Source organism: Mariniphaga sp., from assembly GCF_041687215.1.
Classification (GTDB): domain Bacteria; phylum Bacteroidota; class Bacteroidia; order Bacteroidales; family Prolixibacteraceae; genus Mariniphaga.
On record NZ_JAWLCI010000025.1, the window covers coordinates 2,716 to 60,386 of the forward strand.

Annotated in this window: 49 protein-coding genes (1 of these 49 running past the window's edge); 11 read left to right on the plus strand and 38 right to left on the minus strand. The window is 43.1% G+C overall.

Annotation, left to right across the window (positions count from 1 at the left end; genetic code table 11):
• Positions 1-3,090: two-component regulator propeller domain-containing protein (locus tag ACESMA_RS10485; RefSeq protein ID WP_372948761.1), on the plus strand; the 3,090-nt coding region annotated here is incomplete at its 5' end.
• 57 nt (positions 3,091-3,147) lie between these two features.
• The gene (locus ACESMA_RS10490; RefSeq protein ID WP_372948762.1) at positions 3,148-3,807 is read left to right on the plus strand and encodes an oxidoreductase; all 660 of its coding nucleotides are present in this window, start codon (positions 3,148-3,150) and stop codon (positions 3,805-3,807) included.
• A gap of 38 nt (positions 3,808-3,845) precedes the next feature.
• On the opposite strand, the gene ACESMA_RS10495 is transcribed toward ACESMA_RS10490, so the two are convergent.
• The 22 genes from ACESMA_RS10495 to typA form a co-directional block, all read right to left on the minus strand.
• Entirely contained in the window at positions 3,846-4,343 is a 498-nt protein-coding gene (locus ACESMA_RS10495) for an isochorismatase family cysteine hydrolase (RefSeq protein ID WP_372948763.1), read from the minus strand.
• A 113-nt stretch (positions 4,344-4,456) separates the two neighbouring features.
• Positions 4,457-4,591 (minus strand): hypothetical protein, encoded by a 135-nt coding sequence (locus tag ACESMA_RS10500; protein ID WP_372948764.1) that lies wholly within the window; start codon positions 4,589-4,591, stop codon positions 4,457-4,459.
• On the minus strand, positions 4,552-6,015 hold the full coding sequence (locus ACESMA_RS10505; RefSeq protein ID WP_372948765.1) for an IS1634 family transposase: 1,464 nt from the start codon (positions 6,013-6,015) through the stop codon (positions 4,552-4,554). Before ACESMA_RS10505 ends, ACESMA_RS10500 begins: the two co-directional genes overlap by 40 nt.
• A 136-nt stretch (positions 6,016-6,151) precedes the next feature.
• Complete coding sequence (locus ACESMA_RS10510; RefSeq protein WP_372948766.1) at positions 6,152-9,508, minus strand: FtsX-like permease family protein; 3,357 nt, start codon at positions 9,506-9,508, stop codon at positions 6,152-6,154.
• 146 nt (positions 9,509-9,654) lie between these two features.
• Positions 9,655-10,329 carry an ABC transporter ATP-binding protein gene (locus ACESMA_RS10515; protein WP_372948767.1) on the minus strand — a complete coding sequence of 225 codons (675 nt, stop codon included), beginning with the start codon at positions 10,327-10,329 and terminating at the stop codon, positions 9,655-9,657.
• Positions 10,330-10,355: 26 nt separating this feature from the next.
• Positions 10,356-11,648: a glycosyltransferase family 4 protein gene (locus tag ACESMA_RS10520; protein ID WP_372948768.1), complete on the minus strand. Its 1,293-nt coding sequence runs from the start codon at positions 11,646-11,648 to the stop codon at positions 10,356-10,358.
• Positions 11,649-11,655: 7 nt separating this feature from the next.
• Entirely contained in the window at positions 11,656-12,765 is a 1,110-nt protein-coding gene (locus tag ACESMA_RS10525) for a PQQ-binding-like beta-propeller repeat protein (protein ID WP_372948769.1), read from the minus strand.
• A 43-nt stretch (positions 12,766-12,808) separates the two neighbouring features.
• Positions 12,809-14,374 (minus strand): FAD-dependent oxidoreductase, encoded by a 1,566-nt coding sequence (locus tag ACESMA_RS10530; RefSeq protein ID WP_372948770.1) that lies wholly within the window; start codon positions 14,372-14,374, stop codon positions 12,809-12,811.
• 49 nt (positions 14,375-14,423) lie between these two features.
• Positions 14,424-15,506, minus strand: a complete 1,083-nt coding sequence (locus ACESMA_RS10535) for an SGNH/GDSL hydrolase family protein (protein WP_372948771.1) — start codon at positions 15,504-15,506, stop codon at positions 14,424-14,426.
• Between the two features lie 216 nt (positions 15,507-15,722).
• Complete coding sequence (locus ACESMA_RS10540) at positions 15,723-18,065, minus strand: NAD(P)H-dependent oxidoreductase subunit E (RefSeq protein ID WP_372948772.1); 2,343 nt, start codon at positions 18,063-18,065, stop codon at positions 15,723-15,725.
• A gap of 141 nt (positions 18,066-18,206) precedes the next feature.
• Positions 18,207-20,072, minus strand: coding sequence for a PQQ-binding-like beta-propeller repeat protein (locus ACESMA_RS10545; RefSeq protein ID WP_372948773.1), 1,866 nt, complete (start codon positions 20,070-20,072; stop codon positions 18,207-18,209).
• Between the two features lie 68 nt (positions 20,073-20,140).
• Positions 20,141-21,403, minus strand: coding sequence for a 4Fe-4S binding protein (locus tag ACESMA_RS10550; protein ID WP_372948774.1), 1,263 nt, complete (start codon positions 21,401-21,403; stop codon positions 20,141-20,143).
• Between the two features lie 5 nt (positions 21,404-21,408).
• Positions 21,409-21,987 (minus strand): hypothetical protein, encoded by a 579-nt coding sequence (locus tag ACESMA_RS10555; protein WP_372948775.1) that lies wholly within the window; start codon positions 21,985-21,987, stop codon positions 21,409-21,411.
• A 252-nt stretch (positions 21,988-22,239) separates the two neighbouring features.
• Complete coding sequence (locus ACESMA_RS10560) at positions 22,240-22,449, minus strand: hypothetical protein (protein WP_372948776.1); 210 nt, start codon at positions 22,447-22,449, stop codon at positions 22,240-22,242.
• Positions 22,450-22,547: 98 nt separating this feature from the next.
• Positions 22,548-23,522, minus strand: a complete 975-nt coding sequence (locus ACESMA_RS10565; RefSeq protein WP_372948777.1) for a hypothetical protein — start codon at positions 23,520-23,522, stop codon at positions 22,548-22,550.
• A 9-nt stretch (positions 23,523-23,531) separates the two neighbouring features.
• Positions 23,532-24,956 carry a PQQ-binding-like beta-propeller repeat protein gene (locus ACESMA_RS10570; RefSeq protein ID WP_372948778.1) on the minus strand — a complete coding sequence of 475 codons (1,425 nt, stop codon included), beginning with the start codon at positions 24,954-24,956 and terminating at the stop codon, positions 23,532-23,534.
• Positions 24,957-26,198 (minus strand): PQQ-binding-like beta-propeller repeat protein, encoded by a 1,242-nt coding sequence (locus tag ACESMA_RS10575; protein WP_372948779.1) that lies wholly within the window; start codon positions 26,196-26,198, stop codon positions 24,957-24,959.
• A gap of 47 nt (positions 26,199-26,245) precedes the next feature.
• Entirely contained in the window at positions 26,246-27,484 is a 1,239-nt protein-coding gene (locus ACESMA_RS10580; RefSeq protein ID WP_372948780.1) for a PQQ-binding-like beta-propeller repeat protein, read from the minus strand.
• Positions 27,485-27,587: 103 nt separating this feature from the next.
• Complete coding sequence (locus ACESMA_RS10585; protein ID WP_372948781.1) at positions 27,588-28,802, minus strand: PQQ-binding-like beta-propeller repeat protein; 1,215 nt, start codon at positions 28,800-28,802, stop codon at positions 27,588-27,590.
• A gap of 214 nt (positions 28,803-29,016) precedes the next feature.
• Positions 29,017-29,499, minus strand: a complete 483-nt coding sequence (locus ACESMA_RS10590) for a DUF3368 domain-containing protein (RefSeq protein WP_372948782.1) — start codon at positions 29,497-29,499, stop codon at positions 29,017-29,019.
• Positions 29,492-29,749, minus strand: a complete 258-nt coding sequence (locus ACESMA_RS10595) for a UPF0175 family protein (RefSeq protein ID WP_372948783.1) — start codon at positions 29,747-29,749, stop codon at positions 29,492-29,494. Before ACESMA_RS10595 ends, ACESMA_RS10590 begins: the two co-directional genes overlap by 8 nt.
• Before the next feature lie 56 nt (positions 29,750-29,805).
• A complete protein-coding gene (typA, locus tag ACESMA_RS10600; RefSeq protein ID WP_372948784.1) occupies positions 29,806-31,620 on the minus strand; it encodes a translational GTPase TypA in 1,815 nt (604 codons plus the stop codon).
• 297 nt (positions 31,621-31,917) lie between these two features.
• Here typA and ACESMA_RS10605 point away from each other — a divergent pair, with 297 nt between their 5' ends.
• Positions 31,918-32,949 (plus strand): YeeE/YedE thiosulfate transporter family protein, encoded by a 1,032-nt coding sequence (locus tag ACESMA_RS10605; RefSeq protein WP_372948785.1) that lies wholly within the window; start codon positions 31,918-31,920, stop codon positions 32,947-32,949.
• A 101-nt stretch (positions 32,950-33,050) separates the two neighbouring features.
• Here ACESMA_RS10605 and ACESMA_RS10610 read toward each other — a convergent pair whose 3' ends face one another.
• The 8 genes from ACESMA_RS10610 to ACESMA_RS10645 all read right to left on the minus strand — a co-directional run bounded on the left by ACESMA_RS10610 (position 33,051) and on the right by ACESMA_RS10645 (position 39,462).
• On the minus strand, positions 33,051-34,703 hold the full coding sequence (locus ACESMA_RS10610) for an acyl-CoA dehydrogenase family protein (RefSeq protein WP_372948786.1): 1,653 nt from the start codon (positions 34,701-34,703) through the stop codon (positions 33,051-33,053).
• A 67-nt stretch (positions 34,704-34,770) separates the two neighbouring features.
• Positions 34,771-35,790: an electron transfer flavoprotein subunit alpha/FixB family protein gene (locus tag ACESMA_RS10615; RefSeq protein WP_372948787.1), complete on the minus strand. Its 1,020-nt coding sequence runs from the start codon at positions 35,788-35,790 to the stop codon at positions 34,771-34,773.
• 23 nt (positions 35,791-35,813) lie between these two features.
• Complete coding sequence (locus ACESMA_RS10620) at positions 35,814-36,689, minus strand: electron transfer flavoprotein subunit beta/FixA family protein (protein ID WP_372948788.1); 876 nt, start codon at positions 36,687-36,689, stop codon at positions 35,814-35,816.
• 442 nt (positions 36,690-37,131) lie between these two features.
• A complete protein-coding gene (locus tag ACESMA_RS10625) occupies positions 37,132-37,344 on the minus strand; it encodes a zinc ribbon domain-containing protein (RefSeq protein WP_372948789.1) in 213 nt (70 codons plus the stop codon).
• Positions 37,345-37,347: 3 nt separating this feature from the next.
• Complete coding sequence (locus ACESMA_RS10630) at positions 37,348-37,503, minus strand: Arc family DNA-binding protein (RefSeq protein ID WP_372948790.1); 156 nt, start codon at positions 37,501-37,503, stop codon at positions 37,348-37,350.
• Between the two features lie 84 nt (positions 37,504-37,587).
• The gene (locus tag ACESMA_RS10635; RefSeq protein WP_372948791.1) at positions 37,588-38,436 is read right to left on the minus strand and encodes an SPFH domain-containing protein; all 849 of its coding nucleotides are present in this window, start codon (positions 38,434-38,436) and stop codon (positions 37,588-37,590) included.
• A 143-nt stretch (positions 38,437-38,579) separates the two neighbouring features.
• Positions 38,580-38,798 carry a hypothetical protein gene (locus ACESMA_RS10640; RefSeq protein ID WP_372948792.1) on the minus strand — a complete coding sequence of 73 codons (219 nt, stop codon included), beginning with the start codon at positions 38,796-38,798 and terminating at the stop codon, positions 38,580-38,582.
• A gap of 70 nt (positions 38,799-38,868) precedes the next feature.
• Positions 38,869-39,462, minus strand: coding sequence for an RNA polymerase sigma factor (locus ACESMA_RS10645; protein ID WP_372948793.1), 594 nt, complete (start codon positions 39,460-39,462; stop codon positions 38,869-38,871).
• A 160-nt stretch (positions 39,463-39,622) separates the two neighbouring features.
• Between ACESMA_RS10645 and uvrA the strand changes: the two genes are divergently transcribed.
• Positions 39,623-42,421 carry an excinuclease ABC subunit UvrA gene (gene uvrA, locus ACESMA_RS10650; RefSeq protein WP_372948794.1) on the plus strand — a complete coding sequence of 933 codons (2,799 nt, stop codon included), beginning with the start codon at positions 39,623-39,625 and terminating at the stop codon, positions 42,419-42,421.
• Positions 42,422-42,464: 43 nt separating this feature from the next.
• Positions 42,465-43,487 carry a pirin family protein gene (locus tag ACESMA_RS10655; protein WP_372948795.1) on the plus strand — a complete coding sequence of 341 codons (1,023 nt, stop codon included), beginning with the start codon at positions 42,465-42,467 and terminating at the stop codon, positions 43,485-43,487.
• 82 nt (positions 43,488-43,569) lie between these two features.
• On the opposite strand, the gene ACESMA_RS10660 is transcribed toward ACESMA_RS10655, so the two are convergent.
• Positions 43,570-44,001 (minus strand): OsmC family protein, encoded by a 432-nt coding sequence (locus ACESMA_RS10660; protein WP_372948796.1) that lies wholly within the window; start codon positions 43,999-44,001, stop codon positions 43,570-43,572.
• 282 nt (positions 44,002-44,283) lie between these two features.
• On the opposite strand from ACESMA_RS10660, the gene ACESMA_RS10665 reads away from it, so the two are divergent.
• Positions 44,284-46,029, plus strand: coding sequence for a dipeptidase (locus tag ACESMA_RS10665; protein ID WP_372948797.1), 1,746 nt, complete (start codon positions 44,284-44,286; stop codon positions 46,027-46,029).
• Positions 46,030-46,080: 51 nt separating this feature from the next.
• Positions 46,081-47,643, plus strand: a complete 1,563-nt coding sequence (locus tag ACESMA_RS10670; RefSeq protein WP_372948798.1) for an AbgT family transporter — start codon at positions 46,081-46,083, stop codon at positions 47,641-47,643.
• Between the two features lie 92 nt (positions 47,644-47,735).
• Here the strand turns inward: ACESMA_RS10670 and ACESMA_RS10675 are convergent, their stop codons facing one another.
• Positions 47,736-49,091, minus strand: a complete 1,356-nt coding sequence (locus ACESMA_RS10675) for an MATE family efflux transporter (protein ID WP_372948812.1) — start codon at positions 49,089-49,091, stop codon at positions 47,736-47,738.
• 101 nt (positions 49,092-49,192) lie between these two features.
• Here ACESMA_RS10675 and ACESMA_RS10680 point away from each other — a divergent pair, with 101 nt between their 5' ends.
• The 3 genes from ACESMA_RS10680 to ACESMA_RS10690 are packed head-to-tail and all read left to right on the plus strand — an operon-like array spanning position 49,193 to position 51,717.
• Entirely contained in the window at positions 49,193-49,699 is a 507-nt protein-coding gene (locus ACESMA_RS10680; RefSeq protein WP_372948799.1) for a hypothetical protein, read from the plus strand.
• A 22-nt stretch (positions 49,700-49,721) separates the two neighbouring features.
• Positions 49,722-50,699 carry a hypothetical protein gene (locus ACESMA_RS10685; protein WP_372948800.1) on the plus strand — a complete coding sequence of 326 codons (978 nt, stop codon included), beginning with the start codon at positions 49,722-49,724 and terminating at the stop codon, positions 50,697-50,699.
• Positions 50,700-50,736: 37 nt separating this feature from the next.
• Complete coding sequence (locus ACESMA_RS10690; protein WP_372948801.1) at positions 50,737-51,717, plus strand: type IX secretion system membrane protein PorP/SprF; 981 nt, start codon at positions 50,737-50,739, stop codon at positions 51,715-51,717.
• 51 nt (positions 51,718-51,768) lie between these two features.
• On the opposite strand, the gene ACESMA_RS10695 is transcribed toward ACESMA_RS10690, so the two are convergent.
• The 6 genes from ACESMA_RS10695 to ACESMA_RS10720 form a co-directional block, all read right to left on the minus strand.
• Positions 51,769-51,924 carry a hypothetical protein gene (locus ACESMA_RS10695; protein ID WP_372948802.1) on the minus strand — a complete coding sequence of 52 codons (156 nt, stop codon included), beginning with the start codon at positions 51,922-51,924 and terminating at the stop codon, positions 51,769-51,771.
• A 48-nt stretch (positions 51,925-51,972) separates the two neighbouring features.
• On the minus strand, positions 51,973-54,735 hold the full coding sequence (locus ACESMA_RS10700; protein WP_372948803.1) for a PKD domain-containing protein: 2,763 nt from the start codon (positions 54,733-54,735) through the stop codon (positions 51,973-51,975).
• 11 nt (positions 54,736-54,746) lie between these two features.
• Entirely contained in the window at positions 54,747-55,739 is a 993-nt protein-coding gene (locus ACESMA_RS10705; RefSeq protein WP_372948804.1) for a dihydroorotate dehydrogenase-like protein, read from the minus strand.
• A 40-nt stretch (positions 55,740-55,779) separates the two neighbouring features.
• On the minus strand, positions 55,780-56,442 hold the full coding sequence (locus ACESMA_RS10710; RefSeq protein WP_372948805.1) for a YggS family pyridoxal phosphate-dependent enzyme: 663 nt from the start codon (positions 56,440-56,442) through the stop codon (positions 55,780-55,782).
• 126 nt (positions 56,443-56,568) lie between these two features.
• Positions 56,569-56,844, minus strand: coding sequence for a type II toxin-antitoxin system YafQ family toxin (locus ACESMA_RS10715; protein ID WP_372948806.1), 276 nt, complete (start codon positions 56,842-56,844; stop codon positions 56,569-56,571).
• Positions 56,837-57,046, minus strand: coding sequence for a hypothetical protein (locus ACESMA_RS10720; protein ID WP_372948807.1), 210 nt, complete (start codon positions 57,044-57,046; stop codon positions 56,837-56,839). The genes ACESMA_RS10715 and ACESMA_RS10720 overlap by 8 nt, the downstream gene beginning before the upstream one ends.
• Before the next feature lie 153 nt (positions 57,047-57,199).
• Between ACESMA_RS10720 and ACESMA_RS10725 the strand changes: the two genes are divergently transcribed.
• Positions 57,200-57,671, plus strand: the 5' portion of a protein-coding gene (locus ACESMA_RS10725; protein WP_372948808.1) for an aminodeoxychorismate synthase component I. It continues 470 nt past the right edge of the window; 472 of the gene's 942 nt are visible here — the first part of the coding sequence; it begins with the start codon at positions 57,200-57,202; its stop codon lies off the right edge, out of view.

Consider the following 57,671-nt stretch of genomic DNA (forward strand, 5'->3'; position numbering starts at 1 on the left):
ATCTGGCTGGCAGGAGAAAATGGAATGTATCGTTTTGACGGAAACCGGTTTACCATTTATCAAACCACTTTTTTAAATTCTTCACCTGTTCCCTTCGTTCGAATAAATACTATTTATACCGATTCCAATGGTACCGTTTGGGTAGGTTCAAACGACGGACTTTCATATTTTAACCCGGCTACAAACCAATTCATTAAATTGGGAAATGGGTTTGAGCAACAAAGAATACTCGATTTTTTTGAAGATAAAAACGGGGTACTTTGGATTGCATCAGAATTTGGATTGGCGAGGTATAATCCGAAAACTGAAAAAACTGATTGGTTTACAGCTGCAGAATCATCGAAAAATGCAGTATTTAAAAACCTGCCTTCAAACTATATTGTAGAGGTAACCGGCCAGCCCGACGGCAAAATCTGGCTGGTAACTTACCCGGCCGGGCTTTGGCGATTTAATCCGGAGACTGGTGAAATTGAGGATTTTAGTCAAATTGAAGATACCGATTTCTCGATGTTCAACATTTCGGAAATTCATTTCAGCTCAGGAACGCTTTATTTGGGAACCCTCTCCAATGGGTTTTTCTGGATTGAACCTCAGAAAAGAACGGTACAAAATGACCGGTTAAACCAAATGGGTTACGCCATTCATCATTTCAAACAATTAAACGATTCTGTTTTCTGGCTGGCCACCAATAATGGTATATTTAAATACAATAATTTAACCGGAAATTTTAACCGTTACACCAACGTACCCAATAATCCGCTGAGCCTTTACCGGACAACTGTAAATTACGTGCATTTGGATGATGAAGAAAATCTTTGGCTTTCGCTGGGAATCAGAGGCTTTGATTACGGCTTGACCAATGTCCCGTTTTCACATTTTATAATTTCACATGAAGATAGAGCCTACCAACTTACTCACAAAGAGGTTACTGCCATTCATTTTGAAAAAGCCGGAAATTTGTGGCTGGGTTACGAAGCCGGGCTCATTGAAAAACATTCCTACGATCCCCTCATCAAAAAAAAGTATCAGGTTAAATCAAAAAATCCAGATATTCAGGCCGGTTCAGTAATGGCCATTTTTGAGGATTCCAAAAACCGGATTTGGGCTGGTGGCTGGATGTTGGGTTTAAATGTTTTATATCCGGGGAAGAATATATTTGAACCGGCGAACATAAAACCAGATTCAGATTTCAAACGGATTGAAACAGCCGATATTCGTGGAATTACCGAAGATAAAAATGGAAACATCTGGATAAGCCTTCATGGAATTGGACTTGGTAAATACAATCCTGAATCTCAGGAGATGCAATTATTTCGGCACGATCCGAAAAATCCATTGTCTTCTTTATCAAACGATTTCTCCTTCAACCTTTGTTTCGATTTGCAAGATAAACTTTGGATAGCAACAGCACACGGATTAACAAGGTTCGACCCAACAAACAACCGGTTTACGGTTTTTTTTCATGAAGAAAATAACCCGCAAACACTCAACAGCAGTACTGTTGGGGTTGTTTATTGCGACAATTCAGGACTGGTTTGGGCCGGTACTGAAAAAGGATTAAATGTTTATTCACCTGCACTGGAAAATTTTATTCCGGTTTTTACCGACCAGGATTTCCCGTTTCTGAACATTTCTTCCATCCAGTCAGTAAAACCCGGAGAACTATGGTTAAGTACAATTGACGGCATTTTCAGGTTAAATTACAAATGGAATTCAGATAAAACAGAAATGGAAACAGAACCAACCTGGTTCAACCGTTCCGACGGAATTTTATCTTCCAATTATTTCCCAAGATCGGGAGCAACCACTGGAGATGGATCGGTCTTTTTTTGCGGAAATGAAGGAATTGATTTTTTTAACCCAAATGATGTTTCAGGTTATAATGAAAAAAAATCAAAAGTACTGATTACAGAATTATGGGTTGATGGTGAAACATTGTACCCGAAGCAATTGGCCGGCGAAGGTGAAAAAATGAACCTGGTTTTGGACCACAACCACAAGTTGATTCTAGTTCAGTTTACAACCCTGGATTTTTCAAACAGAGGCATTAAAAAATTCAGGTACAAACTTGTTGGCATTCATGAAGAATGGGTGTATCTTGAAAATGAACAAATGGCTTCTTTTACCCATTTGCCACCGGGAAATTATACTTTTATTGTTGAAACACAACAAAAAAACAATGAATGGACGGGCAACAACTCCACCATAGAAATTTCAGTTAAAAGACCATTTTGGCTATCCATTCCTTTTTACATTTTTATTATATTGATTTCAGCAGCTATTTTTTACCTCATTTTAAAGGCACGGTCAGGTGTAATGAAATTACGCCAAAAAGAGCTGGAAAAAATAATTGAAATTCGTACACAGGAATTGGTTCAGAAAAACGAAGAACTAGAGGTTGCCAACCAATCCAAAAACAAATTTTTTTCCATTATTTCACATGATTTACGAAGTCCGTTTTCAGGGCTTTTAGGTATTTTGGATTTACTAACCGACCCGGAAAACAATTATGATACTTTAACACAAAACGAATTACTTCAGTCGGCAAAATCTTCGGCCTACAACACATACGAGCTACTTGAAAACCTGCTTTTGTGGGCCCGTTCACAAATGGAAACTACAACAACATCAGTTAAAAAACAGAATTTAAGCGATGTTTTGAAAAAGAATTTAGACCTAAAAAAACAAATAGCTGAACAAAAAAAGGTATCTATTTCTGGCCATTCTTCTGACGATATAGAAGCATTTTTCGACAGGGAAATGATAAATACGGTAATACGCAATATTTTAAGTAATGCCATAAAATTTACACCTCAGGGAGGAAATGTAAATCTTTATGCAACTTCAAAAAATGGTGAAGTTAAAATTAGCATTGCAGATACCGGAATTGGAATTAACGAAAAAGACGCAGAAAAACTCTTTGATCTGGATAAAATTAATCGTAACGGAACCTCAGGAGAAAAAGGGACCGGACTTGGATTAGTGATTTGCAAAGAATTTGTACACAACAACAATGGAAAAATTTGGGCAGAACCGAACCAACCCAAAGGAACAATTTTTCATTTTACGTTGCCATCTGCCCATAATTAAGCAAAACAAACTTTTTCGTGAACAGGTTTTATTTTCGAAAATTTAAAAAACTATAAAATGAATCTGACTGCAAATGTGATTGGGGCAACCGGCCTGGTTGGAAAAGAGTTGGTAAAGCAATTGCTTGAAAACGAGAACTTCGGGAAAGTCCGGATTTTTGTTCGACGCGATTCGGAAATTTCACATCCCAAACTCGAACAAGTGGTTGTTGATTTCGCAAAAGAAGAAACGTGGGCAAAAAAGCTAACCGGCGATGTGCTTTTTTCGGCATTGGGGACCACACTCAAACAAGCCGGAAGCAAGGAAAGACAGTACGAAGTTGATTTCACGTTTAACCTGAATTTTGCCCAAAAAGCCAAAGAAAAAGGCATTGAAAATTATGTGCTGGTTTCATCTATCGGAGCGAATTCAAAATCGAATATATTTTATACACGAATTAAAGGCGAACTGGACGATGCAGTGGCCAACCTGGGCCTGAAAAACCTGGCCATTTTGCGGCCCTCTTCGCTCACCGGCGACCGGGATGAAACCAGATGGATGGAAAAAATGTCTATCCCAATTGCCCGGTTTGTTACAAAATTTGTCTTTAAAAAATACCGGCCCATTTCCGGAGAAACCGTTGCACAAGCCATGATAAATGCTGTTTTAAATCCCAATCCAAAAAAAACAATTTGGGAAGGAGATGAAGTTTTTGCACTGGCAGGCAGGGTTGAGTAGTAGCGGTTACTTTTATGAAACGTTAGCCTCTGGCATTTTTATTTAGAATCTAACAAGTCTTTCAAATTAATTATTTTACTGCCATTTTTTTCGTAATAATTCAGCATTCCGTCAATTTTCCTTTTATCATAACTCGTAATACAATCTGATAAAACTGTAACTTTGTAGTTTTCCTTGCACATATTAAATACGGTTGATTTAACGCAGGCAATGGCGTCTGCTCCTGTAATGTAAAATTCGCTTATTTCATTTTTCTTGATAAAGTCAGCAAAATTTTCGCTGGTCAATGCGTTGCCTTTGGATTTTTCAAAAATGTTTTTGGAAACCAATTTCATTTCCGAAACTAATTCAGAACCACGGGTATTAGGTTTGAAAGTCCTTGTCCCGTCAGATAAGTTATAATGCTTTATATAAACGACATGAATTTTATTTTCCACTGCCCAATCTATTGATCGATTAATATTGTTAATAATTTCTTTGTAGTTTTTGGTAATGTCATTTTGAATGTCAATAACCACTAAAGACTTTTTCTGCATGGGATTTCCTTCTTTTATTTTTATGTTTTAATTCAATTTCCTTTTCATTGTCCATCGCACTTTCATTTGTTCGCTTGCGATAACGATGTTACCTGCAGTGTTTCGTTCATTTGTTATAAATTCACGGTATCAAAATACTGTTTTGCAAAGTCAGAAATACGTTTATGGCGTTCCGTAATTTCTGCTTCTATCCATTGAGTTTTTTCTCTTATTTCTGTGTAGCTTGATAGAGCTGTGTCCTGAAACAATTCACTTTTCTTGTCAAATGATTTGTTGCCGAACTTGCTGTCACCTTTCTGCACTCCGTTATAAACTTTTTAATAGAGTCTCCTGTAGCCAATTCAATGTGCTTTGACACAACCAGTGCCATGAAACAGATTAAGATGTGAAGATTTATAGGATCTTCCTTGAAGTGAAAGATGGGTCTTGTTTGTAAATCGTGCTTCGATATTCTGAAGGCTTGTTCCACTCTGTAAAGTTCGTGATAACGCTCGATGATTGTTTGGTTACTTGCGACATTCTCGTCCAGGTTGGTATAGTAGCCTTTGATCCCTAACAGTTTTTTTGATTTCTCAATCAAGGCCTGGTTAAGCAATGCTTGCTCCCCCGTGGTTTTGATAAACTTTACCTTTTTGCCTTTTGAGGGAGTTTCGATAATGGCCCGAGCCTTCTCAATTTGCTTTTCCATCTCATACTTGTCTTTTCGGTAACGAATCGAAGAGTAAGCGCAAATCAAATGCCCATTATCTGTTTTTATCCTGATGCTTTCCCCGTCCTCTCTGGTAATGCTGCCATTGATCTGTTCAATCAAATCACTGGATAAGTTGCCCAGCCTTGCGCCTACAATGTAGTTGATGTTATTTGACAAAAGCGCCTGTATGTTGGTAGTGATTATCATTGCGGCATCGGCAACCTCAGTAAACTCTTTTACTGGGTGTTTCTTGATGAATCCATTTACCACAGGTATTATTGTATGCCCTTCAAAGGTATTGCCGAAAAAAATACTGTACGCTATTGGAAAGCCTTCTTTGGTAACCATCAGGGCGACTATGATCTGCGGCTGCTGTGATTTGTTGTCTTTGGAAGAACCGTTTCTTCGCAGCTCGTCTTCCTCAAATGTTTCAAAATATAAAGTGGTCACATCGTAAAACAACAGGTCAAAATCAAAGGCATAGTTGCTCTTGGCAAACTCTACAACAATATTCTCAATTTCTTCCTTCAGAAGAAGCCATTGCGGAGAAGATTGGTAATTGCTCTGCCTTCTATGCTTAATCCCAAAATAACTCTCTAAAAGCTCTATAGAACGCAGTTTTGAGGCGGGCTCTACAATTCTAATAGTTACCAGATCAAGCAACAATTTTTTCCCGATTCTATCCAAACCTACCTGAGAAATCAGACCAGAGATTACCTCATGGAGAAAAGTAGAATACACACCCAAAAACTCGGTCTTGTCCAGATACAGAAGATTATCAAGCTTAGCCTCTTCAAAAAAAGGAATTTCCGGATCGAAGTTCTTTATAACATCCTTGGCAACCAATTTCAGCGACTCTAATTCATTACTATTGCTCGCAGAACCGATATGCTTAAATATAATACGCTTGCCATTCTTGTAGTAAACTACTTGAACTGCACTAGACCCAGATGCGGTTTTAACGACTCTAATACGTAGCATAAATTTACCTTAGTGCGGTAAATTTAAGATTTTTTCAACGTAACAACCTGATATACAATATTGAAAATTTTATTACATAAAAGGCTTGACAAGTCAGGGGCCACGACATGGGTTAGGCCATGTAAAAAATGGACAATTACTCCACCCTCAATCCCGTTACCAGCTTTTTTTTCCGCAGAGAAAACCAGCTCAGCCCGGCTATCCAGAGAAATCCGTTAATCAGAATGATTGCAGTAATCAGAGCTACTGTTCCCAGCGAAGCATCTGTATTCGATGAAATGAAGGATGGAAGTGTGGCTACCACTGCAGTAACAAATCCGGTTAAAACGCCGGCAGCAAGTAACAGCAGGTATTCGTTTACCAGCAAACGGAACAATTGCCGGGTACCGAATCCGATGGCCTGCATCAGCGCTATTTCGCGGCGGCGTTCCAGGATGGTGCGGGCTAAAATTATCGCCAGCCCTATGGTTCCGAGAATCATTCCCAGCGCACCGAGCGCCAGAAAAATGCTCAGGTAGGTGTTGGTTACCGAATAAAACTCCACCAGTCGTTTGGCCGTGGATTCCATTTCCCATCCATAATCGCGGTAAACTGAGCGGAGTTCTTCTCCAATGGCTTCCTCCTGCTCCGGTTCGCCCTCGATTAAAAAAACATAAGAACCGCTGTTCGAAGGATAGTTTTTCAGAAAATGTTCGTTGGAAATAATCACGTATCCCTGGAAAATGGAAGGCGTGGTTCCTGCTATAAGTTTCAGCCTCAGGGTATCGCCTTTTTCGTTTTGGTAAAGCAGTTCATCGCCTACTTTTTTGCCCAGTCCCCACTGTATGACAGTCTGGTCGGCTATGGCCGGAATGGAACCGTCTCCCAGTGGTTCATTCAGCGCTGACCAGGGGTCTTCGGCATCCATACCTTTCATGCGGGTGGCAAACGAAAACCGTCCGTTCAGCGCCATCGGATCAACTCCCAGAATGGCTGGCTGGGCAATGCGGTTCAGATTGAGACAACTGGCATCGTCACCTTCCACCTGCCGGAATTGCACCGAAGTAAAATCTTCATAAATACCTTCTTCGGCCCTTTTCTCCGGGTTGTTCAGATTGTAAAGCACCGGCATGGTGGTTTCAGCAAACCATAGAAATCCTCCTGTGCCACTGGATTTATCTTGTGCGTTGGCAAACAAGTCGAGTTTGTACGAACCGGTGGAAATAACCAGAAATGTGCCCAAAGCAAACAAGGTTACTACCGTGAGTGAACGGCTCCTGTTGCGGGCCAGGTTCAGTTGCGACAACCTATTCAATCTGATTTCCCCTGTTTTTTGCACCTCCATTCTCAAAAGCAGTTTCCGGTAGGCTAACAATAATCCAACGAGCAGCAGACCCCCCGATAAAAAGAAAAGCATGGGGTTGAGCGCCGGAGGCCGAAGCAATTGCATAAGCAATAGGAAAACCGGAATGAGGATAGAAATCCACATCAGCACATCCAGTGCCAGACGCCGACCTTGAGTCATTTCGGTGCCAGTGCGTTTTTGCAGTTCGGCTGTTTTGCGGTTCTGGTATCGATAAATGGAAATAAAAATGGCACCAAGCGAAACTACCAGACTGATTACCAACCCCAAAATGAGGGTAACCGGGTAAATTTTCATGAGCAGCACATTGGTGCGCACAATATCAAACCAAAGGGTGTTCAAAACGCGGAAAACAGCTGATGTGTATAAAACCGATAAGGCCAGACCCAATAGTCCGCCGGCCAGAGCTATTACAAATCCTTCGAGCAGAAAAAAGCTGCGCACCTGTTTTTCTTTGAAACCCAGCGCTGAAAGCACACCGATTTCTGCCGAACGGGTCTCCAGGTTTAACCTGAAAAGCAATGCCGTAAGAATAATGGCAGCGGCCAGAATAAAAAAGCTCAGTCCCAGAAACAATCCGCTGAAATCTGTACCATTCTTTGCAGCAGCGAGTCCCTGTTCGCGAATGGGTTCCATAGCCATTCCCAAATCGGATGGGCGAATGTTTTCGGCAAAAACCTGCCGGTAGTTTTCCTCGTTAAATGTTTCTGCCGGATACCTGACCGCGGTGTAAACTCCAAACCGGTTCTCCCACATTTCCAGGGCTTTGTTTAGCGAAACATAAGCTTTGGGCGCTCCACCCCATTCCGTCCAGTAATCTTCGTCCTTGTCACGGATGGCATCCAAATCGATGGGCACGCCGGCATCCCACTCGCGGCAATGGCCGGCATCTGATAGCCCGGGCAACCAAGGCATGCGGGTGGAATCAGCCCATTCATTGGACATGGGAACAATTTCTTTCAGTATAAATTCAGATTCTTTGTCGATTAACTGCCGCAGCGGACCGATTTCAAGGTATTTCAATTTAATGGTATCACCCGGGTTTGCATTTAAATCATCAGCAGCCCATTGGGTAAGAATGATTTCGTTATCGGCCAGTTGTCCGCTTCCGAGAGATGAAACGAAGGAATAAGGAATGGAAAGAGATTGATGGTGATTGGTGGTGATTGATTGTGATTGATTGTGATTGTCTTCCGACTTCGAGCTTCCAACTTCTGATTTCTGACTTCCGACTTCTGACTTCTGACTACCGACTTCTCTCCCAATCCCGTTTATAAAATAGGTAATCATCGGCTTTGCACCGGGCAGTTGTTCCAGTGTTTGCGCCACTTTGGGTTCCATAAAAACCCGTTCAGTTGAAATTTCCAGTTCGTTCGTGGCAGCGATGTGTTTCATTTTCAAACCGGCATCGGCAGGGGTCAGACAGTTCTCCACCGATTTTCGTATCTCTTCTGAGCTGAGGTTTGAAGAAACCAAAATGTGATTGGCTTTGCCTTCAAACTCCATCAGACGGTTCAGCCGGGCAAGCGACAAAAACAGGTTGTAGGGCGCCGACTGTGATGTTTTCAGGCTAAACCGGCCCATCTCTTCTTTATCCACCACTTTTTTGATGGTGGCGCGTAACGACACACTGGTTTCCTCATCCGAAACAAAAGGAGCGTTCAATGGAATAAGGCTGGCTTTTTTTATACGTACAAGAATATTGTCGCCATCACCAACCTCCAGCCGTTCGGCCAGGTTACGACTGACAACTATTTCATTATCCGCCAGCTCAGAATAAATTTCAGTCTGGGCGATTTTTTCAAAATTTTCGTCAACACCCACAACCTGCACCCGATTTACACGGCGCTGACCCCCGTCGGCGACTGCAACTCCCTCGAGCAGCAAAATGGGTGCAGCCTGAATTTCGGGGTTTTCCATCTCCATCTCAGTTGCCATCTCCTGCCGGAAATAGCGCTCTGTTACCGCCACCAAATGTGTTGTTTCTCCCAGTCGAAAAAAAGTGGTTTGCTCCAGGCTGTGCCGCACCGAGTCACCAATAATTAACGAGCCAGTAAGCACCATAGTGCTGATGGCCACTCCAAGCGCCACCAGCAGATTGGCTTTCAGGTAATGAAAAAAAGATTTTAATATGTAATTAAGTCTTGTCATAAACATTTTAATCCGACGCTGTCAGGTCGGGGACGCTGACAGGTCATCAACAATCATCAAATAATTTTCAACTTGCTTTTTTATTCCAACTCCATGCACAATATCCAACTATAAACTTTATTTCTTTAAACTTTGAACTCAGAACTTTAAACTAATATCCCGTTTTTCAGCGTGTACTTTTTATCCATCCGGTCAGCCTGAGCGGCAGCATGGGTTACATTTATCAATGTTACACCTTCTTCTTCGCTTAAATTAACCAACAATTCGGTAAGTGCGTTGGCGTTTTCTTCGTCGAGGGCGCCGGTGGGCTCGTCAGCCAGCAAAAGCTCCGGTTTGTTTATGAGCGCGCGAACCACTGCTGTACGCTGGCATTCACCGCCCGACAATTGCGATGGCTTTTGTTCACGCTGTTCCCAGATTCCCACCTTTTGAATAAGGTGTTCGGCCCACTCTTTATGCTCCTTCGAAATATTTTTCCCCTGCGGAAGTAAAGGAAGCAAAACGTTTTCCATGAGCGTAAGCTGCGGCATCAGGTGGTGCAACTGGAAAATGAACCCCAGATGTTTGTTTCTGAAAGTTGCCAGCTCGGTTTTTGAATAGCCGGTAATGTCTTTTCCGTCGAACAGGATTTTTCCTTTTTCAGGCTGGTCTAAAGCGCCAATCAGGTTCAGCAACGTGGTTTTTCCTGAGCCACTTGGCCCCACAATGGCAATTTTTTCGCCTTTGTCCACCTCAAGGTTGAGCTCTTTCAGCACAGGCCGGTAACTGTGGGAGCCCGGTTCACCGTAGCCTTTTGTAATATTTTGCAGTAGTAACAGCATCAGTTTTTTCTATTAATATTCGCTCTTTATTCTTTTTGAGATAGTTTCTCATACAAATCAATGGTCTCTTTTGCCTTGGCATGAATATCAAAATTTGCTTTTGTTCCTTCGTAACCGGCACGGCTCAGTTTCTCCATTTTTTCCATGTTGGAAAGTAAACCAGCCCAGGTTTCACTTAGTTTTTGCGGCGAGTTTGGCATGTAAGTAACGCCTCCGCCCGACAACTCAATAATTTCAGGGAAAGCGCCCAGGGCAGGCTGTACCACAGGAACACCCGATGCCATCGATTCCAGCAGGTAAATGCCAAATGCTTCGCCAATACGCACAGGCACCGAAACCAGCGATACTTTTTTAAAGAACTCGTGAACGGCTTCGTCTTCAAATTCCGGCAAAATCTCAAAAGAATCTGAAAGTTCGTTTTCCTTTATTTTATGTTTCTGCTCCTTTATAAATTTGGCATCGTCGCCGGTATAACCGCCGGTGGCAACAAGTTTTACATCTTCAAATCCCGGTTTCTTTTTCAATTCTATAAATGCATCCACCACAATGTCAAAACCATCTTTGTGGCACATCCGTGAGATGTATCCCACGTTGCGTTCCTTTTCCCCGGGAGAAATGTATTTATAATCTTCCACTGCAACGCCCAGGTGAATGGTTTTAATCTTTTCACCTGTGAGGTTCATCCGCTTTTTCATCTCGCCGGCAAAATAATTGCTCACCGAAACCAGTGCATCCAAATCTTTTGCCCGCTCGTGCATCAAATCCCATATTTTTTTCTGAAACTGAGGTTGCATGGGGTCAATCCAAACATCTTCGTCCTGCAGCGAACAAAGTACAGGCACGCCAATTTTTTCCTTTAACCGCCTAGCTAAACCCAGGAGCAATGCATTGGAGATATGAATGATGTCGGGCTTACAATGTTCGGCAATCCAGTTCACCATGTGGTCCAGCTCTGCTTTTTGTTCCCCTTCCTCGCCCAAAAGCATGGAAAAGGTCATGTCCTCCAGCCCCTTGGCTCTTGTAGAACCAGCCATTGAAGCTGCCATTTTCATCATGGGCTTTGAATTCAACAATTTATCCACCCAAGCAGGCGCCTTTCTGAAAATGGGGTAAACCTGCTTCAGGTAGAGGCTGATGGCGCCGTAAAAAATAGGCACATCAGAAATGTCGTGTTCATCGCCGAACAACGGCAGGTACATGGGAATTTTGGTTACATGGTGCCCCTCTGCCCGCAGTGCATTAAAATATTTGCTGTCGCGCAGGCAGTTGCCGCAGTAAAAACTTCCTCCCGAACCGGGTATGATTTGTATGATGTTCATAATTCATTTAATTTCCAAAACAATACACATTTCCGTCGTAGGCCCCCACAAACATCTTTCCTCCGGCCAGGGCAGGATTATGGATAATCTGGCTGCCAATTTCGTATGTCCAAACAACCTTTCCGTCAGAAATGTTTACCAGTGCCAAATCGCCACGCATATTAGCCACAACAACCTTATTACGTGCCACAACCGGCGATGCTTCCACACGGCTTCCGGTATTGTACTCCCATAATTTCTCCCCACTGTTTTTATCGAAACTGTAAAGGAATTTATTATGATTGGCTGTTAACAACCTGGTGCCAGCCACAGCAGGCGATGCAATAAACGGCAGGGTGGTGTTTTCATCTTCCCAGGCCCAGGAGGTTTCTTCTTTTTCAATGTCCACCTGAAAAAACCGGCCATCATAATCGCCAAGGTATGCTTTTTGATTTTCAAGCGCCGGTGAACCGGGAACGTAGGTTGCCACGTCGATTTTCTTATCGGCTTTTCCCGAAACAATATCCACCATGTGCAGGTATCCGTCGCAGCCGCCAAAAAAGGTTTTTCCATCCGAACAGGCAGGCGCTCCATTGATAAAATTATCCGATTCGTATTTCCATTTCACCTCGCCGGTTTGGGCATCCACACAGTGCAGATAGTAATCGTAACTACCTACCAGAATATAAGTGGTTCCGCCGGCCTCCCACCAGTTTGGTGAACCAATAATTTGATTATCGGTTTCGTATTCCCATTTTTTTGCACCGGTGGTCAAATCCAAAGCATACAAATTCCCATCGAGATTTCCAATGTAAACTGTATTCTTATGAATAAGTGCCGGTGCTTCAATGGTATTGGAAGTTTCAAATTTCCAGAGCAGTTTTCCGTTGGTGTCGAGGCAGTAAACCATCCCGTCGGTTGAGCCAATAACCACCTTCCCCTGGTCAACCACCGGAGCTGATTTGATATTATCGCCGGTCTGGAAAGTCCAGAGCAGTTTGGGTTGTTCCGGGATTTCGGTTTTTGAAACGCCCGTAAGCTGCTGGTTTCCGCGAAAGATAGGCCATGAATCGGGGGATTGAGCAGTTAAACCGGCCGCAAAAAAGAGAAATGTTATTGTAATTACAAGTTTATTCATATTATTCATTATTAACCACATAGGCACATAGGTCACAATAGAACTATGTGTTTTGTTTTAATTTATCCTTCAACTCTATTGCCCCGGTTGGGCAACCTTTGGCCACTTTCAAAGCAGTTTCGGTAAGTGCCTGTTGCACATCTTCGTTAAACGGCACGCCCACCTCCACATCAAAACCCCTGCCAATGTATGTGAAACCAAACCGTTCGCCTAACTTTTCGGTGAGACGCACACAAATTCCGCACTTGATACACTTTTGCGGTTCGTAAATCAGGGTGGAATGAGTGTCCAGTTTTGTAATTTTCCGGCGCTCGCTGGTTTTGAACCGGCGCTGGTCGGCATTGTACTGGTCAGAATAAATCCGTAGCTTGCAGTCGTCGATGGCACGGCAGTCGCATCGCAGACAACGTTTGGCTTCTGCAATGGCTTCTTCGGCTGAAAAACCGCTGTGCCCGCCACTTTCAGGATAAGTTCGTTTCGCCACAACCGATTCCTTCAGGTATTCTGAATATTCTTCATTCACCAGCCTGCCAAACCGGGAGTTGAACATGCGGGGCTCCCCTTTCACCGGTTGACCGCTCAGGTACTGCCAAATAGAAAACGCCACCTCTTTTCCCTGCCCTACTGAACGGACAGCCAGCTTTGATGAACGCAAGGCATTGCCAATGGCAAAAACATTTTCCACGGAAGTTTGATAAGAATTCCTGTCGGCAACAATTCCCTTGTCGGTGCTTTTTAAACCGAAATGATTTGTTCCTTCACCAACTGCACCAAAAGCAACGACCACGGCATCGTAACTGCTTTGCATTTCAGCAAAACTTTCATTATCAATAGCTTTCCTTCCATGAAATTCCACACCGGTTTTCAGAATGAGGTCAATTTCCTTGTCCAAAACATCGTGGGGTAAAATCTCTTCACTGATTTCCGTACGCACCTGTCCACCTGCTTTTTCCGCTTTATCGAAAAGTGTGACCTGAATTCCGCGCAATTGCAGATAATATGCAGCCGCCAATCCTGCCGGACCGGCACCAATAACTGATACTTTAAGGCCTGTATTTTTTGCCTGAATGATTTCCGGTTCTGCGCTTTCATCGCCCACAAAACGTTTGAGCAGGCAGATGGAAACCGGTTCGTCCACCGTTTTGCGGTGACAAGCGCCTTCGCATGGAGCCGGACAAATGCGCCCCAAAACTGCAGGCAGGGCGATGTCGCGTTTCACTACTTCAAGCGATTCGTCAAATTTACCGGCAGCAATAAGCCGGTTCATCAGCGGAATATTCATGTGGGCCGGACAAGCTATGTGGCACGGTGCCTCACAATCGCCCACATGTTCGCTGAGAAGCAATTCCAGGGCTGTTTGACGGGCTTCGGCAATTTCATCGTCATCGGTAATCACTTCCATTCCCGCGGCAGCCTGAACCGAGCAGGATGGAAAAAGTTTTCCGTTGCCGTTGTCTTTTACCAGGCAAAGCATGCACGAGGTAAAATGCTCCAGCTCATCGTGCCAGCAGAGGTTGGGAACATCAATTCCCATCTGTTGTGCCGCCTTCATCACCGAAGTGCCGTTTTCAACCTGGATTTCTTTATTATTTATTTTAAGTGTAATCATATTTTGTTTTCACCTTTCCTTTTGGCAGACAGGAACTCATAAATGCCTTTTATTTCTGTTTTAATCGTTTACGCAAAACCGGGTACAAATTTTCAGCTATCCGCAAAAATCCCAAATCGGTTAAATGAACTCCGTCAACCGTGGTTTCCCTGTCATTTCCAATCAGTCCATCTGCTTCAACTATAAATATATTTTTATCACCTCTCTTTTTTTGTTCCTGAAAAATCCGGTTCAGCGTGTCATTTTTTTCGTTTATTAAAGCAAAAACCTTCTGGTCGAAGTACATATGTGGATAAAGGATGTTTTCCACCAGAATAATTGGGGTTTCAGGATGTTTCTCCCTGATAATTTCCATAAACCGGGCATATTTTTCATTCATTTGGGTCATGTTCACATTTGGCAGGCAATCAATTACAAAACAGGAAGCCGGAATAGTAGCCATGGCTTTCGCAATCTCAAGGTCAAGCTGACCGTTGCCACTAAATCCAAGATTGACAATTTCCCGGTCAAGCATTCTTGAAAGAATGTTAGGATAGGCCATTCCTGCACGTGTAGCACAACCGCCCTGTGTGATGCTGGTTCCATAAAAAACAACCGGCTGACCGGTCTGAGGTGAATTTGCCATTGAAGAACTAATTTCAGCATCCTGCGTAATACCAATTTCCAAACTTTCCAAACCATCATACAGGGGTAAATAGAGCATGTACTCCATTTCCTTACCTTGCAAATTTTGAATAATAATTGCAGTTGATGTTTTTCCGGCAGGTCGGGCAGAGTTAACAAATTGCCATTTACCGTTTTTCAGTGCATACAAATCCAATCCCTTAATGCCGGTCATTGTGAAATGATTCATAAATACATCACCTGAGACCTCCCATTTGGCAGCAATTACCGTTGAATTGGTTCGAAATCGAACTGCAAGCCCGCTGCAGTTTTTCGACAAATTCCAGACCGGAGGACGCGTTAGGTTTTCAAGCCGCGCCGGCAAACGTTCATACCGGTTTTGGGTATCAGAGAATCCTTTACCAATCACCGGAAATACAGATGCATCGACATATTTCAGAATATCGGCAGGATTGGTAAATCCAATTACCGGGAAAACCAGCATAAGTATGAATAAAATTTGCTTCATCTAATTTTTTTCTCCTTCTTTTCCAGAAACCAGTGGTTTTCTATGTTTATAGCAATCATTTTGCTTTATATTGTGCGACTCCAACCGGAGTCGTATTTCTTTTTCTGTTCTTTTTCTATAAACATTTGACCTCTCTGAGGTCTTTGCCAGTTTAATTCTCTCATCATGCTGAGATTATTTATAAACCTCTTTGAACTTTGAACCTTAAACTTTTAACTACTTCACATCAATCGCATCCACCGGGCAAACGGCGCGGCAGGAGTCGCATTTAATGCACAGTTCGGTGTCGATGCTGTGCTTTTCGTGCGGAGTGAACGGAATGGCATCCACCGGACATTTCTGCGCACAGAGGGTGCAGCCAATGCAGTTGTCGTTTACCGAATAAGTAATCAGTTCGGCACATTTTCCGGTAGGACAAACGCCGTTGATGTGAGCCTCGTATTCATCCCTAAAATATTTTAACGTGCTGAAAACCGGGTTGGGTGCGGTTTTTCCAAGGCCACACAAGCTGCCTTTTTTTGTCCATTCGGCCAGTTTTTCAAGTTCCTCAATATCTCCTTTTTTCCCTTTTCCGCTGGTGATGTTTTCCAGAATGTCGAGCATCCGTTTGGTACCCACACGACAGAAGGTACATTTTCCGCATGATTCATCCTGGGTGAAGGAGAGGAAAAACCGGGCCATGTCCACCATGCAGTCGGTATCGTCGAGCACTACCAAGCCACCGGAACCCATCATGGCGCCCATTTCTGTAAGCGATTCGTAATTGATGGGTGTATCGGCATGTTCGGCCGGAATACACCCACCCGACGGACCGCCAATTTGCACTGCCTTGAACTTACGGCCGTTGGCAATGCCACCGCCAATTACTTCCACTACCTCGCGGATGGTAATTCCCATGGGTACTTCAATCAAACCTCCGCGGGCTACTTTACCGGCCAGCGCAAAAACTTTTGTGCCAGTGTTTCCATGTGTTCCAATGCCTTTAAACTTTTCGGAACCTTCGCGGATGATATAGGAAATCTGTGCCAGGGTTTCGGTATTATTTACCAGCGTTGGGTAACCCCACAATCCTTTTTGGGCGGGGAATGGCGGACGGATACGCGGAAAACCACGGCTTCCTTCAATGGATGCAATCAGCGCCGTTTCTTCACCACACACAAAGGCGCCCGCACCCTCGTAAATGGTCAGGTCCAAATCGAAATCGGAGCCCATGATGTTTCTTCCCAGGAAATTATTCTCGCGACAAATTTCCAGCGCTTTTCTCATGCGTTTTACTGCCAGCGGATACTCAGCCCGAATATAAAAATAGCCCTGATGAATGTCCACAGCATAAGCGGCTATTATCATTCCCTCAATTACGCGATAGGGATAACTTTCCAAAAGCATCCTGTCCATAAAAGCTCCGGGGTCGCCCTCGTCGCCGTTGCAAATCAGGTATTTCAGTTCGCTTTTTTCTTTCTTCACAAACTCCCATTTCACACCGGTGGGGAACCCGGCACCCCCGCGCCCGCGAATTCCACTGTTTTTTACTTCTGCAACAACCTCATCGGGAGAAAGCGTTTCGAACATTTTTTTCACTGCGGTAAAACCACCACGTCTCTGATACTCTTCTATATCGAGCGGATTGATGATACCGCGGTATTCGGTGGCAATGGGAATCTGATTTCCGAGAAACGACGCTACCGGTTTTTCGCGCATGCTGATTTCATATCGCTGAACACCATCCCAGTTGCGGTCGGTTTGAATATCTTCGGCAAAATGGAACAGCTTGTTTTTCATTTTTGAGAGAAGTCCGGGCGGTTGAAAATGCTTTTCAACAATGCTTTTCACATCCTCTGGTTTCACTTTCGCATAGAGCGTTGGTTCGCCTTCGTTGGGCACAATTTCCACCAGCGGAACCTGATGACACATGCCTACGCAACCTACGTGTTTCAGCTTCACCCTCAAACCGCTCTGGTTAACTACTTTTTCCACTTCCTGCTCAATCTCACCACTTCCGCTGGCCACACAGCAAGAACCCAAACCAATACGAATTTCACCTTTTATTTCCGAACCATCGGCTTTCCTGAATTTTTTGACTCCCTTTTTTCCCTGCTGGCTTTCAAAATCTTCAATCACCTTGTCCACCTGGTCGGGAGCAACATGGCCGTAAGTAATGTCATCAACCTGAACCACCGGCGCCAAAGTACAGCACCCCAGGCAACTCACTTTTTCCAAAGTATATTCGCCCGAATCGTCAGTTTCTTTGCCTGTCTCCAGCTTAAAATGCCTGCGAAATGCGTCGTGCACCAGGCTTGCGCCTTTTACATGGCAAGCTGTTCCCACACAAACCTTTACCATGTGTTTCCCTGCAGGCTGCATCCTGAACTGCTTGTAAAAACTGGCCACACCCACAATCTCTGAAGGAGTGATTGACGTTTTCTCAGCCAGGTATTTCAGCGTCTGCTCCGGCAGGTAATTGTATTCATGCTGAATAGCCTGTAAAATAGGAATTAGATTCTTTTTTTCAGAGCCATTCTCCTGAATAATTTGGTCGATATTTTGGAAATCGTCAGTCATATCTATCTCTTAAAGTACCAAAACCCGAATCCCAAAGAACAAATAAAATCCAAATTTCAATGGCCAATTCCCAAACTCTGGAATGTTCAGTTTTGAATTTTGAAAAATTGCGAATTGAAATTTATTTGTCATTTGAATTTTCTAATTTCCTATACAATATAAATTTTCTTCTCCCCTGATGTATATTCTTCCATCGGCAAAGGCCGGAGTTGTTCCGGCGGTCTCGCCCAGTTCGTTTTCGGCAATCAATTTCATCTCTTTGCCAAATTCATAAATGCGCATTACACCGTCATTATCCATCATAAACAATTTGCCATCGGCAACCATGGGCGATGAATAGAGTGTTTTGCCCACATCGTGTTCCCAGTATTCCTCGCCGGTTTTGGCATCGTAACAAACCATCACACCGTAGCTGGTGGCAATAATCAGCAATCCGTTATGCGCCAACGGACTGGCAGCTTCGGGAAGGAACATATCGTCTTCCCACAGAATTTCCTGTGTTTTAATATCGATGGCAACCATAGTAGCGTATTCGTTGGCGGCATGAACAATACCATCAGAATATCCGACAGAAGGACCGACTTCGCCCATCATACATTCTACCGACCAGAGTTCGTTTCCGGTTTGCACATCGTAACCTGCCACAATGGGGTCGGCAGTAAGAACCACCTGGTATTTTCCGTCAACCTGGGCCAATACCGGGCTGGCCCACGAAATTTTTGCATCGCGGGTAGTCTCCCAAACCGTTTCGCCGGATGCCAGGCTCAGTGCCATCACTTTTCCGCCTTTGTTGGTATCATACTGAATGATAAGTTTATTATCCCAAACAATAAGTGAAGAAGAATGTCCATAATGATTATCGGGAACACCCAGGTTTTTCGCCCAAACCCGGTTGCCATCCATATCGAAAGCAATCACATCGCCGGTGGCAAAAATGGCGAATACCCGCTGGCCGTCGGTTGTAACCGTTGGAGCTGAAAGGCCGGTGTCTTCAGTTACACGCGGCGGAGATGCCGGAGAACCGGGAATGTTGTTGGCTTTTCCGGTCCAGAGCAAGTTTCCGTTATTACGGTTGTAACAATACACTTCGCGGCTCTGGTTATCGGCGCCGGCAATAAACACTTTGTCTCCCCAAACTACCGGTGAATTGTAGCCGTGTTTTGGAATGGGCGATTTCCAAAGAATATTGGTTCCCGAAGGACCGTCCCACTCGGTGGGAATATTTTTGTGGTAACTGATTCCCTGTCCTAATGGTCCGCGGAACGAATTATGGTTTTGTCGTACCTGCTCAAGTGTTAAAGCAGTAGTAACGGCAGTGACCGGTTTTTCTTCTTGTAGAGATTCCGGTTGCTGATCAGCCGCGGGTTCTGCTCTTGATTCAACCTCCTCAGCTACTGTTTCTTCCTCCGAACTGGTCTGGTCTGCCTCTGAAATCTGATCCGTTTCATCAAAACTGTTCCCTCCAACATCAATCACTTCAATTCCTTCATCCACCGCTTCGGCTGAACCTTCAGCAGATGCCGTTTCCCAATCATATTTTTCAAGGTAATTTACGGTTGCAAAAGATGCAAGAAATGCCAAAATAAAAATAACTGCTCCCACAATGAGAATTCCCTTTTGGGCCAGAATACGGCTGGTAATTTCATTCTCCTGAACTTTATCAGGTACTTCAATTTTGGATTTCAGCGAATAATAAACCCTTAACGCAAAGGCGAGCACAATGGCTCCGAACAACAGCAGATAAGCGCCGGTTTTCACCTGCCACTGACTGTTGAAATATGCTTTCCGTGCCAAAAGGTCGTATTGCCGGATTTCAGTTTTCAGCCCGTCATTGTTGGGGTCTTCCTTCAACCGTTCAACCAGTACCTCCAAAGCCTGGCTCTCAATGGGGTCATTTTTTGCAAACTGCCAGAAATTGAGCAGCAATAGCAAGGCCACTACCGAGCAAAAAATTCCGGAAATTACGGCCACATTTTGGGCTAATTTTAATTTATCATTGTTGGTCATTTCAATTGTATTTTCAATTTTTGAACCTATTCAAATATAGATGCGCGGTTGCAAACCACGCCACCCGTTTATTTTTCTACCGGACAATAATCCATACACCTGGCGCAACTTAGGCAATTCCCCTTGTGGGGCACGTAGTCCTGTCGTTTTCTGAATACAACAGTATTTAGCAGTGTCATCCCAATTACAAGTCCCATAAAACCTCCTGCAATCATACTTCCCACATAAAACTTATCCCTGATAACATCAGCCTCTTTCACAAGTGTTTCCATGGTTTTTCCGGAAGCAAGGAAAGTCTGTACGTCAATGTTATCGGGGTCGTTTTTGATTTCAGGATTTGAAATCAGCAGCTCTGCCAGAAATACATCGGGATTGGCTTTCGACAGGAATGTATGCGAACGTTCGCCCACAAAAACGCCAACTGCCACCCAAATTGGGATGAGCACAGCATAAACCAAAAACCGTTTAGGACCGAGACCGGATTTCACCACTTCCTTTTCGTTGGTCGGATAGTCAATGGCATCAAACGGACAGGAATTGGCACACAATTTACACTGAATGCAAGCCGCTGGTGTTATGGTGAGGTGCCATTTGGAGAACCTCGACATCCAGCTCAGCAACACACTGTATGGGCAAAAGAAACGGCAGTAAGGCCGGGCTACAAACATGCCCATCAGCAAAAAGCTTGCTCCCAGAACCACCATGTGAAATTTGGCGTCCATCCGAAAAATGCCCACAAACGGGTCGTAACGGCATATAATAAAATCGGTTCCCGTAGCAGCAAACAACACAGCCAGTGAAATGTATAAATAGGGAATTAGTCCCAGCGTTTTGTTCAGCCACTTGGGCAGGCTGATGGGTTTAATAATAACTAAATCCTGAATAGCACCGAGCGGACAGGCTCCGGCGCAAAAAGTTCTTCCGAAAAAAAGCGTAAATGCCAGTGGCAAAAGAAAAAACAGCAAGGCCGTGAGTGAGATGGAATAGGTTGGGTCGGCAAAAGAAAGCGTGACGTTTTGAATAGCCCCAATGGAACAAATACATCCATTTCGGTAAAAGCCAAAGTAAATGAGTGTAAATACCGAAAGCCACAATACACCCTGCCTCGAGCGTTTTTTCAGTACAAACCAGGTTGCCAGTGAAAGCACAACCAGCAAAACCAATACATCGAAATACTCCAGTGCCAGCGCACGTGGTTCAGGCGTAACGGTTGAAGGTTGCTCATATCCCGACTCAAATTCAGGTTTGGGAAACCTTTGCTGCTGGGCAGACAGAGAAAAGGTAAAAAGTAAAAAATAAAAAGTAAAAAGTATGTATTTCAGTTTTTTCATTTCTGTTAAGATTCCGGATTGTTGGTAAAGTCGCCTTTCACATTGTAAGCTTCACTTGCCGGCACCCGTTTAATGGCATTGGAAGGACAAACCCGTGCAATGGAACATTCGTTGCAGTTAAGGCAAATATCATGGATAATCTGTAGGTGCAGCGAACCATTCCCGAAAGCAGTGCATCCCTCTACACATTTGGCGCAACCGATGCACAGGTCCTCAATAATATGGTATTCAAAATACGGTTCTTCAATAAATTTCCGTTCAATAGCCCCAGTTGGACAAAGCTGGTTTTCGGCTGCCGTGCTCAACTGGTTGGCATCGGGTTTAAAATAGCCACCGCATAAATCGCAGTACCCGCAAAGGTCGTAGGCATGGACGCATTTCACAGCAGAAGGCGACATCACACAATCAGTGGCACAACGTCCGCACTGAGTGCATTCAAAGGGGTCGATTTGCCATACGTAATCGTCTTTCACAACTTTACTTAGTGCCAAACCGCTCACGCTGCCCAGCGCCAGTGCCAGCGACAAACGCACACCGCTCTGGATAAATTCGCGCCGGTTTTTCGATTTACTGTTGTTTTCCATCTGCATCTGTTTTTCTCTTACTTCTAATCACTGTTTCAATTTGCGGCGCATGGTTTGCCTGTGTTTCTAACAACCGACCTGCTTGCGCCTTGTCCAAATCTTCTCTTCCTGAACCCCCGGTTGAAACCGGGGACTATTTTTATTCAACTACCTTTTCAATCTGCGGCGCACGATTTGCCGGTGTTTTAATTACCTGACCTGCTTGCGCCTTGTTTCCTATATCGTTTTTCAACACCAGGATAAATCCTGGAGCTATTTTTTTTCCTTCGGTTGTTGAGCCTGTTTGGTCTCGACAGCCTGTGGCAGATCGCATTTTACAAACTGTCCACATTTCTGACAGGCAGAAGAAACCGAACAGGTGGCATCCACCTTTTGGTTTACCACCAGGTAGCCGGTAGTGGCTGCCATGGCTCCAAGGATTAAAATTCTGCCGCTGGTTTTAAAAAATTCTTTTCGGTTCATTGCAATTATAACCTTTCAATTTGCGGTGCATAGCGCTTTCGGTTTTCAAAATACGGGCTTGCTTGCACCTTTTATTTTTTTTACACTTAGTCACCAGACTAAAGTCCGGTGTTTTCTTTCGGTTCGAACACCCTAATCATTTTTTTGTCGAAATCGAGCGCATAAATGTTGTTTTGGCTGTCGGCAGCCACGTCGGGCGCACGGCCCTGGTCAACAAACTTGTTGGGTGCAGCCACAACTCCCTCAAACTCACCCGAGCGTTTATAAGTTTTTATCCGGACCAGACCTTTCTCACTGGTTACAAATCGTCCGTCGTCCAGAAACGTAAAATGCGACGGATTGCAACATCCGCTGAAGCCTTCCGGCCGCATGCTGGTATTCTTCCAGTGTGCCCGTAAATTGCCCCCGAATGTGTAATTTTCCAATGCATGAAGTCCGGGATTCACAACCCACAACTCTTCCACATCATTTATATCTAAATCGAAACAAGGACTTGGTATAATAAACCCGTGCAAAACACCCTCCTCGGCTTTTCCGTCAAATTCGCCCAAAATTTCACCTTCTTCTGAAAAACGTATCACCCTCCTCATACCGGCATCGGCTACAAAAACATTGGTTCCGGCTGCGGCGATGGCAGTTATCAATGAATTTTCGTCCAATGACTGCCATTCGTTTAAAATATTCCCATCTTCGTTGTACACCAATACACGATTTTCAATGGCAACAAAAATCTTTTCGCCCAAAACCTCCACCGTCTGAGGGTTACCGGAAAGCGGGAATTCGGACAGTAAATTTCCTGACAATCCAATTATTTTTAAACGATTATCACCCGTAACATATATTTTTTCATTTTGAATGGTAATGGCGGCAGGTTCCTCAAAACCAATCCTGAAATTTTTCGATTCTTTGTAATGAATCAAATCCGGGTCAACGGTTTTAAATTCATTTACATCGTAAGCAAACGGATTGGGTTTGCTGCGGTTAGGCCGGTCGGAAACATAGTCGCCCACAATTACCGCCACAATTACAACGGCCAGAATGAGTAGAAAAATGATGATTCCCTTGTTCTTCATTTTATTGAATTAAACGTTTAAATCGATGCAAACCACAGTAGTTGCATCGCGCATGATTAAATAACCGTTGGCTATGGCGAACGGCGCCCAGGCATCGTGTCCGTCTTCAATTACTTTCACCTGGTCAATCTGAATGTATCTTTCGGTACTTGGCCGTGCTATAAAAAGTGTTCCGTCGTCATTCAGAATGAACATTTTTCCATCGGCAATAAAATAAGGTCCCAGGCCAAAACGGTTTTCAGAGCCACTTGTCCAGACCATTTCCTGCGGATTATCGGGGTGAACGCAAACCAATTGATTCCGGTTGGGCCCGCCATCTTTGGGCACAATGCCAAAAAGATGCCCGTTCCAATACAATGCCGTCTGTTGTTCACAAGCCAATCCATCTCTTGGCGGATATTTCGACAATACTTCAATGGAAAATTCTCCATTATTTTCCGAAAGTTTTGCCATCATACTTCCTGCACCGTAACCTGCGGTCATAAATATCTTTCCGTCGGGCATACAAACTGGTGAAGGCGCCACCACTGAGTGGTTCCAAATTGTTGTTTGCCAAAGGATTTCACCTGCATCTTCGCCATCGGCAGCCACGCCCACAAGTGCGCCAATGGCACTGTACACGTACATTTTTCGCCCACCGAAAGAGTAAGGCATTACAGATGAATGCGACATTTTCCAGCCTTCCGGGTTGGGTGTTTCCCATAGTTTTTCCCCGGTTTCCATGTCAACAGCCACCATCAAGGCATTTCCGCCTGTGGCGATGATGGCCTTTCCATCGTCGATAAGCGGACATTGCCCAGTGTACCACAGCGGTATTTCCGATTCGTATTCCCGTGCCACATCGAGTCCCCAACGAAAATCGCCGGTTTCGCGGTCGAGGCACATCACATGGCACATTGGTCCCATGGTCAGAATATAATCTTCAGTAATAGCCGGAATGGTTCGCGACATGCCGTGGTTTCGTTTTATATTTAAATTGTAGCCACGCACCCACATTTCTTTACCATCGAGCAGGGAATAGCAGCGTAAAATATCGGCACGTTCTTCTTCGTCGTAATCCAGAATGTAAACCAGTCCTTCGTAAATGGCAGCTCCGGAATGTCCTTCGCCCAACTCCTTCGACCATAAAATTTTTGGACCGTCGTTGCCGAAATTGTCAATGAGTTTTATCGGCGATTTGGAAATGTTGTCGAAATCTTCTCCCCTGAACCGGGGCCAGGTTTCCGAAAATTCAGTATAACCGGTTGCAAACTGTTCAAAGTATTCTCCAATTTCCACTTCCTGGGCTTCCAGGCCTGAACCGCGGTTATCGGCTCCTTCCATATTCAATTCGAAATCATGGGTCGGATTGTAGTTCAGCCACCAGAAAAGAAATCCAAATGAGATGATTCCCAGGGAGTAAGAAACAATTTTTATGATTTGTTTGCTGTCCATTTAAGCTTTTATATTGTAAACCATCAAAACATCACCATGTCTGATAAAAAGTTTCCCGTTGTAAATGGCCGGATGTGCCCAATGAGGACCCGTGCCTTCTTCGATCTTAAAGGTGCTTACTATTTTCAGTTTTTCGGACGACGGCTCAACCAGGGCAACGTTTCCGCTTTTTTCTTCGTAAAGGTAAAGTTTTCCGTCGGCATAAATTACAGAACCTTTGTTAAACCATTCTTCTTCCCAGTGCGTTTTACCTGTTTTCCAGTCAATACAAGCCCACCTGCCGCGGGAATTATGCTGCCAGTTGGATCCGAAAATATTTTCATTAACCAAAACCACACCACCAATGTGGGTGTTTAAGGTTTCATTTTTCCATTTCAAATCAACATCCTGGTTATCTTCTGCAATGGAAAACATGGTAGCAGGATGATTGTAACCGCTTGTAACAAAAACCTCATTGTTATAACTGAGTGCAGGATTGGTTTGTGCTCCCTGCCCCTGATTGCCCTCGTGAAACTGTATTAAATCATAATCCCAAAGTAAATTTCCGTTTACAGGATTGATGGCAATCAAATTTCGGGTAGTCTGAACAAGGATAATTCTGTTCCCTTTATGACTTATTAAAACCGGCGATGCATAAGACTTGGCACCACCCAAACTTTTAGCTTTCCAAACTTCGGTTCCATCCGATTTTTTAAAGGCAACCATGGTGTAATTTTCTCCTCCGGTTGTATATACCACCAGGTCGTTCACCAGCAAGGGATTTTCAGAATCACCGTGTTGGTGAATTTCTCCCCCATATTTATCAACGGCATCAACCTGCCAGACTATTTTTCCAGTTTGAGCATCAACACAACTCAATTGTCCGGTACCACTTGCCACATAAAGTTTTCCGTTTTCAAAAGTTGGGGTACACCGGCTATCGGAATAAGAGCGTGTCCAGGACTGGCCATAATCTGTTTCCCAGAGTAAATGGCCATTCATGTCATAGGCTGAAATGGCATCGGTTCCGTCATTTTTAATTCCGGTAACGAAAATTTTGCCATCGGCCACAACCGGTTGTGAATATCCTTTTCCTATATTTTCAATTTTTAGAACCAGTTCAGGTCCTTCTTCCGGCCATTCTTTTAGCAGGCCAGTTTCCGGGTAGTGCCCGGTTCGGTTAATTCCCCTGAATTCAATAACTTCCTGGGAAATGATGGTTGTTGAAAAAAGAATTGAAAATAGGACTAAAAGCAATCTCATCATTTGATTTTTTGAGAACTGAAAAAGGTTTACCTTCATTACAGTTGTTATTTTTCTTTTATGTCATAAACGAAAAGGACTTCGCCATGCCGTAACAGCAGCTTTCCATCGGCAATAAACGGATGAGCCCAGTGCGGTCCGGCACCTTTGGTAATACGAAACTGACTGACCACCTCAAAACCATCGGGCGAGGGTTTTACCAGCCCAACATTGCCCCGTTCGTTGTAGGCATAAAGCATTCCGTCGGCCAATACGAGTGCACCTTTGGTATCCCATTCGTCCACGTATTTGATTTCGCCGGTATCCCAAACCATACACGCCCAGCGGCCCTGCTTGTTGTTGTACCAGTTGGAACCGTAAAGATGACCGTCGTGCAGAATTACTCCGTGATGGTGATTATCAAGCGTACGGTCGATGAACTTCTCAGAAACTGAAGTACCTGTGGAATCCATTTTCAGCATAACGGCATGGTAATCATAGCCCATGCTTAAGAAAATTTCATCTTCCTTATAAATGGGCGTATTTGCCCAAATCAACCCTTCACTGTCCCATTTTGCCGGATCCAGGTATTTGTAATTCCAGGCAATTTCTCCGGTTTCAGGATGAATTGCCATCAAATGGGTGCCAATCATGGCCAGAATGTAACGGAAATCCTTGAATTCGTAAATGGTTGCCGAGGCGTAGGCACGCGGGCCACCAAGCGATTCGCTTTGCCAGACAGGTTCTCCGGTCATTTTATTGAGAGCAACAATTGAAGTCTGGTTTCCCCCGGGTGAACAAATGACCTTGTCATCCACAATCAACGGTGTTTCCGAGTTACCCCAGGTGTGGTATTCAGCTTTAAAATTTTCATCTACATCCACCTTCCAGATGGTTTCACTGTTTTCACGATTAAAACAGGAAACCTCGCCGGTACCGCTTTGCACATAAATCCGGTTATCTTCCACCACCGGGGTGCTGCGCGTATCGGGAAAAGATTGGTTCCAAGCCCTGCCGTATGAAACCTGCCATTTCACATTTCCCTGTAAATCCATTGCGGTGAGATAATCCAGTGTGTCAATCATTCCTGTGGTGTAAATCATATTACCAACCATAATGGGCGACGACCATCCTTTTCCAATTCCTTCGGCTTCGAGGATGATTTCAGGGCCGTTCCCCGGCCATTCCTTCAACAGCCCGGATTCCTGGAATTGCCCGTCACGGTTGGGACCACGCCACTGCACGAGTTGGGCGTTTACAGGTAAAATAAAAAAAATGAGGAGTATTCCGAGCAAGATATTTTTCATTATTAAATGTATTAATTTTATAAATCCGAAACGAATATTTTTCAAACAAACCATCAGAAAAATCAAACAAATGTTCTAAAAAATGATTTCCGGTAAGCAGGCTTTATTTAATTTTATAAGCGATAAGTGTATTACCATGACGAAGATAAAGCCGGCCATTCTGAATTACCGGATGTGACCAGTGTTGACCCGATCCAAGCTCAACCTTAGTTTGGCTCAGCAGATTAAATCCGGTGGGAGTAGCTTCAATAAGGCCAAGCTCACCGCGGTCGCTGTACCCAAATAGCATTCCGTCGGCAAAAATGGTAACGCCTTTACCCAAATCGGTGGAAACATATTTTTCTTCACCTGTTTTCCAATCCACGCAACGCCACTGCCTATTGTTATCGCCCGATCCGTAAAGGTAGCCGTCAACCAGCACCATTCCGCCAATCCTGTTGTCGAGCTTGTCGTTGAACCAGGCTTTTTTTACGCTGCTGCCGTCGGCGCTTAATTCGAGTTTCACTCCACCTTGTCCGTAACCACTGAAACAGAAAAGGCCTCCATCGTGGTAAATGGGTGTGTTTGCATGAACCTGGTAACGGTTGGTTTGCGGATGCGACCAAAGCATTTTTCCATCTTTGGCATCGAGCCCAATAATGTGATCAGCGGTCATGGTAACCAATAATTTTCGCGAAGGTAATTCTATTAAAAGCGGTGTGCAATAAGCCGAAAGTTCACCTTTTCCGGGCGACGACCACACCAGGTTTCCGTTGAAACGGTTCAGTGCAACCACATTGTTTCTGCTTCCTCCGGGAGTTATAAAAATCAAATCGCCATCAACAACGGGTGTTTCAGTAACTCCCCAACGAATATTTTTACCGTCAAAATCATTAAATACATCCTTGTGCCATTTTATTTCTCCATTACCGGCATCCATGCAGGTTAAAACGCCATGACCGGAATAAATATAAAGGAGGTCGCCGGCAATAACGGGAGTTGAACGGGCTCCTGGATAACTTTCATGAAATTCCTCTCCGTAAGGAACTTTCCATTTCAGGCCGCCAAAAGTTGAAAGCGCATAAATATATCCTGTTTCGCCTTCCATTCCTGAAAGGTAAATCATATCGTTGGCGAACGCCGGAGATGAATGTCCCTCGCCCAACCCATCAAAATGCCAGATTATTTCAGGACCCGAGGCCGGCCACTGTTTTAACAGCCCGGTTTCGTCGTAAACACCATTTCCGTTAGGCCCTCTCCACCTGGTGGGTGTTTGGGAAAAAAGTGTTAATCCGGTGAAAATAAGAATAATGAATAGAGAAAAAACTCTTTTATACATTGACTTTCAGTTTTAAATTAATTGCCTAAAAATAAAACCAATAAGTGAATTGTACAATTCAGAGCTCTAATTTATTACATGTCTAAATAGTAATATATGTTTACACTTTGTTAAGAAGTCGTTAACAAAAAAATATTCAAATTATCCATGTTTACCGAACGATTAATGCAAGGAACAAAACCCTGATATTACAAATAATGTCAGAGCAAATAGATTACCACTCTCCAACTTGTTTCAGAATCTCTTCAATTAGTTTCTCGCTAATCCAAACATCTTTTTCAGTCAATTCGTAAAGTAATGGTTTCAAATCTCTTACTATCCCCTGTCTTTTGGCTTTAATTAAAATTCCAATCGTACCGGTTACTTTCAAATCCGCATGTTTTGCGTGAAATCTCCCCAGTTTCTCGTCTATAATTATTAAATCAGCTCCTATTTCGGTAGCAAGAACTATTGCTTCTGATTCTCCTGCATCTAAATCAAGAAAATACTTTATTGCTTGACTGTCCTGAATTTCAACAATTTTAATCCAGTCAATTTTTGATAAATCCTGATAATACCTTTTATTTTTACCATCCTCAATCTCTTGAAAAACAGCGTAGGGTATTAAAATTTCTGAGTATAATTCTTTAAGAATATTAAGTTGTGATAATTTTAATAATGAGATAATGGGAGTTGTATTTGAAACTATCTTAGGCATTTTTGATGTCTTCTTTTATATCATCAATATCATATTGTCCATAAGGTGAAACTTCGTATTTTGCAAGCAACTCTAAAAAGTCTAATCTTGTCAATCCTAATACTTTAGCAGCGGTACCAGAAGAAACCCTTCCTAATTCAAAAAGTTTTACCAATGAAGTGGTTTTCATCTCATTCTCAAAATCTTTACCTCTCAATTTTAATGAATTAGCCAATGATTCGGGATATTCTATATTTATCACACCTTTCATATCTTATTGTTTTTTCAAAGATATTGAAATATTTTTTTAACACGATGAAAGAAGATTCAATTCTCCGCCAACGACTTTGCCTGACGCTTCCGGTCGTGCTCGTTCAACATTATTTTACGAATGCGCATATTTTTGGGCGTAACTTCCAGGTACTCGTCGTTGCGGATGTATTCCATGGCTTCTTCCAGCGAAAACTTAATTGCCGGGGCAATGCTGGTTTTATCGTCGGAGCCGGATGCCCGCATGTTGGTGAGTTTTTTGGTGCGGATAATGTTGATGGTCAAATCGTCCTGCCGGGTATTTTCGCCAATTACCTGTCCCATGTACACGTCTTCACCAGGGTCAACAAAAAAGCGTCCGCGGTCCTGCATTTTGTCGATGGAATATGCAATAGCCGTTCCGGTTTCCAGCGAAATAAGCGCCCCGTTACGGTTAACGCCCAAAGAACCTTTCCATGGCTCATAACCTTTAAAGCGATGTGCCATAATGGCTTCGCCTTCGGTTGCTGTGAGCATCTGGTTCCGCAACCCAATAATTCCACGTGCCGGAATGGAAAATTCCAAATTAGAACGGTCACCTTTTACTTCAATATTTAAAATTTCACCCTTTCGCTGGGTAACCTGTTCAATCACTTTCCCCGAAAATTCTTCGGGCACCTGAACGGTTAAAAATTCCATTGGTTCGTGTTTAACACCGTCAATTTCCTTTATTATCACTTTAGGCTGGCCCAACTGCATTTCGTAGCCTTCGCGGCGCATAGTTTCCACCAAAATGGAGAGGTGTAAAATTCCCCTCCCAAAAACCATAAAGGAATCGGCTGAATTGGTATCCTCAACTCTCAGTGCCAGGTTTTTTTCTGTTTCCTTGTAAAGCCGGTCGCGAAGTTGCCGTGATGTAACAAACTTACCATCTTTCCCAAAGAACGGTGAATTGTTGGCCACAAACAACATGCTCATGGTGGGTTCGTCAAGCTGAATAGGTTTTAATCCTTCGGGCTCCAAACCATCGGCAACGGTATCGCCAATTTCGAAACCTTCAAGACCTAACACGGCACAAATTTCTCCTGATGGAACCGGCTCTTTTGTTTTTTCCTTTCCTAATCCTTCGAACAGATAAACCTCTCTGGCCAAAGATTTTACAATGCTTCCATCGCGTTTTACCAGCGAAACCGGTAATCCAGGAATCAATTGTCCGCGGGTGACTTTCCCAACTGCAATTCTACCAGTATAAGAAGAATAATCGAGCGAAGTAATGCGCATTTGCAACGAACCTTCCTTGTGTTTTGAAGCCGGAATATGTTCCAGAATAACATCGAGCAAATAGCTGATGTCAGTAGTTTCTTCTTGCCAATCGGGGCCCATCCATCCGGCTTTTGCCGAGCCATAAACCGTTGGAAAATCGAGCTGTTCTTCGGTAGCATCGAGACTGTACATCAAATCGAACACTTTTTCGTGAGCAATGTCGGGGGTGCAATTCGGCTTGTCCACTTTGTTCACCACCACAATGGGTTTTAAACCCAGTTCCAGCGCTTTTTGCAGCACGAACCGGGTTTGCGGCATGGGGCCTTCAAAGGCATCCACAATAAGCAAAACGCCGTCGGCCATGTTTAGTACGCGTTCCACCTCGCCTCCGAAATCGGAGTGACCGGGCGTGTCGATGATGTTTATTTTAGTGTCTTTGTAACGAATGGAAACATTTTTCGAAAGAATGGTAATTCCGCGTTCCCGCTCCAAATCGTTGCTGTCGAGTATCAATTCACCCATGTCCTGGTTTTCCCTGAACAGTTTCACCTGGTGCAACATGCGGTCAACCAATGTGGTTTTTCCATGGTCAACGTGAGCTATGATGGCTATATTTCTAATTTCTGTCATTGTTTTTCCTGTTTCTAAAAATCTGAAATTTTGTTGAACCTTCCTTTCTTACTGAATGTCAATTACAACAAACAAAATTGGGGCAGGTTCTTTAAATGGCGCGCAAAAGTAAAAAAGAAAATGCTCGTAAATGAAAGCAGGCAGTTATTTTAAGTATTTTGAGGGAAAAATTAATATCAAAAACTGAGACAAAAAAAGTTCGGATTATACCAAAATCATCAATAAAACTGAACGTTGCAACAGGGTTAAATACAACAATAATGTTTAGTTTTGTTGCCCTAAATCAAAATTCATAAAATGATAATAACCACTTTAATTCTGGGATTTCTTTTTGGTGCAATTTTACAATACGCGAAACTGAACAAGTACAACACCATTAGCGGAATGGCTACGCTCAACAACCTGGCTGTGGCCAAAGCCATTGCTGTGGCTATTGGTGTTGGTGCTATTTTAATTAATGTTGAAATCGGACTGGGACTGGCTGATTACCACACCAAACCACTTATTTTAGGTGGAATTGCGATGGGTGGAATTATTTTTGGCGTTGGTATGGCCATTCTCGGTTATTGCCCGGGAACACTTGCCATTTCATTAGGACAAGGTTCTTTGGATGCGCTTTTCGGAATTATCGGAGGTTTGTTGGGAGGTCTGGTTTACACGCTTGTGCTACCCTCCATTCAGGGAATTCTTGGTCCAAACCTGGGTGTCATCTCATTACATACCATCGCCGGAGGCAATCCGGTTCTTTTCTATATCCTTTTGATTTTGCTAAGTGCTGTATTTATCGGCGCTTCGTTTTGGGTGCACAAACTGGATAAACCGGGGAAAGATATGAAATGGCTGGCAGCCGGAATCGGTCTGGCAATTTTGAATGCCATCGTTTTTCTGAGTGTGGTTTCAAACCGGCAAATCGGTGCATCAACAACCTTCCCTTTTGTGGCAGACTGGCTGACCGGAGTTACTCAAAACAGCTATTTCGAAGCCATTCAAAAGTCGGGCAGTTGGGAAGTTGTTTTTTTGGCGGGTGCTACTTTGTCGGGTTTAATTCTTTCGTTGTTAAACAGAGAGTTTAAAATTCAGCTTATTCACGAAAACTGGAAAAATTTCAAAAACAACTCCCGCTCTTCGCGCATTTTATGGTCGCTGTTTGGTGGATTTATCCTGATTTTCGGGGCGCGCATGGCCGGAGGGTGCACCAGCGGACATGTTATTTCGGGCGGAATGCAACTGGCGACAAGCAGTCTGGTTTTTGCCGCATTCGTTTTTGCCGGGCTACTTGTAACCGGGCGATTCTTCTATGGGAAAGAAAATTTCAATAAAAAAGGGTAAATTTTTCGGTTTAAACCGAAATTATTGCCCCTAAAAAACTCTGCCCCGCCCGGAATTTGAAAACCAGACGGGGCTGAAAACCAAAATAAAAAATCTTATTTCTACAATTCAAACTTATAATTTCCGATGTCGCTTAATTCAGAAACCCGGATGTATTCGGCACTTGCTTTCACCTGTGATTTGGCAAAAGTGATGTAATTTTTTGCCGGGCGCAGGAAAGACTCTTCGCGGTTGGCATCAAGCAGCAGTAAATAACTCATGATGATGTGCCCGGCCATTTCAACCAGTCGGCGGGCATGAAAATCGAGAAACTCATTATCATCGGCTGAGGTTACTTTTTTCACTGCCTGCTCGTATTCGTCGGTTAAAATAATCAGCGACCGTTTCAGGTATTCCAGTTGCGGAGAAATCCGCTGCGCTTCGTAATAACGTATTCTGTTGAGAAATCCACCCGTTGTAACACCCCTGATGGCCGCCACAACCTGCAACTGGGTTGTTCCTTCGTAAATGGATGTAATCCGGGCATCGCGGTAAATGCGTTCCACCGGGTAATCTTTCATAAAACCGGAACCACCATGAATCTGTACCGCATCGTAAGCCAGTTGGTTACTGTATTCGCTGGCCATTCCTTTCACAAGCGGTGTAAAAATATCGGCCAGTCGCTGAAAGTGCTTCATTTCGTCGCGTTCCTCTTTTTCCAGCTTACGCTCTTCTGAAATATGCTGATACGTTTTGTACATATCCACAAACCGGGCTGTTTCGTAAAGCAAGGTACGTGATGCATCCAGTTTGGCCTTCATGGTTGAAAGCATTTCAAATACTGCAGGAAAGTGAATGATGGATTTTCCGAATTGCATACGTTCTTTAGCGTACTCAAGCGCTTCACGATAAGCGGCTTCGCTGATTCCAACCGATTGGGCGGCAATTCCCAAACGGGCACCGTTCATCAGTGCCATCACGTATTTTATGAGGCCCAGTTTCCGGGAACCAACCAATTCGGCCGGAGCATCTTTAAAAGCAAGTTCACAAGTTGGCGAACCGATAATGCCCATTTTGTGCTCAATGCGCCGAACGGTTACACCTCCATGTTGTTTGTCGTAAATGAACATGGAAAGTCCGCGGCCATCTTTTGTACCGGGTTCCGAACGTGCCAGAACCAGGGAAATATCGCCGTCGCCGTTGGTGATGAAGCGTTTCACGCCGTTTAGCAGCCACACATTTTTCTTTTCATCCCAGGTGGCTTTAAGCTGAACCGCCTGCAAATCGGAACCGGCATCGGGTTCGGTTAAATCCATGGCCATGGTGTCGCCTTTGCAAACGCGGGGAAGATACTTTTCTTTCTGCTCTTCCGAGGCGAATTCGTTTATGGTTTCGGCACAATCCTGCAAACCCCAAATATTTACAAAACCGGCATCGGCACGCGAAACAATATCGGCGGCCATAATGTAAGGAACTATCGGGAAATTCAGTCCTTCATATTTATACGGTAGCGACATTCCCATTAATCCGGCCTGGTTTAAAGCCTTTAGGTTTTCGCTGGTACCGGTGGCATAAATCACATGTCCATCCACCACCTGCGGACCTTCTGCATCTATTCCTTCGGCATTGGGTGCAACAATATCGCCACAAACTTCGCCTACAATTTCGAGCACGCGTTCGTAGTTGTCCATTGCATCTTCGTGGTCGTGCGGTGCAAACTGAAACTCATCCTTAAACGAAAAATTACGTTCTTTCAAACGAACGATTTTCTCCATTAACGGATGGTTTAAATGAAATTTCAATTCGCTGTTATCAGTATAAAAATTTGCCATTGTTTCAAAATTATTTCGTGTTCTTTTTGTAATACTTAATCATTTTTGGAATGATATCGGCAATATCTCCGGTAATTACATAGTCGGCTATGGAATTTATCGGAGCTTCAGGATCGGTGTTGATGGCGATAATCTGGGCCGATTGTTCCATGCCGGCGCGGTGCTGAATCTGACCTGAAATTCCGCAGGCAATGTAGAGTTTCGGACGAACCGTTAAACCGGTCTGGCCAATCTGCCGTTCATGTTCCACATATCCGGCATCAATTGCCGCACGCGATGCACCCACTTCGCCTCCCAACACTTCGGCCAAATCGTATAATAACTTAAAATTCTCTTTTGAACCGACGCCGTAACCACCTGACACAATAATGGGCGAACCTTTAATGTTCAGTTTGCTTTTTTCCATGTGCCGCTCGATGATTTCCACAACAAAATCGGAATCGCTGACATATTTCGACACATCGAGGTTAACAACTTTTCCCTTGCATTTCGGGTCAAGAATTTCTTTTTTCATTACCCCTTCGCGAACGGTTGCCATTTGCGGGCGGCAATCGGGATTTATAATGGTGGCAATGATGTTTCCACCAAAAGCAGGACGAATCTGATACAACAGGTTTTCATATTTTTTATCCGCTTTTTTATCGAAATGATCTCCAATTTCAAGGCTTGTACAATCGGCAGTTAACCCGCTGTGCAGTGCCGAAGATACCCGCGGTCCGAGATCACGACCTATGGAAGAAGCGCCCATCAAAGCAATTTGCGGTTGTTCTTCTTTAAATAAATTCACAAGAATGGAAGTATGCGGCAGCGTTTGATATGGATACAACCTTTTATCATCGGCAAGATACAATGTGTCAACTCCGTAAGGAATGACCTGTTTGGCAATATCGCCGAGTTTATTCCCGATAGCAATGGCCTCCAGATCGCACTTGAGTTCGTTTGCCAGCGACCGACCTTTTGTAAGCAGCTCAAGGCTCACCTCAGCCACATGACCGTCTTCAATTTCACAGTAAACAAATACGTTATTCATTTTTAATCTATTTCAAAATAAAACTAACCGATGGTATGACTTTTAATCAAGTCAATCATCATATTTTCAATTTCTGCATCAACCCCCGAAATCACTTTCGAATCTTTCGCCTGAAGCACCACATTTTCAATGGATTTTACCTTGGTTGGCGAACCGTTAAGACCAAGTTGAGATGCATCTGATTCAATTTCGTTTACCGTCCACTCAGGAATGTTCAAATCAGGTCTGTCATTGTAAAGCGTGGTATAATCTTCATTTTCTTTTTGCAGTTCGGTAACTGTTTTGGCCCGTTTGTATTTCATGAGCAGTTTGGCGTTTCGTACCCGGCATTCGGGCGCTGTGCTGTTCACTGTCATTACCAGCGGCAATTTGCATTTTACGGTTTCCACACCTCTGTCGAGGCGTCGTTTCAGCACTGCGGTATCGTTTTTCAGTTCCTTCACTTCTTCCACATAAGTAACCTGAAGCCATCCCAGTTTTTCGGCAACCTGCGGACCAACCTGTGCGGTGTCGCCGTCAATAGCCTGGCGGCCTGCAATAATGAGATCAATTTTCCCCATTTTTTTCAGAGCCTGACCGAGTGCATAGGATGTGGCCAACGTATCGGATCCGGCAAAAGCCCTGTCGGTAAGCAAAACGCCGCCGTCTGCTCCACGGAATAATCCTTCGCGGATAATTTCGGCTGCACGCCCCGGTCCCATGGTCAGGATTTTTACTGTTGTTCCCGGAAACTGATCTTTGATGCGCAAGGCCTGTTCCAGCGCATTTAAATCTTCCGGATTAAAAATGGCAGGAAGAACAGCCCTGTTCACTGTCCCGTCAGCTTTCATTGCATCTTTGCCAACATTCCTCGTATCAGGCACCTGTTTGGCCAAAACAATAATTTTGTAAGCTTTCATCTAATATATATGATTTATATAGTTTCTTTTCACCAAGTCAGAAAAAGCACAATTTACCAACTTTCTTATGAAAAAGGCACCAAATATAAATATTGAAGCCAAAGAAATCAAAAAACGAAAAATTGCAAGGAGGTAAAAAACCGAATCAGAAACTAATAGTAAACATTAAATTGAATCATCGGAAATCAAAAAAACAGTGCACCAAACACCTAAAAACATTAGCATTAAAACAATCAACCAATAAATTCCAAAGTCTATTTTAAATTCAGCGCCCGGGTATTTATTTAGAATTAGTTTAATTAACAACACACCTGCGATTACACTTAAATATTTTTGATTTTCAGAATTTTTTATAATTCAATCCTGATTACACAAATTGAAAGGCCAAATAGAGAAAGGTCGTACTCAACCTTCTTTAACTTATTCAATTTCAAAACGTTGTTTAATTGGTAAGGAAATCAAGGACATTGCTTCCCCCACCCGATTTGCCTGTGCGGTACAGTTCCGTGTATCCGCATTTTGTACAGGAAACCGCCGTAAAACTGCGATTCTGGATATTAAAGTAGCGTGTAAATCCAGCGCCTGTAGTTCTTATTTTGTCAGCTTCTGCTTTTCTGTTGCCGCATTTTGGGCATGTATAAGTCTGTTTCATCATTTTTTATTTGGTTTTTAATCTGTTTGCTTCTTTCAATGCATTGTGTATGATCCATTCCAGTTGCCCGTTAATGCTCCTGAAATCGTCGGCAGCCCATTTTTCAACGGCTTTCATCACTTCCGGATCAATCCGCAATACAAATGTTTTTTTCTTTGTCATCTAATCCAACCTCACATTTCTTTTTTAACAATCGGAGAACTACTTCAAATTCTCAAACAGTCTTCCGATGACTGAAGATTCAAGTTACTGATAAAGTGTACCTGTATTCACAACAGGTGTAACATCCTTATCGCCACACAAAACTACCATAAGGTTGCTTACCATAGTGGCCTTTTTATCTTCATCCAAATCCACAATTTGTTTTTTGCTCAGTTCGTCGAGCGCCATTTCCACCATACTTACAGCACCTTCCACAATTTTAAACCGGGCAGCAACAATGGCGGTTGCCTGCTGGCGTTTCAGCATGGCCTGGGCAATTTCCTGCGCGTAGGCAATGTAGTTAATACGCGCTTCAATTACATAAATACCTGCAATATCAAGGCGTTCTTTAATTTCAGCTTCCAGTTTGTCATTAACTTCTTCGGTACTTTCCCTGAGGGTAAGTTCAGCTTCTTCATCTTCAAAATTATCGTACGGATACATCCCGGCCAGTTTACGCAAAGCAGCTTCACTTTGAACCACCACAAAATGTTCATATTCATCAACTCCGAAAGCTGCTTTATATGTATTTTCCACTTTCCAAACCAACACAACCCCAATCATAATCGGGTTTCCAAGCTTGTCGTTCACCTTGATTGGGTCGCTGTCGAAGTTCCGTGCGCGCAGCGAAATCTTTTTCCGCACAAAAAACGGATTCACCCAGTAAAATCCGTTGGTTTTAATGGTTCCCTTGTAAGCGCCAAAAAGCACCATCACACAACTTTGGTTTGGATCGACCACTGTAAATCCCGGAGCAATCAGAAAAAACAAAGCGGTTAAAACAACAGAAGGAATAACCATTCCGCGCATAAAACCAAAAATGATGAGTACCAGAAGAATTAATTCGATAAAAACAAACAGGTACCCCGATAATCCTTTATAATCTTTTTCCATGGCATTAATTTTATATTAGATTGATATTAAAATAATATCACAAATCTATGGAAAATTTTTGAATTGCAAAACTGTTTCAAAAAAAATATTGGCACAAAAAAAGGCGCCTCTTCAGACGCCTCTATTTTTGCATTGAAACTACGTTAATTTAAAATCATTTCAGTATGCCCTGTTGTTTTTGTTTCCACAACATTGTACGCACGGGCAAAATCCAAAATTTTTCGGATTGTTTGTGCAGAAGGATTATGACCTGCACTTTTCATTTCTTCAGAACTTTTACCAGTTTTGTTTCCGGAAAGCTCCGAAACATCAACTGAACTGTAATTAAACTTTTTTACAATAAATAAGGTAGAATTTTTCATCATAGGCATTCTTAAATAATTTATTTACAAAAGAACGCCCTGAACCTTATTGTTATTGTGTTAACGAAAGTTAAATACGTGTGAGTTCCAGTTTTTTCTCTTTTATGAGCTTCCGCAGGTTGATTAAAGCGTAACGCATCCGGCCCAATGCTGTATTAATGCTCACATCAGTCTGTTCTGCAATTTCCTTAAAACTTAGCCCCATATAATGGCGCATGTAAATAACCTGCTGCTGATCTTCAGGAAGTTCTTTAATGAGTTCTTTCACTTCACTTAAAATCTGGTTATTTACCATCTCATCTTCAATGGTAAAATCAGAAAATTTCTGCGAATTAAAAATATCCACTTCCAGGCTATCGTTGGAGACAGTGCCCTGAAGTTTTTCCTTCCTGAAATGGTCGATTATCAGGTTATGGGAAATTCGCAAAACCCAGGAAACAAACTTCCCGTTTTCAACATATTTCCCTCTTTTAAGGGAGCGAATAACCTTAATAAATGTCTCCTGAAAGATATCTTCTGCCAGTTCCTGATTTTTTACAATCAGCAAAATGTATGAATATACCCTGCTTTTGTGACGATGAATTAAAATTTCCAGTGAATTTTGATCGCCTTCTATAAAACGTTGAACGAGCTCATTGTCGTTCAGTGCATTTGTCCTGAACATTACCTTCTATTTAATTGTAAACAAAAAGTAAATTTTTCCGATAGGCGACTATTTTAAAGTGAAGTAAAACTATTTATTTAATTTTGCAGGGGTAAAAATGAAACATTTTACCGAAATAAACAAGTTTTTTTAACAAATTTATACGAATTCCATTTAGGCCATGCCTCAAAATAAAGCAGAAAAGTTTATCGAAATACAGCACGCAAGGGTTCACAACCTGAAAAATATCAGCTTAAAAATACCTCTGAATCAATTCATTGTAGTTACCGGAGTATCCGGTTCAGGGAAGTCCTCACTGGCTTTTGACACCCTTTTTGCCGAAGGTCAGCGAAGGTATGTAGAAAGTCTTTCTTCGTATGCCAGGCAGTTTTTAGGGCGTATAAACAAGCCTGAAGTGGATTTTATTAAAGGAATTCCACCGGCTATTGCCATAGAACAAAAGGTAAATACGCGCAATCCGAGGTCAACGGTTGGTACTTCAACTGAAATTTACGACTATCTGAAATTGCTTTTTGCACGAATTGGAAAAACCATTTCTCCGGTATCGGGAAAGGAAGTGGCCCGGAATACGGTTACTGATGTGGTGGATTTTCTGCTTTCCTTTCCTGAAAACACAAAATCAATGATTCTTTCCCCCTTAAAACCTAAAAACGGACGTTCGCTTTTACAGGAAGCCGAATTGCTGATGCAGCAGGGGTTTTCAAGGCTCGAACAGAATAACGAAATAAAACGAATTGACGAGTTGCTGGAAGCGGGAGAAAAAAACTTCTGTAACGGGGATTGCCATGTAATTATAGACCGTGTGGCCGTTCAACCTGATGAAGATACCCAAAGCCGTATGGCCGACTCGGTGCAAACTGCTTTTTTTGAAGGCCACGGAGAATGTGTTATAAAAATTTATAAAGACAAAGAAACCATTGTGCAAAAATTTTCCAACCGGTTTGAAGCCGATGGAATTGAATTTGAAGAGCCAACTGTTCATACTTTCAGTTTCAACAATCCGGTGGGAGCCTGTCCGGCCTGCGAAGGTTACGGGAAGGTAATCGGTATTGACGAAGATTTAGTCATTCCCAACAAATCGCTTTCCATTTACCAGGATGCCATTGTGTGCTGGCGGGGCGAAAAAATGAGCAAATGGAAGGACCAGCTCATCTATTCTGCCGACCAGTTTGGATTTCCCATTCACAAACCTTTTTATGAGCTTTCGGACGAACAAAAGCAGTTGCTTTGGACCGGCAATCGGCATTTTAAAGGGCTGAACCAATTTTTTAAATACCTGGAAGAAAAAAGCTACAAAATCCAGTACCGGGTTATGCTTTCGCGCTACCGGGGAAAAACTACCTGCCCGGATTGTAAAGGTTCGCGATTAAAAAAAGAGGCCGGTTATGTGAAAGTGGCTGGCAAATCTATTCAGGAACTGGTTTTGATGCCGGTTTCAGAATTGAAAACTTTTTTTGAAGGACTACAATTGAGTGACCATGATCAAGCAATTGCCAAACGCATTCTAATCGAAATAAGAAACCGGCTGATTTTCCTGTGTGATGTCGGATTGGGTTATCTCACGTTAAACCGGCTTTCTTCTTCCCTTTCGGGAGGTGAATCACAGCGGATAAACCTGGCCACATCGTTGGGCAGCAGTCTGGTAGGTTCGCTTTATATTCTGGATGAACCCAGCATTGGCCTGCACTCGCGCGATACGCAGCGGCTCATTAAAGTTTTAAGAAGATTGCAGAAAATCGGCAATACGGTTTTTGTGGTGGAACACGATGAGGAGATCATCCGTGCCGCCGACCAGGTTATCGACATCGGACCGCTGGCAGGACAACATGGCGGAGAGGTGGTTTTTCAGGGAACGCACGAAGAACTGGAAAAAAACCCGGAAAGCCTCACCACAAAATACCTCACCGGAATTGAAAAAATTGAAGTTCCCCAACAACGACGCAAATGGAGCAATTTCATCGAAATACTCGGCGCACGTGAAAATAACCTGAAAAACCTGAGTGTAAAATTTCCGCTGAATACAATTACTGTGGTAACCGGAGTAAGCGGTTCGGGCAAATCGTCGCTGGTATCCAAAATCCTGTTCCCGGCGCTTACCAAAATAATGGGCGGTTACGGCGAGCGCACCGGCCATCACGATGCGGTTAAAGGCGATTTCAAAATGATTTCAGCTATTGAATTTATCGACCAGAATCCCATTGGAAAATCGTCGCGTTCGAACCCAGTGACCTATTTAAAAGCTTATGACGAAATCCGGAAATTGTATTCCGAGCAGCAGGCCTCAAAAATTCAGGGACTGAAACCGTCGCATTTTTCGTTTAACGTGGATGGCGGTCGCTGCGACGAGTGCCAGGGCGAAGGAACCATAAAAGTGGAAATGCAGTTTCTGGCCGATGTTTATCTGGTTTGCGAAAGCTGCGGCGGAAAACGTTTCAAGGAGGATATTCTGGATGTGCACTACAAAGAAAAAAACATTGATGATATTCTGAACCTGACGGTAAACGAAGCAATGGAATTGTTTTCGGCAGGAAAAACGTCCACCGAAAAGAAAATTGTAAAACGACTACGTCCATTACAGGATGTGGGATTGGGCTACATTAAACTGGGGCAGTCGTCGAGTACACTTTCAGGCGGCGAAAGTCAGCGTGTAAAACTGGCTTCGTTTCTGGCTCAGGAAAAAGATTCCCCTACCCTTTTCATTTTCGATGAACCCACAACCGGCCTCCATTTTCACGACATCAAAAAACTGCTCGATTCTTTCAATGCACTCATTTCACGCGGTCATTCTATTATTATTATCGAGCACAATCTGGAAATCATCAAGTCTGCCGACTGGGTTATCGATTTGGGCCCCGAAGGCGGAGATAAAGGCGGTGAACTGGTGTTTGCCGGCACACCCGAAGAATTGGTGAAGCAAAAAAAGTCTTACACTGGTGCTGCCCTCAAAGAAAAACTGTAACCTTTTTTCTCCGAAAACCATAAACACTAAAAAATAGTGAACCATGTACAACAAATTAATCAGAAATATCAAACCGCTGGGATTCATGTGGGAAACCAGCGACCCGTTCTTGTTTTGTGTCCATCATTTGGATAATTACCCCAAAGGAAACGACCAGATGGGACCGGCAGCGTCGCTTGCAGGTCGGAATCTTGGGCAGGATTTCACCACAAAAGATGGTTGGCGAATGTACCACGGCGAAACCATTCCGGGTTTTCCGGCTCACCCACACCGTGGATTTGAAACCGTTACAATTGTGCTTAAAGGTTTTGTGGACCACTCCGATTCGCACGGAGCAGCAGGAAGGTACGGAAACGGCGATGTACAATGGATGACTGCGGGAGCGGGTCTGCAACATGCCGAAATGTTTCCACTGCTGAAAAAGGAGGAAGAAAATCCACTGGAACTTTTTCAGATTTGGCTGAACCTGCCCAGCACCAAAAAATTTGCCGAGCCATTTTACACCATGCTTTGGGCCGAAGATATTCCTGTTCTGACCCAGAAGGACAGCAACGGAAAACAAATTGAAGTTACCATTATTGCAGGACAAATTGATGAAGCAGTTGCGCCTCATCCTGCGCCCGATTCGTGGGCCCACGATCCGAAGAACGAAGTGGGAATCTGGCTTATTAAAATGGAAGCCGGGGCGAAATGGACCGTTCCGTCTGCTTCTCTTGAGGTGAACCGCACCCTCTATTTTTACCGTGGAACAGAAATTAAAGTTGCAGGCATGCCGATTGAATCATACAATTCGCTGGAAATGCTGGCCGACCAGGAAATCATCATCGAAAACGGAAATGAAGATGCCTTTTTGCTGCTGTTGCAAGGGGCACCCATTGATGAACCAGTGGTACAGCATGGACCGTTTGTTATGAATACAGCCGCTGAAATTCACCAGGCATTTGCCGATTACCGCAAAACACAGTTCGGTGGCTGGCCATGGGAACATTACGATAATGTTCACGTGCGTGAAAAGGGCCGGTTTGCCAAATACTCCAATGGCAAGGAGGAAAATCCAGACGTTTAATCAAAATAATTTGTATAAAATGGGAATTGCTGCTTTTTCGGGCAGCAATTCGCATTTTACTTCAGTAACTTCTGTTCATTTCTTAAACCACAGTTGGCTTTAAAACAGTTGTTTGAGTCATATTATCGGCAATAGGACATCGCGATGCAATTTCTTTCAGAAACTCCTCTTTTTCCACTTTACTCATTTCGGCATCAATTTGAACAAATGACCTGATTTCAGTAAAACCGGACCGGCCTTCAGTGGTTTTTCCCAAAAGAAAATCTTTATCAATATCACCCTCAACTATTGCCTCAATACCACGCAATTCAATCTTGCGCTGGTTAGCTATTATTCTTCCAATTGCGCAAATGCACCCGCCCAAACTTGCTAAAAAAACCTCCAAAGGATTCGGACCTTCATCGGTCCCTCCCATTCCTTTTGGCTGATCTATTATAAACGGATTGGAACAATTGACTTTTGTTACAAATCCTGCTCCCATTACTGATTCTGTTTTTATTGTTGAAATTGCCATACAATTAAATTTTATATTTAAAATAAAGAACAAATGTTACAAATAACCAATCTGTAAACAATGACTTTTGTCGTGCTTGTCATAATCTCTTCATTTGATATATAAAAATTATCCATTTTTGTCCGTTTCCCCATTTTAATTATTTTTGCGCCTGTCCCGTTTTCCGGGACATTTTTTTACCTGAATTTTTTGAAATTCAGACATTAAAGAATTAAATGCTTGGCAAAAACAAAAAAGTGAATGCATGACTGCAAGTCATACCTTCACGAAAAACTCATCATTATGAAAACATACATTCGCATTGGCCTGATTCTGGTTTTTCTTTTCGGAATTTATATTTCACCGGCAAACGCCTGTACCAATTTCCTGGTAACCAAAGGCGCTTCGGCAGACGGCTCCACAATGATTTCTTATGCTGCCGATTCCCACATTCGGTACGGCGAACTTTATTTCAGTCCGGCCACTCACTGGCCCGAAGGAAGCATGGTTACCATTTACGACCGCAGCACTGCTGAACCACTGGGACAAATTCCACAGGCTCCTTATACTTACCAAACGGTTGGTTTTATGAACGAACACCAGGTAGCCATTGGTGAATCAACTTTTGGGGGCCGCAGCGAACTGGTGGACACCACCGGTTTGATGGATTACGCAGCACTGATGTTTCTGGCTACCCAGCGCGCAAAAACCGCCCGCGAAGCCATTAAAGTAATTGCCGAACTGATGGAAGAATACGGTTATGCCAGCTCTGGCGAATCCTTTTCTATTGGCGACCCCAACGAAGTGTGGATTATGGAACTGATTGGCAAAGGAACCGATTTGCAAACGGATCCCCAAACTGGCGAACCTTTCAATAAAAATAAAGGGGCCGTTTGGGTAGCCATTCGTATTCCCGACGGATATGTTTCTGCACATGCCAACCATGCCCGCATTACCACTTTCCCGAAAGAAGATGGAAAACAAAGTATCAGCAGCAAAAATCTGGACAAAATTTTCGACTCCAGCGTGGATGTGGTTTATTCACACGACGTGATTTCCTTTGCAAAGGGAAAAGGTTATTTTGAAGGAGAAGATGCTGAATTCAGTTTTAGCGATGTGTATGCCCCGCTCGATTTTGGTGCTGCCCGGTTTTGCGAATTGCGCGTTTGGAGTATGTTCCGCCAGGTTTCTAACGAAATGGACGAATTTTGGAAATATGCAACAGGAGAAGACCTGGATAGTGAACGGATGCCGCTGTTCATCAAACCCAACCGGAAACTTACACCGCAGGATTTGATGAATTTTAAACGCGACTATTTGCAGGGAACCGAACTGGACATGTCGAAAGATGCAGGCGCCGGACCGTTTGGATTGCCTTACCGCTGGCGAGGCCTCACCTGGGAATACGACGGACAGGAATATTTTAACGAACGTACCACAGTTACCCAGCAAACCGGGTTTTCGTTTATCGCGCAAATGCGAAACTGGCTGCCCGACCCCATTGGCGGTATCAACTGGTTTGGGGTTGACGATGCCGGAACAACTGTTTACGTGCCATTTTACTGCGGAATTAACCGCGTGCCCGAAACCTGGGCCGAAGGATACGGCGACATTCTGGATTACAAAGACGATGCTGCCTTTTGGGTTTTTAACCGTGTGGCGCATTTTGCCTACCTGTTTTACAATCGTATTATGCCCGATGTGCGGAAAACTCAAAGCGAACTGGAAACAAAATTTGCCCAATACACTCCGGGAGTTGATGCCGCAGCACTGAAACTCTGGGAAACAGACCCGAAACTGGCCCGGGAATTTTTGACCGATTACTCAGTGAATATGGGCAATTACACCGTAAAACGATGGAAAGAGCTGGGTGAATTTCTGCTTGTGAAATACCTGGACGGTAACCGCAAGCAGGAAGAAAACGGCAGATTTCTGCGCAATCCGTGGGGATATCCGCAGCCTCCCTCCTTTCCCGGGTATTCTGATAAATGGAAAGAAGAAGTCATCAGGGATACCGGCGACCGGTTTGTATATCCCAAATCAGAATAAAAAGAGAACTGATAGAGAAAGAGCGTAATAAAATGAGACAGTAAAAAAAATATGAAGCAAAATAAAGCGAAAACTAAATCAGAACCTGAAAACAGCGCCAAACGGCCTTTCTTTTTGAGAATGCTCGATTATGTGGAAATTGTGGGAAACAAACTCCCACATCCGGCCACGCTTTTTGCAGGATTGGCGTTGCTGGTGGTACTTATTTCGTGGATTGCCCACCTGGCGGGTACAACTGCCCAACATCCGGTTGACGGGCAGTTCATCTACTCTAAAAGTTTACTGAGTGGTGAAGGTCTCCGGTGGATGTATGAAAACATCCTGCAAAACTTCCTGAGATTTCCGCCACTGGGATACGTGCTGGTGGTAATGGTGGGAATTGGTGCAGCCGAAGGTTCCGGCCTTTTCTCAACCATGATTCGGGCACTGGTACTGGGCGCTCCCAAACGGCTGGTAACCGCTGCTATCGTATTGGCCGGTGTTATCTCCGGCCTGGCGGTGGAAGCCGGTTATGTTATTCTGATTCCGCTGGGCGCCATGATTTTTCATGCGTTGGGGAGGCACCCTATGGCAGGGCTTGCAGCAGCATTTACCGGTGTAAGCGGCGGTTTTGGCGCCAACTTTTTTATCGGCTCCATCGACCCGATTCTGGCCGGAATTTCGGAGTCGGCTGCACAAATGATTATTCCTGATATGGTAGTGAATCCGGCAGTGAACTACTATTTTATGATTGCCTCTAGTTTTGTAGTACTGATTGCCGGCACCTGGGTTACCGAAAAAATTGTGGAACCGCGACTTGGGCCATATAAAGGTCCTGCCGAACGGATGCCCATTGAACAACTGACAATAAAAGAGAAAAAAGGATTGCGTTATGCAGGTTGGGCTTTACTGGCAACACTTGCGTTATTGGCCCTGACTGTCATTCCTGAAAATGGCCTGTTCAGAGATCCTGAAAGCGGTTCAGTTTTGCATTCCCCTTTTTTCCGGGGAATTATCATCGGTATTTTGCTGATGTTCTTTTTCCCTGCCCTGGCCTACGGAATTACCGTGGGTACCATCCGCAACGACAAAGATGTGGCTCACCATATCGGAAAATCCATGAGTACGATGGGCGGATACATTGTGCTGGTATTTTTTGCCGCCCAATTTGTCTATTTTTTCAATTACAGCAACCTGGGAATCATTTTTGCCATAAAGGGAGCCAATACCCTTCAAAGTGTTGGATTAACCGGCATTCCGCTGATTGTGGGTTTTGTCATTTTATCAGCATTCATCAACATGTTTATGGGGAGCGCTTCGGCCAAGTGGGCCATTATGGCGCCGGTGTTTATTCCCATGCTCATGCTCATTGACCCGCCCTATCACCCGGGACTTACCCAGGCAGCATTCCGCATAGGCGATTCCCTTACCAACCTGATCACCCCCATGATGAGCTATTTTGCTTTGATTGTAACCTTCGCCGAAAAATACGATAAACGCTACGGAATTGGAACCATTATTTCCACAATGCTTCCATATACCCTGATTCTGGGAATTGCCTGGATTGCCCTGCTTGTGGTTTGGATGATGCTGGGTATTCCGCTGGGACCTGACGGGCCTTTATATATTGGGTAGCGGGTGAAGCAGGTTACAAACCGTGCATTTTTGAAAGTACGCATTTCTTTACCCGGCGGTTAAAAACCACCGCACCCGCTGCACCCAGGTCTTCAGCTTTTCTCATTTGCCATCTCCGGCAACCTTCTCCATTCTTTCACCAAAAAGAATGTGACTGCAAGGGCCGACATGGAATCGGCAAACGGGTAGGCCAGCCAGATGCCGGTAATTCCCCAAAATTCAGGTAAAATAAAAAGTAACGGGATGAGTCCGATAACCTGGCGGAACAGCGTGGCAAACATGGCAATTTTCGCTTTGCCAATGGCTTGAAAAAAGTGTGATGCCACCACCTGGAATCCAACCAACGGCAAAGCCAGGATAACCAACCGCAGTCCGTGAACAGAAATGGAATACAGTTCCAGACTGTCTGTATTAAACAGCCGCACAATAACACCCGGAATGGCTTCAATAAATGTGAAGGACGCCACTGCAATAATGGTGGCGGCAATCAAAGAAAGACGTAATGCCTCCTTCACTCGCGGAACCGATTTCGCACCATAATTAAACCCGATAATCGGCTGCGACGCCATGTTGATGGCTACAATGGCCATGATGACCAGCGAAACCACCGAATTTACAATTCCCATAGCACCAACAGCCAAATCGCCGCCAAAAACAATCAGCTTTTTGTTGAGCAACCCTTGCACAAAACTGTTGGCAATTTGCATGGTAAACGGAGCCATTCCTATGGCAACAATTTCCACCAGTATTCCCCAGTTAACGCATACATTTTTATTTTTTAATTTGATAACCGAACGCCCTCCTCTGAAATGAATTAAAACCCAAACCATTAAAACAAACATGGAAATAACGGTGGCATAAGCAGCGCCTTTTACTCCCATATCGAGCCAGAAAATAAAAATGGGGTCGAGAATAATATTTGTACCTGCGCTTATAATCATCGACATCATGGCAATGCGGGCATTTCCTTCGGAACGAATGACATTGTTCAGCGAAAAACCAATCAACATAAAAGGTGTTCCGGCCAAAATAATATTGAGGTAATCATTGGCATACTGAAAGGTTTCTTCGGTTGAGCCAAACGAGCGCAAAATGGGTTCTTTCAGCCAGTAAGTAACAATCATGATTAAAAATGAAACCAGAACCATCAAAGCAAAACCAGTTCCAAGTGTTTGTTCGGCCCGCTCCATGTTTTTCCTTCCCATATTGATGGAAACATACACACCGGTACCAATTCCGATGAGCATCCCGAAACCCATCATAATTAACATCACCGGAAAAATTACTGAAATGCCGGACAGCGCTTCGGCGCCAACGCCCTGCCCGATGAATATGCGGTCCACAATATTGTAGAGTGCATTTACAAACACACCTACAAACGCCGGAACGAAGTATTTAAACATTAGCCGGCCAATATTGGCATCCCTCAATTCATCCACATTTTTCATGTTTCGCAAAGGTAACTATTTAAGACAAAATCGGTTTTAAGCACCAGTTATAAAAACCCCTGAAAATTGATTAATTTTGCAGCATAAAAAATTTCGATTTCATGGAACAGAAAAAGCTGGATAAAAATATTGAAGCAAACCTTTTTTCGGCCAACACGGCAACAGTAATATCAACACTAAATACACTAAAAGAAAGAGGAAACACCGCTTACCTTCCCTTGCTGTTCGATTTATTGAATTCAAATCCTGAAGATGAAATTGAGCAGGAAATCATTTTTATTCTTTATAATTTGAAAATAAAAGATGCTGTACCTGTGTTGGTTGAAGCAATTCAAAATCCGAAATATTTACCCATTCGGAAAAAGTTAGCGGCTGCTTGTTGGGAAAACGGCCTTGATTTTAAAAATTACCTCCCGGTTTTTGTAGATTTGGTGATTAACGAAGATTGGGAAACTGGTTTTGAAGCTTTTACAGTAATTGAAAATATGGAGAATTTCCCGGAACAAGATATTTTAGATATTGCAACAGAAAAAATCCGGCAAGGTCTTATCGAGACAAATGAGCAGAAAAAATATTTTTTACACGAAATCCTTACTTTAATCCGTTAATATTCATATTTGAAAACCAATTTTGAAATACGGATTTAAAATAGCAGGCTTTGTCCTCTTTCATTGGATTAGCTTAACAGCCAGTTCGCAGGTTGAAAAGGGGCTTATTCCCTGGTCCAATAAATTGCTTATAAATCCATCGTATGCAGGATTCAATAAAAACACACATTTTTGGAGCAGCCTGCAATTTAATGCACAACCGGAAAACGACTGGAACAATACCTGGTCAGTAACCTACGATACCTGGTCAGAAAAAATGGAGGGAGGTTTGGCGTTCAAGCTTCAGCAGGGACTGACCGGAGAATTGAACACCAACACCCTTGGAGCAGGTTTTTACTTCTCAAAACCTTTTGAAGAAGGTAAAAATGGCCAGCTTATTCCATCGATTGGTTTGAGTTTTCACTCTGCTTACAAACAGTGGTTTGTGCATTTTATCGATCGCACCATCGATAAAAGTCTGGAACATCAAAGTCCTCCGGGAGAGGAATTTCCAAGGCACTTGGAGGCTCAACCCACAATTGGTTTATTATGGAACTCCGTTTCTGCAGAAATTAGCTTGTCAGGATTTTATTCATTTTACCAAAATTATGGCGAGGAAGAAATGACCGAACAGAATCCCTTTTATCTGATTTTTCATGCAGTAAAAAAAATGAGTGGAACCCGAAAAGGTTTGGTTTCACAGCCTGTAAATACCAGCCCCGAACTCACGGTTATTTATGCCGAAAACCTCATTTTATCAAGAGTTGGATTTCGTATGGAAAGAACCACCCATCAGTTTGGTGTTTATGCTCAAACTAATTTCAGCGACAACATTCACGGAATGGGCGGAGTGTTTGGATGGAAACTCAATAATTTACGTTTAAATTTTTCCGCCGGAGGCAGCTATTCCATTCCCCATAAAAAATCCGGATTTTTTGGCGAAGTAAATATTGGATTAATCATTCCTTACGTCCACATCAACAAAAAAAACCCATGGGCGCCACCGCCGCGGTCATTTTAATTTTGTTACTTTAACCCGCCTTTAAAAATTGTGTTGAATGCGTCATTGGATTTTGATTTTGTTTTTTTGTTTCATCTCCAAAACACTCCCGGCTCAGGATCCCGGATTTTCACAGTTTTTTGCCAATCCGCTGTATCTGAATCCTGCATTTGCCGGCACCACCGAACTTCCGCGTATGGCACTCAACTACCGTAACCAATGGCCGCAAAAGGGAGCCACTTACACCACATATTCACTTTCTTATGACCAGCTTCTGAAAAACTCCAATGTCGGTCTGGGTTTTCAGGCCATGCGCGACCAGGAACTGAACAATGTGATAAACAGCAATACAGCTTCGGTTATTTACTCCCACCATATAAAACTGGGTTACGAAAGTTTTATGACATTGGGTTTGCAGGGAGGTTTTACACTCAAACAATTCAACCTCAGCAACCTCATTTTTCCTTCGGGAATTGACCAGTTAAGCGGAGAAATTTCAGAATACATTTTGGCCGGTTATTCCAATGAAACAAAACTGTTTCCTGATTTTGCCATTGGCGCTGTTGGCCAGCATGGTGAATATTTCTGGGGAGCTTCTGCCCATCACATCAGTCGCCCAAATGAATCAGTTATTCAGGGAGACCAAAAAGGAAAAATTCCTGTTAAAGCAACTTTACATGCCGGAGCCAGGCTTCTCAGGTTACATCATGGTTTGCTCTCCCGCATTTTTACCCTTTCACCAAATATTTTATACCAGCAGCAAGGCAGTTTTAAGCAGTTGAATTTGGGAATTTATATGATTGAAAAATCATTTTTGTTTGGCGGCTGGTACCGGAATAATATTGATGTGAGGCCAGATGCAATTATTGCGCTGGCAGGTTTTGCACATGAAAAATTTCAGGTGGGATACAGTTTCGACCTTACATTATCGAAGCTTTCGAATTACAGTTACGGGTCGCATGAAATTTCGCTGATTTTTTATTTGGGGCAGAAACAAGAAATACCTCCCCGGGATAAACTCCTCATCCCGATGATTTAAAGTCAACAGCTAATTGGCTTATTCACAACTACTTCCCCACATCGAAAAAAACTATTTTGTATTCGCTTTTTCCTTTTTGTATTCATCCAATTGCCAGGGAACCACGAATTTTTCGTGAGACAAGTGGTACTTAACACTTTTACGGTAGTACACCTTGTAGGGCGGGTAGTTTTCATAATCACTTCTATATCTAACAGTTGTATCCATAACACCCTTGTTTACGAATAAAACGTGATTTTTGTTCTGAATAGTATTTCAGAAAATAAGGGTAATAGTTCCCTGTTGATTATGTTTTTTCCCCAGGAAATCATAATATTGAATTACCCATGAATATACACCAGACGGGGCATTTTGGCCGTTTTTCATAGTGCCGTTCCAACCTTTTTCCTGAGTTTCAGATTCAAAAATAACCTCGCCCCAGCGGTTAAAAATTAACATTTTATAACCCTCATTAACTATCCCTTCGGAATAAATCCGAAATTCCCTGTCTTCCATTTTGGTGGCGTTGGGCGAAAATGCGGTGGGAGGAAAAACCCGGTCGAATGCAACCGAAACATTTGTATATGCTGTGTCGGTACAACCAAAATCATTTATCACCGAAAGACGAACATTATACAATCCCATGCTTTCAAAACGGTTTTCAGGTTGTTCTGCTGTTGAATAATTACCATCATCAAAATCCCAGTCAAAAAATGATGCCCCAAGGCTTTGATTTTCAAATTGAATGACCGGATTGCTGATAAGCACATCGGGTGGATTGGCTTTGAATACTGCAACAGGAACCGGGTAAACAAAAACTTTCCCCGGAACAATCAAAGTGTCTGAACACTGTGTCAGGGAAGAAACGGCAACTACCGAAACATCGAAATTCTGACCGGGCTCACTGTAAGCCTGAGAAACAGAAATGCCATTTGTCGTTTTTCCGTCTCCCAAATCCCAGAAATAATCCACTGCATCAACCAAGTCGGTGGTGGTTAGTTGTATGGATGCTTCCAGTGGCGGGCAACCACCAATTGTATCTACCGGAATTGAAAAAACCGGCTTCCGTTTGAAAGTTCTGAAAAGCGTGTCCGTTTTACAGCCAAATTCAGAAACAACCTGCAATCCAACTTCAGCAGTTGGCCGGTTTAAAAGCTGAATGCCCATCGGTCCCGAAGTGTTTTCCGGATTTATTAAAACTTCACCGGCTTCAAAATCAGATAAATCCCATAAAAAAGTATCATCGGAGCTTGCCGAACCAACATACCTGATTTCTTCATTTTCAGAATAACAATGTTCCGCAGAGAAATCCATATCAAGCGACGGAATGGGGTGCACCAAAACGGTGTCGTACAAAACTCCTGAATTTTCGCAACCTTCTTCTGAAACCACCTTCAGTTTCACATCGAAAAATTTATCTTCAGTACCCGGATTAACATAAACATGATTCGGATTTTTAGCTTCTGATTGAAAATTGTCGCCAAAATCCCATAAATAACTGGCAATATCTTCTACGTCTTCACTTTCAAACTTTACATTTAATGGGGTGCAGCCTTCAGCGTTTTCCTCCACCCTAAAATTCATAGCGGGAATAACTGAAACAGGTTCAAAGTGTTCGTCAATGCATCCGTTTTCATCAATTTTTAAACCAACGGTTCGGTTTCGCTGACCAAACCCCAGCGGAATTTCAACAGAAGTTAAATCGGTGCCACTGGCAAAAACCGTATCGTTGGAATACCAGAAAAAACTGGCTGTGTCTGATTTGCTTCCGGTAAATCTGAGGTCAAGGTTGTATCCCCTGCACTTTTCTTCATCACTGAAAAAATCAGCAACCGGTTGATTCTGAAATTTCATTGAAATGCTGTCTTTCCAGTTACATTGGTGCGAATTGGTATAGCTCACCTCAAAGCTGTATTCCCCAAAATCGTTTACGCGAACTATGGGCGAAAGCGATGTTTCGTCCTCAACTGCGGAATTCCCGCTTAAAGGATGAATCAGTGTGGTAACTGACTGATCAAATTTCATGTTGATTTGTTGCTGGAAACTGCCACAAACCAGCGAATCAAAATCCAGTAGTTGCATTTCCGGTTTCCGGCTCCATGCCACCATTGCTGCTGCCGAAAGCTGAACATCAGGATCTCCCGGCATTCCGCCAAATTCAACCACAAATCCTTCAGGATAATAATACCCATTTGGAGCGTCTCTATCCCCTTCGTTTGGTAAATCATTCCATGATTTTGGTACACTTCCGGGAGCAGCATTAATATGCGCATAATCCTCATCGTCTCCCCAATCTTTATTCACATTATTGGGTTCCCCACTGTTCCAAAACGAGTACCGTCCATTCACAGCATAACCGTTCTGGTAGGTTCCCTGCCAGAAATGAGTACCCGCCTCCGGCCCTGTAACCCACCGCCAAACTCCTTCTACTGAGGCATCATTGGCGCCAATCCAGCCTACTCCATCAATTTTACTCCAGATAAAATCGTTTTCAATGGAGGAAACTATTGTGGCAAGGTAACCCTGCAACCCATAATAATCCATATTGGCTGCAGAATCTCTTGCTTCTGTCCATGGAATCCCTCTTTTCCTTATGTATCGGTAGAAATGGCCAGTGTAGGGCAGGTAATCGGCATCTAAAAGTGTTATCGAAAAAGAACGCGGATTAGTTGCGGGATTATTCGAAAGATTCTGATAGTAAACCTGCCGGATGGCCTGTTCATAAATTTCTGCTTCAGCAATACCTTTTAATTCCAGATTTCCGTAGTTATTGTCCCAGGTTGCAGTAATACCAGTTCCGTTGTAAAACAACGAATCTTCTCCTCTCCGGTAATTGGCAATGGAAATTTTTATTCCGTCTGAAGTATTTTTAATATCGATATTTTCAATGGTAATCTGAGGTGTAACAAGAACAGGCCCATTACAATAAAAAACAGTATCGGAAGCTGAATTATCAATACGATAAGCCGGTTGAGACCAAGCGATAAACGGGAGCAGGTTTAAACAAAAAACAAAAAACAATAACTGCTTTTGCAGCATAATTAAACGGGTTATTTTCCCCTCCCGGAGAAATATTTCATAAACTGGGAGCGCTCGTAAACCATGGGGTCGGGAATATTTTTATACGAAAGTCGGCCCCTGAAATCTTCCAGACGTTTAAAATTCCATTTTTTCATAAACGTTTCCATTTCAGCAATCATGGCCGGAATTACATCGTTTCCGTTTACATATAATGTGGAACAGAGCTGGGCAACTTTTGCGCCGGCCAAAATTTGCTTCACCACCGATTTTCCGTCGTGGATGCCGGTTGAGGCCGCTATATCAATATCGTGAACTTCTGAAGAAACCAGTCCAACCCACCGCAGCGTATGGCGAATTTCAACCGGGGAACTGAAAATTTCGGAAGAGGTGAGTTCCAGTTTATCCAAATCGATGTCGGGTTCGTAAAACCGGTTAAACATAACAACACCTTTGGCACCGCCTGCCTTCAGCTTGTCCACCATGCCAATTATGTTGCTGTGGTACAATCCTATTTTTACGGAAACCGGAATGGAAACTTCTTTTTTTACTTTTTCCAAAACATCAACATACAACTGCTCAATTACTCCCGTTTTTTCGTGCCTGTCAACCGGAACGTAGAAAATATTGAGCTCCAGCGCATCTGCGCCGGCTTCCTGAAAATCTTTGGAAAAAGTAGTCCACTCGCTGGCCGAAACACAATTCACACTTGCAATTACGGGAATATTAACGGCTTTTTTTGTTTCTTCAATTAATTTGAGGTGCTTTGTTATTGTATTGTCGCGCAGGTAGTTTCGAATATAATCTTCGGCTTCCGGGTAACCCACATTCTGGAAATCCTGCTGAAGCATACTGGTTACTTCGTTGTTAATTTGCTCTTCAAAAACCGATTTCAAAACTACGGCTGCAATACCGGCCTGTTCCAGTTTTTTAATTTTTTCTGCCGAATTGGTAATTCCCGAACTTGCTGCAACGAGCGGGTTTTTAAGTTTTAATCCCAGATATGTTGTTTCTAAATTTGCCATTTTATTCAGTTTAAAGTTGAAAATTGCTCCAATTTAATTATTACCGGGCGCCAAAAATTTTGCTGCCAATACGTACAATGGTACTTCCCTCTTCCACAGCAATTGCATAATCGTCTGACATGCCCATTGAAATCTCTCTGAATCCTTTCTTCCGTGGGAAATATTCTTTTTTCAGTTTGTCGAATATTTTTTTCAGGAAGCGGAATTCGTTGCGCACCTGCATTTCATCTTCGGTAAAGGTAGCCATTCCCATCACTCCAACAATGGAAATATTTTTCATTTTTTTATATTCTTCCGAATCCAGAATTTCATGAGCTTCCTCTTCTGAAAGCCCGAATTTGGTAGATTCCTGTGCAATGTGAAACTGTAGCAAACAGGGAATAATTCGGTCATTTTTTTTCGCTTCCTTGTTTACCGTTTTTAAAATTTTGAATGAATCGATGCCATGAATCATGCTTACAAACGGCGCCAGGTATTTGGCCTTGTTGGTTTGCAAATGTCCGATAAAATGCCATTCGATGTCTTTTGGAAGTTTTTCGTACTTCTGAATCAACTCCTGTGCTTTGTTTTCGCCAAAAATTTTATGCCCGGCATTGTAAGCCTGCATTATGATTTCGGGCAATTTATTTTTGGAAACTGCAACCAGTTTCACTTCATCAGGCAGAGATTGTTTTATTTCTGCGATATTCTTTCCAATATCCATTTCAATGCAATTTTCAGTCAAAAATAGAAATATTGCCGGTATTTGAAAATGAAATTGAATTCAAATTTGGAAAGTTGAAAATCGAACTTTTAAAATCTTAAAAACTAATTGAGAAAGCCAAAGAAACTACCTGAATAAATCTGAGTGGGTTCCAGTCCTAGTTAACTCAATAATTTTTGTTTTATCATTTTGCCTCCAAATAAGTAACCAGTCTGGTCTGATATGACATTCCCAAAAACCCTTATATTTTCCTGACAAAGGATGTGTTTTAAATTGTTTGGGAAGTTTCCCTGAATTTTCCAACAATTCGAGTGCCTCGTTTAAAGCATTGAGATTATAATTTCGCCGGACGCACTTGACAAAATCTTTTTCAAACCTGTTGGTAGTTTTTAATTTATACACCTGCCTTCTTTTTAAGCGAACTCATCAATTCTTTGGCTGAAGAATATGACTTTACTTCTCCCTCTTCAGCAGCTTGAATCGCTTCCAGTGTTTCTTCGTTGGGGACATTTTCTTCCACAACCCTCGCATAACGGGTGGATTTTAAAAATTCAACCATTTTTTTTGCTTCTTCCGAACGTGTATCTATTATTACTGTTGTCATAAAATGTTTTCAATAATGTTGTTACAAACTTACAAAAAATCTAAAGCATCTTTTTATTCTGAAAATTGGAAATTTGTTTTCCAAATTTCTCTCATCCAAAAATTTCTAACTTTGCCCGCCAGGATGAATAATGCAGAAAAAATACAGTTGGAAATGAACCGCCTTGGAAACCGGGGCGAATCCTTTGTTTTTCTAATTGATTTTCTGATGGAAAACCCGCTGATTTTTCCTGGTGATACTCCGCAGGAAAAACTGCAATGGCAAATACCCGCAAAAAGCTCTGTTCAAATTTCAGGAAAAAAAACAGAATTGACGGATTGGAAAACTTTTCCTGTTTCTTTTTCTGAATATAAAAAGGGATTCGATTTGGTGCAGCAACATATTCACAGTGGCGATACCTATTTGCTGAATTTCACCCAGCCGACCCAGGTGGAAACCAACCTTTCGCTCGAAGAAATTTTCCAAATCAGCAGTGCGTCTTACAAAATAATGCTTCCGAATAAATTTGTCTGTTTTTCGCCCGAGCCTTTTGTGAAAATTGGAAACGGTCAAATCAGTTCTTTTCCCATGAAGGGAACCATTGATGCCGAGGCAGAAAACGCCGAAGGGTTGATTCTTTCCGATT

Bases quoted from the DNA above. Each gene is read 5' to 3' on its own strand.
- uvrA (WP_372948794.1), top strand. From the start codon at position 39,623: ATGCCTCAAAATAAAGCAGAAAAGTTTATCGAAATACAGCACGCAAGG.
- ACESMA_RS10620 (WP_372948788.1), bottom strand. From the start codon at position 36,689: ATGAAAGCTTACAAAATTATTGTTTTGGCCAAACAGGTGCCTGATACG.
- ACESMA_RS10660 (WP_372948796.1), bottom strand. From the start codon at position 44,001: ATGGCAATTTCAACAATAAAAACAGAATCAGTAATGGGAGCAGGATTT.
- ACESMA_RS10545 (WP_372948773.1), bottom strand. From the start codon at position 20,072: ATGACCAACAATGATAAATTAAAATTAGCCCAAAATGTGGCCGTAATT.
- ACESMA_RS10490 (WP_372948762.1), top strand. From the start codon at position 3,148: ATGAATCTGACTGCAAATGTGATTGGGGCAACCGGCCTGGTTGGAAAA.
- ACESMA_RS10705 (WP_372948804.1), bottom strand. From the start codon at position 55,739: ATGGCAAATTTAGAAACAACATATCTGGGATTAAAACTTAAAAACCCG.
- ACESMA_RS10635 (WP_372948791.1), bottom strand. From the start codon at position 38,436: ATGGAAAAAGATTATAAAGGATTATCGGGGTACCTGTTTGTTTTTATC.
- ACESMA_RS10615 (WP_372948787.1), bottom strand. From the start codon at position 35,790: ATGAATAACGTATTTGTTTACTGTGAAATTGAAGACGGTCATGTGGCT.
- ACESMA_RS10680 (WP_372948799.1), top strand. From the start codon at position 49,193: ATGGAACAGAAAAAGCTGGATAAAAATATTGAAGCAAACCTTTTTTCG.
- ACESMA_RS10630 (WP_372948790.1), bottom strand. From the start codon at position 37,503: ATGACAAAGAAAAAAACATTTGTATTGCGGATTGATCCGGAAGTGATG.
- ACESMA_RS10710 (WP_372948805.1), bottom strand. From the start codon at position 56,442: ATGGATATTGGAAAGAATATCGCAGAAATAAAACAATCTCTGCCTGAT.
- ACESMA_RS10665 (WP_372948797.1), top strand. From the start codon at position 44,284: ATGAAAACATACATTCGCATTGGCCTGATTCTGGTTTTTCTTTTCGGA.
- ACESMA_RS10535 (WP_372948771.1), bottom strand. From the start codon at position 15,506: ATGAAGCAAATTTTATTCATACTTATGCTGGTTTTCCCGGTAATTGGA.
- typA (WP_372948784.1), bottom strand. From the start codon at position 31,620: ATGACAGAAATTAGAAATATAGCCATCATAGCTCACGTTGACCATGGA.
- ACESMA_RS10690 (WP_372948801.1), top strand. From the start codon at position 50,737: ATGCGTCATTGGATTTTGATTTTGTTTTTTTGTTTCATCTCCAAAACA.
- ACESMA_RS10525 (WP_372948769.1), bottom strand. From the start codon at position 12,765: ATGAATAAACTTGTAATTACAATAACATTTCTCTTTTTTGCGGCCGGT.
- ACESMA_RS10675 (WP_372948812.1), bottom strand. From the start codon at position 49,091: ATGAAAAATGTGGATGAATTGAGGGATGCCAATATTGGCCGGCTAATG.
- ACESMA_RS10585 (WP_372948781.1), bottom strand. From the start codon at position 28,802: ATGTATAAAAGAGTTTTTTCTCTATTCATTATTCTTATTTTCACCGGA.
- ACESMA_RS10640 (WP_372948792.1), bottom strand. From the start codon at position 38,798: ATGAAAAATTCTACCTTATTTATTGTAAAAAAGTTTAATTACAGTTCA.
- ACESMA_RS10655 (WP_372948795.1), top strand. From the start codon at position 42,465: ATGTACAACAAATTAATCAGAAATATCAAACCGCTGGGATTCATGTGG.
- ACESMA_RS10610 (WP_372948786.1), bottom strand. From the start codon at position 34,703: ATGGAGAAAATCGTTCGTTTGAAAGAACGTAATTTTTCGTTTAAGGAT.
- ACESMA_RS10560 (WP_372948776.1), bottom strand. From the start codon at position 22,449: ATGAACCGAAAAGAATTTTTTAAAACCAGCGGCAGAATTTTAATCCTT.
- ACESMA_RS10625 (WP_372948789.1), bottom strand. From the start codon at position 37,344: ATGATGAAACAGACTTATACATGCCCAAAATGCGGCAACAGAAAAGCA.
- ACESMA_RS10590 (WP_372948782.1), bottom strand. From the start codon at position 29,499: ATGCCTAAGATAGTTTCAAATACAACTCCCATTATCTCATTATTAAAA.
- ACESMA_RS10575 (WP_372948779.1), bottom strand. From the start codon at position 26,198: ATGAGATTGCTTTTAGTCCTATTTTCAATTCTTTTTTCAACAACCATC.
- ACESMA_RS10505 (WP_372948765.1), bottom strand. From the start codon at position 6,015: ATGCTACGTATTAGAGTCGTTAAAACCGCATCTGGGTCTAGTGCAGTT.
- ACESMA_RS10570 (WP_372948778.1), bottom strand. From the start codon at position 24,956: ATGGACAGCAAACAAATCATAAAAATTGTTTCTTACTCCCTGGGAATC.
- ACESMA_RS10695 (WP_372948802.1), bottom strand. From the start codon at position 51,924: ATGGATACAACTGTTAGATATAGAAGTGATTATGAAAACTACCCGCCC.
- ACESMA_RS10720 (WP_372948807.1), bottom strand. From the start codon at position 57,046: ATGACAACAGTAATAATAGATACACGTTCGGAAGAAGCAAAAAAAATG.
- ACESMA_RS10645 (WP_372948793.1), bottom strand. From the start codon at position 39,462: ATGTTCAGGACAAATGCACTGAACGACAATGAGCTCGTTCAACGTTTT.
- ACESMA_RS10495 (WP_372948763.1), bottom strand. From the start codon at position 4,343: ATGCAGAAAAAGTCTTTAGTGGTTATTGACATTCAAAATGACATTACC.
- ACESMA_RS10595 (WP_372948783.1), bottom strand. From the start codon at position 29,749: ATGAAAGGTGTGATAAATATAGAATATCCCGAATCATTGGCTAATTCA.
- ACESMA_RS10540 (WP_372948772.1), bottom strand. From the start codon at position 18,065: ATGACTGACGATTTCCAAAATATCGACCAAATTATTCAGGAGAATGGC.
- ACESMA_RS10530 (WP_372948770.1), bottom strand. From the start codon at position 14,374: ATGATTACACTTAAAATAAATAATAAAGAAATCCAGGTTGAAAACGGC.
- ACESMA_RS10510 (WP_372948766.1), bottom strand. From the start codon at position 9,508: ATGACAAGACTTAATTACATATTAAAATCTTTTTTTCATTACCTGAAA.
- ACESMA_RS10580 (WP_372948780.1), bottom strand. From the start codon at position 27,484: ATGAAAAATATCTTGCTCGGAATACTCCTCATTTTTTTTATTTTACCT.
- ACESMA_RS10515 (WP_372948767.1), bottom strand. From the start codon at position 10,329: ATGCTGTTACTACTGCAAAATATTACAAAAGGCTACGGTGAACCGGGC.
- ACESMA_RS10670 (WP_372948798.1), top strand. From the start codon at position 46,081: ATGAAGCAAAATAAAGCGAAAACTAAATCAGAACCTGAAAACAGCGCC.
- ACESMA_RS10520 (WP_372948768.1), bottom strand. From the start codon at position 11,648: ATGAACATCATACAAATCATACCCGGTTCGGGAGGAAGTTTTTACTGC.
- ACESMA_RS10605 (WP_372948785.1), top strand. From the start codon at position 31,918: ATGATAATAACCACTTTAATTCTGGGATTTCTTTTTGGTGCAATTTTA.
- ACESMA_RS10555 (WP_372948775.1), bottom strand. From the start codon at position 21,987: ATGGAAAACAACAGTAAATCGAAAAACCGGCGCGAATTTATCCAGAGC.
- ACESMA_RS10565 (WP_372948777.1), bottom strand. From the start codon at position 23,522: ATGAAGAACAAGGGAATCATCATTTTTCTACTCATTCTGGCCGTTGTA.
- ACESMA_RS10700 (WP_372948803.1), bottom strand. From the start codon at position 54,735: ATGCTGCAAAAGCAGTTATTGTTTTTTGTTTTTTGTTTAAACCTGCTC.
- ACESMA_RS10550 (WP_372948774.1), bottom strand. From the start codon at position 21,403: ATGAAAAAACTGAAATACATACTTTTTACTTTTTATTTTTTACTTTTT.